The organism is Citrobacter sp. Cpo109 (assembly GCF_030332565.1).
GTDB classification, from domain to species: domain Bacteria; phylum Pseudomonadota; class Gammaproteobacteria; order Enterobacterales; family Enterobacteriaceae; genus Citrobacter; species Citrobacter portucalensis.
In genome coordinates, this window is sequence record NZ_JAOWHQ010000062.1 from 1 (window position 1) to 57671 (window position 57671).

Annotated in this window: 52 protein-coding genes and 2 pseudogenes (1 of these 54 running past the window's edge); 20 read left to right on the forward strand and 34 right to left on the reverse strand. The window is 52.5% G+C overall.

Annotated features, from left to right (window positions below; genetic code table 11):
- From tuf to fkpA, 9 genes are all read right to left on the reverse strand, one after another.
- Window positions 1-1169, reverse strand: a 1169-nt coding sequence (gene tuf, locus OGY71_RS14125; RefSeq protein WP_049014834.1) for an elongation factor Tu, incomplete at its 3' end; no start/stop codon positions are given.
- Window positions 1170-1238: 69 nt separating this feature from the next.
- Window positions 1239-3353 carry an elongation factor G gene (fusA, locus tag OGY71_RS14130; RefSeq protein WP_003023659.1) on the reverse strand — a complete coding sequence of 705 codons (2115 nt, stop codon included), beginning with the start codon at window positions 3351-3353 and terminating at the stop codon, window positions 1239-1241.
- 96 nt (window positions 3354-3449) lie between these two features.
- A complete protein-coding gene (rpsG, locus tag OGY71_RS14135) occupies window positions 3450-3920 on the reverse strand; it encodes a 30S ribosomal protein S7 (RefSeq protein ID WP_003023657.1) in 471 nt (156 codons plus the stop codon).
- A gap of 95 nt (window positions 3921-4015) precedes the next feature.
- A complete protein-coding gene (rpsL, locus tag OGY71_RS14140; protein WP_003023654.1) occupies window positions 4016-4390 on the reverse strand; it encodes a 30S ribosomal protein S12 in 375 nt (124 codons plus the stop codon).
- A gap of 125 nt (window positions 4391-4515) precedes the next feature.
- The gene (tusB, locus tag OGY71_RS14145) at window positions 4516-4803 is read right to left on the reverse strand and encodes a sulfurtransferase complex subunit TusB (RefSeq protein ID WP_003023651.1); all 288 of its coding nucleotides are present in this window, start codon (window positions 4801-4803) and stop codon (window positions 4516-4518) included.
- Between the two features lie 7 nt (window positions 4804-4810).
- A complete protein-coding gene (tusC, locus tag OGY71_RS14150; RefSeq protein WP_003827771.1) occupies window positions 4811-5170 on the reverse strand; it encodes a sulfurtransferase complex subunit TusC in 360 nt (119 codons plus the stop codon).
- Window positions 5170-5556, reverse strand: a complete 387-nt coding sequence (gene tusD / locus OGY71_RS14155) for a sulfurtransferase complex subunit TusD (RefSeq protein WP_003827770.1) — start codon at window positions 5554-5556, stop codon at window positions 5170-5172. The genes tusC and tusD overlap by 1 nt, the downstream gene beginning before the upstream one ends.
- The gene (locus OGY71_RS14160) at window positions 5556-6278 is read right to left on the reverse strand and encodes a helix-turn-helix transcriptional regulator (RefSeq protein ID WP_003023643.1); all 723 of its coding nucleotides are present in this window, start codon (window positions 6276-6278) and stop codon (window positions 5556-5558) included. The genes tusD and OGY71_RS14160 overlap by 1 nt, the downstream gene beginning before the upstream one ends.
- Before the next feature lie 167 nt (window positions 6279-6445).
- Window positions 6446-7264 (reverse strand): FKBP-type peptidyl-prolyl cis-trans isomerase, encoded by an 819-nt coding sequence (gene fkpA, locus OGY71_RS14165; protein ID WP_003827768.1) that lies wholly within the window; start codon window positions 7262-7264, stop codon window positions 6446-6448.
- Between the two features lie 232 nt (window positions 7265-7496).
- On the opposite strand from fkpA, the gene OGY71_RS14170 reads away from it, so the two are divergent.
- Window positions 7497-7715: a protein SlyX gene (locus OGY71_RS14170; RefSeq protein WP_003023639.1), complete on the forward strand. Its 219-nt coding sequence runs from the start codon at window positions 7497-7499 to the stop codon at window positions 7713-7715.
- Window positions 7716-7828: 113 nt separating this feature from the next.
- Here the strand turns inward: OGY71_RS14170 and slyD are convergent, their stop codons facing one another.
- The 4 genes from slyD to kefG all read right to left on the reverse strand — a co-directional run bounded on the left by slyD (window position 7829) and on the right by kefG (window position 11101).
- Complete coding sequence (gene slyD / locus OGY71_RS14175; protein ID WP_003827764.1) at window positions 7829-8440, reverse strand: peptidylprolyl isomerase; 612 nt, start codon at window positions 8438-8440, stop codon at window positions 7829-7831.
- A gap of 94 nt (window positions 8441-8534) precedes the next feature.
- Window positions 8535-8735: a YheV family putative zinc ribbon protein gene (locus OGY71_RS14180; RefSeq protein ID WP_003023632.1), complete on the reverse strand. Its 201-nt coding sequence runs from the start codon at window positions 8733-8735 to the stop codon at window positions 8535-8537.
- A 9-nt stretch (window positions 8736-8744) separates the two neighbouring features.
- The gene (kefB, locus tag OGY71_RS14185; protein ID WP_003827759.1) at window positions 8745-10550 is read right to left on the reverse strand and encodes a glutathione-regulated potassium-efflux system protein KefB; all 1806 of its coding nucleotides are present in this window, start codon (window positions 10548-10550) and stop codon (window positions 8745-8747) included.
- The gene (gene kefG / locus OGY71_RS14190; protein WP_003023629.1) at window positions 10550-11101 is read right to left on the reverse strand and encodes a glutathione-regulated potassium-efflux system ancillary protein KefG; all 552 of its coding nucleotides are present in this window, start codon (window positions 11099-11101) and stop codon (window positions 10550-10552) included. The genes kefB and kefG overlap by 1 nt, the downstream gene beginning before the upstream one ends.
- 132 nt (window positions 11102-11233) lie before the next feature.
- Here kefG and OGY71_RS14195 point away from each other — a divergent pair, with 132 nt between their 5' ends.
- The 4 genes and pseudogenes from OGY71_RS14195 to OGY71_RS14210 all read left to right on the forward strand — a co-directional run bounded on the left by OGY71_RS14195 (window position 11234) and on the right by OGY71_RS14210 (window position 15517).
- The gene (locus tag OGY71_RS14195; protein ID WP_286613431.1) at window positions 11234-13135 is read left to right on the forward strand and encodes an ABC transporter ATP-binding protein; all 1902 of its coding nucleotides are present in this window, start codon (window positions 11234-11236) and stop codon (window positions 13133-13135) included.
- Between the two features lie 175 nt (window positions 13136-13310).
- A pseudogene (locus OGY71_RS14200) lies at window positions 13311-14379 on the forward strand (hydrolase).
- Window positions 14376-14594 (forward strand): YheU family protein, encoded by a 219-nt coding sequence (locus OGY71_RS14205; protein ID WP_003023615.1) that lies wholly within the window; start codon window positions 14376-14378, stop codon window positions 14592-14594. The pseudogene OGY71_RS14200 and the gene OGY71_RS14205 overlap by 4 nt, the downstream one beginning before the upstream one ends.
- Before the next feature lie 53 nt (window positions 14595-14647).
- Window positions 14648-15517, forward strand: a complete 870-nt coding sequence (locus OGY71_RS14210; protein WP_003827751.1) for a phosphoribulokinase — start codon at window positions 14648-14650, stop codon at window positions 15515-15517.
- A 93-nt stretch (window positions 15518-15610) separates the two neighbouring features.
- Here OGY71_RS14210 and OGY71_RS14215 read toward each other — a convergent pair whose 3' ends face one another.
- Window positions 15611-16018, reverse strand: coding sequence for an OsmC family protein (locus tag OGY71_RS14215; RefSeq protein WP_003827750.1), 408 nt, complete (start codon window positions 16016-16018; stop codon window positions 15611-15613).
- 308 nt (window positions 16019-16326) lie between these two features.
- Here OGY71_RS14215 and crp point away from each other — a divergent pair, with 308 nt between their 5' ends.
- Window positions 16327-16959, forward strand: coding sequence for a cAMP-activated global transcriptional regulator CRP (crp, locus tag OGY71_RS14220; RefSeq protein WP_000242758.1), 633 nt, complete (start codon window positions 16327-16329; stop codon window positions 16957-16959).
- 51 nt (window positions 16960-17010) lie between these two features.
- The gene (locus OGY71_RS14225) at window positions 17011-19098 is read left to right on the forward strand and encodes a YccS/YhfK family putative transporter (protein WP_008786302.1); all 2088 of its coding nucleotides are present in this window, start codon (window positions 17011-17013) and stop codon (window positions 19096-19098) included.
- Between the two features lie 70 nt (window positions 19099-19168).
- Here the strand turns inward: OGY71_RS14225 and argD are convergent, their stop codons facing one another.
- The 5 genes from argD to ppiA all read right to left on the reverse strand — a co-directional run bounded on the left by argD (window position 19169) and on the right by ppiA (window position 22505).
- Window positions 19169-20386 carry a bifunctional acetylornithine/succinyldiaminopimelate transaminase gene (gene argD / locus OGY71_RS14230; RefSeq protein WP_003827712.1) on the reverse strand — a complete coding sequence of 406 codons (1218 nt, stop codon included), beginning with the start codon at window positions 20384-20386 and terminating at the stop codon, window positions 19169-19171.
- A gap of 85 nt (window positions 20387-20471) precedes the next feature.
- Window positions 20472-21035 (reverse strand): aminodeoxychorismate synthase component 2, encoded by a 564-nt coding sequence (pabA, locus tag OGY71_RS14235; protein WP_003827711.1) that lies wholly within the window; start codon window positions 21033-21035, stop codon window positions 20472-20474.
- Window positions 21036-21066: 31 nt separating this feature from the next.
- Window positions 21067-21669, reverse strand: a complete 603-nt coding sequence (locus tag OGY71_RS14240; protein ID WP_003827710.1) for a putative adenosine monophosphate-protein transferase Fic — start codon at window positions 21667-21669, stop codon at window positions 21067-21069.
- Complete coding sequence (gene ficA / locus OGY71_RS14245) at window positions 21659-21826, reverse strand: FicA/YhfG family antitoxin (RefSeq protein ID WP_003827708.1); 168 nt, start codon at window positions 21824-21826, stop codon at window positions 21659-21661. Before ficA ends, OGY71_RS14240 begins: the two co-directional genes overlap by 11 nt.
- A gap of 106 nt (window positions 21827-21932) precedes the next feature.
- Window positions 21933-22505 carry a peptidylprolyl isomerase A gene (gene ppiA / locus OGY71_RS14250; RefSeq protein ID WP_003023595.1) on the reverse strand — a complete coding sequence of 191 codons (573 nt, stop codon included), beginning with the start codon at window positions 22503-22505 and terminating at the stop codon, window positions 21933-21935.
- A 264-nt stretch (window positions 22506-22769) separates the two neighbouring features.
- Here ppiA and tsgA point away from each other — a divergent pair, with 264 nt between their 5' ends.
- From tsgA to OGY71_RS14285, 7 genes are all read left to right on the forward strand, one after another.
- Window positions 22770-23951 (forward strand): MFS transporter TsgA, encoded by a 1182-nt coding sequence (tsgA, locus tag OGY71_RS14255; protein WP_218667138.1) that lies wholly within the window; start codon window positions 22770-22772, stop codon window positions 23949-23951.
- A gap of 272 nt (window positions 23952-24223) precedes the next feature.
- Window positions 24224-26767, forward strand: coding sequence for an NADPH-nitrite reductase large subunit (gene nirB / locus OGY71_RS14260; RefSeq protein ID WP_003827704.1), 2544 nt, complete (start codon window positions 24224-24226; stop codon window positions 26765-26767).
- Window positions 26764-27090 (forward strand): nitrite reductase small subunit NirD, encoded by a 327-nt coding sequence (nirD, locus tag OGY71_RS14265; protein WP_003023590.1) that lies wholly within the window; start codon window positions 26764-26766, stop codon window positions 27088-27090. The genes nirB and nirD overlap by 4 nt, the downstream gene beginning before the upstream one ends.
- Before the next feature lie 199 nt (window positions 27091-27289).
- Window positions 27290-28099, forward strand: a complete 810-nt coding sequence (gene nirC / locus OGY71_RS14270; protein WP_008786308.1) for a nitrite transporter NirC — start codon at window positions 27290-27292, stop codon at window positions 28097-28099.
- Between the two features lie 11 nt (window positions 28100-28110).
- Window positions 28111-29484 (forward strand): siroheme synthase CysG, encoded by a 1374-nt coding sequence (gene cysG / locus OGY71_RS14275; RefSeq protein ID WP_286613432.1) that lies wholly within the window; start codon window positions 28111-28113, stop codon window positions 29482-29484.
- Between the two features lie 307 nt (window positions 29485-29791).
- The gene (locus tag OGY71_RS14280; RefSeq protein ID WP_286613433.1) at window positions 29792-35479 is read left to right on the forward strand and encodes a pectate lyase-fold domain-containing protein; all 5688 of its coding nucleotides are present in this window, start codon (window positions 29792-29794) and stop codon (window positions 35477-35479) included.
- 198 nt (window positions 35480-35677) lie between these two features.
- Window positions 35678-35848 carry a YhfL family protein gene (locus OGY71_RS14285; protein WP_003827690.1) on the forward strand — a complete coding sequence of 57 codons (171 nt, stop codon included), beginning with the start codon at window positions 35678-35680 and terminating at the stop codon, window positions 35846-35848.
- Window positions 35849-35915: 67 nt separating this feature from the next.
- Here the strand turns inward: OGY71_RS14285 and OGY71_RS14290 are convergent.
- The 13 genes and pseudogenes from OGY71_RS14290 to OGY71_RS14350 form a co-directional block, all read right to left on the reverse strand.
- A pseudogene (locus tag OGY71_RS14290) lies at window positions 35916-36062 on the reverse strand (aminotransferase); the annotation flags it as partial.
- Between the two features lie 34 nt (window positions 36063-36096).
- Complete coding sequence (gene trpS / locus OGY71_RS14295) at window positions 36097-37101, reverse strand: tryptophan--tRNA ligase (protein WP_003827687.1); 1005 nt, start codon at window positions 37099-37101, stop codon at window positions 36097-36099.
- Complete coding sequence (gene gph / locus OGY71_RS14300; protein WP_003827686.1) at window positions 37094-37852, reverse strand: phosphoglycolate phosphatase; 759 nt, start codon at window positions 37850-37852, stop codon at window positions 37094-37096. The genes trpS and gph overlap by 8 nt, the downstream gene beginning before the upstream one ends.
- Window positions 37845-38522, reverse strand: coding sequence for a ribulose-phosphate 3-epimerase (rpe, locus tag OGY71_RS14305; protein ID WP_003023561.1), 678 nt, complete (start codon window positions 38520-38522; stop codon window positions 37845-37847). Before rpe ends, gph begins: the two co-directional genes overlap by 8 nt.
- A gap of 17 nt (window positions 38523-38539) precedes the next feature.
- Entirely contained in the window at window positions 38540-39376 is an 837-nt protein-coding gene (dam, locus tag OGY71_RS14310) for an adenine-specific DNA-methyltransferase (protein WP_003827684.1), read from the reverse strand.
- Window positions 39377-39493: 117 nt separating this feature from the next.
- Window positions 39494-40795 carry a cell division protein DamX gene (gene damX / locus OGY71_RS14315; RefSeq protein ID WP_003827683.1) on the reverse strand — a complete coding sequence of 434 codons (1302 nt, stop codon included), beginning with the start codon at window positions 40793-40795 and terminating at the stop codon, window positions 39494-39496.
- 96 nt (window positions 40796-40891) lie between these two features.
- Window positions 40892-41980, reverse strand: a complete 1089-nt coding sequence (aroB, locus tag OGY71_RS14320; RefSeq protein ID WP_003827681.1) for a 3-dehydroquinate synthase — start codon at window positions 41978-41980, stop codon at window positions 40892-40894.
- Window positions 41981-42037: 57 nt separating this feature from the next.
- Window positions 42038-42559 (reverse strand): shikimate kinase AroK, encoded by a 522-nt coding sequence (aroK, locus tag OGY71_RS14325; RefSeq protein ID WP_003023552.1) that lies wholly within the window; start codon window positions 42557-42559, stop codon window positions 42038-42040.
- Window positions 42560-42963: 404 nt separating this feature from the next.
- A complete protein-coding gene (gene hofQ, locus OGY71_RS14330; protein WP_003827676.1) occupies window positions 42964-44211 on the reverse strand; it encodes a DNA uptake porin HofQ in 1248 nt (415 codons plus the stop codon).
- On the reverse strand, window positions 44114-44527 hold the full coding sequence (locus OGY71_RS14335; RefSeq protein ID WP_032934159.1) for a HofP DNA utilization family protein: 414 nt from the start codon (window positions 44525-44527) through the stop codon (window positions 44114-44116). The genes hofQ and OGY71_RS14335 overlap by 98 nt, the downstream gene beginning before the upstream one ends.
- Complete coding sequence (locus OGY71_RS14340) at window positions 44517-44972, reverse strand: HofO family protein (RefSeq protein ID WP_032934157.1); 456 nt, start codon at window positions 44970-44972, stop codon at window positions 44517-44519. The genes OGY71_RS14335 and OGY71_RS14340 overlap by 11 nt, the downstream gene beginning before the upstream one ends.
- Window positions 44956-45495: a PilN domain-containing protein gene (locus OGY71_RS14345; protein WP_003827673.1), complete on the reverse strand. Its 540-nt coding sequence runs from the start codon at window positions 45493-45495 to the stop codon at window positions 44956-44958. Before OGY71_RS14345 ends, OGY71_RS14340 begins: the two co-directional genes overlap by 17 nt.
- Window positions 45495-46274: a type IV pilus biogenesis protein PilM gene (locus tag OGY71_RS14350; RefSeq protein WP_003827671.1), complete on the reverse strand. Its 780-nt coding sequence runs from the start codon at window positions 46272-46274 to the stop codon at window positions 45495-45497. The genes OGY71_RS14345 and OGY71_RS14350 overlap by 1 nt, the downstream gene beginning before the upstream one ends.
- Before the next feature lie 120 nt (window positions 46275-46394).
- Between OGY71_RS14350 and mrcA the strand changes: the two genes are divergently transcribed.
- Complete coding sequence (mrcA, locus tag OGY71_RS14355; protein ID WP_003827669.1) at window positions 46395-48947, forward strand: peptidoglycan glycosyltransferase/peptidoglycan DD-transpeptidase MrcA; 2553 nt, start codon at window positions 46395-46397, stop codon at window positions 48945-48947.
- A 105-nt stretch (window positions 48948-49052) separates the two neighbouring features.
- On the opposite strand, the gene nudE is transcribed toward mrcA, so the two are convergent.
- Window positions 49053-49613, reverse strand: coding sequence for an ADP compounds hydrolase NudE (gene nudE, locus OGY71_RS14360; protein WP_003827667.1), 561 nt, complete (start codon window positions 49611-49613; stop codon window positions 49053-49055).
- Window positions 49614-49935: 322 nt separating this feature from the next.
- On the opposite strand from nudE, the gene igaA reads away from it, so the two are divergent.
- The 4 genes from igaA (at window position 49936) to hslO (ending at window position 54117) form a co-directional block, all read left to right on the forward strand.
- A complete protein-coding gene (gene igaA, locus OGY71_RS14365) occupies window positions 49936-52071 on the forward strand; it encodes an intracellular growth attenuator protein IgaA (protein WP_003827665.1) in 2136 nt (711 codons plus the stop codon).
- Window positions 52072-52133: 62 nt separating this feature from the next.
- Complete coding sequence (gene yrfG, locus OGY71_RS14370; RefSeq protein WP_003023533.1) at window positions 52134-52802, forward strand: GMP/IMP nucleotidase; 669 nt, start codon at window positions 52134-52136, stop codon at window positions 52800-52802.
- A 10-nt stretch (window positions 52803-52812) separates the two neighbouring features.
- Window positions 52813-53214 carry a ribosome-associated heat shock protein Hsp15 gene (hslR, locus tag OGY71_RS14375; RefSeq protein ID WP_016157639.1) on the forward strand — a complete coding sequence of 134 codons (402 nt, stop codon included), beginning with the start codon at window positions 52813-52815 and terminating at the stop codon, window positions 53212-53214.
- Window positions 53215-53238: 24 nt separating this feature from the next.
- Window positions 53239-54117 (forward strand): Hsp33 family molecular chaperone HslO, encoded by an 879-nt coding sequence (hslO, locus tag OGY71_RS14380; protein WP_003023531.1) that lies wholly within the window; start codon window positions 53239-53241, stop codon window positions 54115-54117.
- Window positions 54118-54226: 109 nt separating this feature from the next.
- Here hslO and OGY71_RS14385 read toward each other — a convergent pair whose 3' ends face one another.
- Window positions 54227-55945 carry a DUF4153 domain-containing protein gene (locus OGY71_RS14385; RefSeq protein ID WP_003827661.1) on the reverse strand — a complete coding sequence of 573 codons (1719 nt, stop codon included), beginning with the start codon at window positions 55943-55945 and terminating at the stop codon, window positions 54227-54229.
- A gap of 378 nt (window positions 55946-56323) precedes the next feature.
- Here OGY71_RS14385 and pckA point away from each other — a divergent pair, with 378 nt between their 5' ends.
- On the forward strand, window positions 56324-57671 hold the 5' portion of the coding sequence (gene pckA, locus OGY71_RS14390) for a phosphoenolpyruvate carboxykinase (ATP) (RefSeq protein ID WP_003023529.1). 275 nt of this gene lie beyond the right edge of the window; only the first 1348 of its 1623 coding nucleotides appear in the window; its start codon is at window positions 56324-56326; the stop codon falls past the right edge of the window.

Sequence of the window (57671 nt, forward strand, 5' to 3'; positions counted from 1 at the left end):
GCAACAACGCCCGCACCAACAGTACGGCCGCCTTCACGGATTGCGAAACGCAGACCGTCGTCCATCGCGATTGGGTGGATCAGGGTAACAACCATTTTGATGTTGTCGCCCGGCATTACCATCTCTACGCCTTCCGGCAGTTCGATGGTACCAGTCACGTCAGTAGTACGGAAGTAGAACTGCGGACGGTAGCCTTTGAAGAACGGAGTATGACGGCCGCCTTCGTCTTTGGACAGAATGTACACTTCAGATTCGAACTTGGTGTGCGGCTTGATAGAGCCCGGCTTAGCCAGTACCTGACCACGTTCGATTTCTTCACGTTTGATACCACGCAGCAGAACACCAACGTTCTCACCAGCACGGCCTTCGTCCAGCAGTTTGCGGAACATTTCAACGCCAGTACAGGTAGACTTAGCAGTCTCTTTGATACCAACGATTTCAACTTCTTCACCAACTTTGATGATACCGCGCTCTACACGACCGGTAACAACGGTACCACGACCGGAGATGGAGAATACGTCTTCGATAGGCAGCAGGAACGGCTTGTCAATCGCACGCTCTGGTTCTGGGATGTAAGAATCCAGGAAGCCAGCCAGTTCGATGATTTTCGCTTCCCACTCTGCTTCGCCTTCCAGCGCTTTCAGAGCAGAACCACGAACGATCGGAGTGTCGTCGCCCGGGAAATCGTACTGAGACAGAAGTTCACGAACTTCCATTTCTACCAGTTCCAGCAGCTCTTCGTCATCAACCATGTCGCATTTGTTCAGGAACACGATGATGTACGGAACACCTACCTGACGACCCAGCAGGATGTGCTCACGAGTCTGCGGCATCGGGCCGTCAGTCGCAGCAACAACCAGGATCGCGCCGTCCATCTGCGCAGCACCGGTGATCATGTTTTTAACATAGTCGGCGTGGCCCGGGCAGTCTACGTGTGCGTAGTGGCGAGTCGGGGTGTCATATTCAACGTGAGAAGTGTTGATGGTGATACCACGAGCTTTTTCTTCCGGCGCGTTATCGATCTGGTCGAATGCACGAGCAGCACCGCCGTAGGTTTTAGCCAGTACGGTAGTGATTGCAGCGGTCAGGGTAGTTTTACCGTGGTCAACGTGGCCGATGGTGCCGACGTTAACGTGCGGTTTTGTACGTTCAAATTTTTCTTTAGACACGGCTATATTCCTTACTATAGTGCTCTCCCCTATGGAGAGAGCACGGGACTTAGGTTTTAATCCTGTGGATTATTTACCACGGGCTTCAATAACGGCCTGAGCAACGTTGTTCGGCGCATCGTCGTACTTCAGGAACTCCATGGAGTAAGAAGCACGGCCTTTGGTCAGAGAACGCAGCTGGGTTGCATATCCGAACATTTCAGACAGCGGAACTTCAGCATGGATAACAACGCCAGTGACGTTGGATTCCTGACCACGAAGCATACCACGACGGCGGCTCAAGTCACCGATTACGTCACCGGTGTTCTCTTCCGGAGTCTCTACTTCAACCTTCATGATAGGCTCAAGCAGAACTGGTTTCGCTTTCTTAAAGCCATCTTTGAAGGCGATAGAAGCGGCCAGTTTAAACGCCAGCTCAGAGGAGTCAACGTCATGGTAAGAACCGAAGTGCAGACGCACGCCCAGATCAACAACCGGGTAACCAGCCAGCGGGCCAGATTTCAGCTGTTCCTGGATGCCTTTATCAACGGCCGGGATGTATTCGCCAGGAATTACACCACCTTTGATGTCGTTGATGAACTCGTAGCCTTTCGGGTTTGAACCCGGCTCCAGCGGGTACATGTCGATAACAACATGACCGTACTGACCGCGACCACCAGACTGCTTAGCGTGTTTACCTTCGATATCGGTAACTTTCGCGCGAATCGCTTCACGGTAAGCAACCTGAGGTTTACCGACGTTCGCTTCAACGTTGAATTCACGCTTCATACGGTCAACGATGATGTCGAGGTGCAGCTCACCCATACCAGCGATAATGGTCTGGTTAGATTCTTCGTCAGTCCATACGCGGAATGACGGGTCTTCTTTCGCCAGACGGCCCAGAGCCAGACCCATTTTTTCCTGGTCAGCTTTGGTTTTCGGTTCTACCGCGATGGAAATTACCGGCTCAGGGAATTCCATACGTTCCAGAATGATCGGGTGATCCGGGTCACACAGAGTGTCACCAGTGGTCACGTCTTTCAGACCGATTGCAGCAGCGATATCGCCCGCGCGAACTTCTTTGATCTCTTCACGTTTGTTAGCGTGCATCTGTACGATACGGCCGAAACGTTCACGTGCAGTTTTCACGGAGTTCAGGATGGTGTCACCGGAGTTAACCACACCAGAGTACACACGGAAGAAGGTCAGGTTACCCACGAACGGGTCGGTAGCGATTTTGAATGCCAGAGCAGCAAACGGCTCGTCATCGCTAGCATGACGCTCAGCAGGAGTATCTTTACCGTCGTCCAGAATACCGTTGATCGCAGGTACGTCTACTGGGGATGGCAGGTAATCAATTACCGCATCCAGCATCGCCTGAACACCTTTGTTCTTGAACGCAGAACCACAGGTTACCAGGATGATTTCGTTGTTCAGAACGCGCTGACGCAGAGCTTTTTTGATCTCTTCTTCAGTCAGTTCTTCACCACCCAGGTATTTCTCCATCAGCTCTTCTGAAGCTTCTGCAGCGGACTCGATCAGGTTCTGGTGCCATTCTTCAGCCAGTTCCTGCATGTCAGCCGGGATATCTTCATAAGTGAAGGTTACACCTGCATCTTCTTCGTTCCAGTTGATGGCTTTCATTTTCACCAGGTCAACAACACCGGTGAACGCTTCTTCAGCGCCAATTGCCAGCTGCAGCGGAACAGGGTTCGCGCCCAGACGGGTTTTGATCTGACCAACAACTTTCAGGAAGTTCGCACCCATACGGTCCATTTTGTTAACGAACGCAATGCGCGGAACTTTATATTTGTTTGCCTGACGCCATACGGTTTCAGACTGAGGCTGAACACCACCAACTGCGCAGTAAACCATTACTGCACCATCAAGCACACGCATGGAACGTTCTACTTCGATAGTGAAGTCAACGTGCCCCGGGGTGTCGATGATGTTTACGCGATGCGGTTCATACTGCTTAGCCATACCAGACCAGAATGCAGTAGTCGCTGCGGAGGTGATAGTAATACCACGTTCCTGCTCCTGCTCCATCCAGTCCATGGTGGCTGCGCCGTCATGAACTTCACCGATTTTATGGTTTACACCGGTGTAGAACAGAATACGTTCGGTAGTAGTGGTTTTACCGGCGTCGATGTGCGCACTGATACCGATGTTACGGTAGCGCGCGATGGGTGTTGTACGAGCCATTTGATTCCTCGTTTATCTTTTAGGCGTTCAATTTAAGTAGCCCAAAGCGGGCTGCTTACTAGAAGCGCCCGCCTGGTGACTAAAACTCCGAAGGGATTACCAACGGTAGTGTGCGAACGCCTTGTTGGCTTCTGCCATACGGTGAACGTCTTCACGTTTCTTAACTGCAGTACCTTTGTTTTCTGCAGCATCAGAAAGTTCGTTCGCCAGGCGCAGAGCCATGGATTTATCACCGCGTTTACGAGCAGCTTCAACGATCCAACGCATTGCCAGAGCATTACGACGGACCGGACGGACTTCAACTGGTACCTGATAAGTAGAACCACCAACGCGGCGAGACTTAACTTCGACAGTCGGGCGCACGTTTTCGAGAGCTACTTCGAAAGCTTCCAGTTCGTTTTTACCAGAACGCTGAGCCAGGGTCTCCAGCGCGCTGTATACGATAGTTTCGGCAGTAGATTTTTTACCATCTACCATCAGGATATTTACAAATTTAGCCAGCAGTTCTGATCCGAACTTCGGATCCGGCAGAATTTTACGCTGACCAATGACGCGACGACGTGGCATGGAAATACTCCGTTGTTAATTCAGGATTGTCCAAAACTCTAAGAGTTTAGTTTGACATTAATATAAAACGTTTGGCCTTACTTAACGGAGAACCATTAAGCCTTAGGACGTTTCACGCCATACTTGGAGCGTGATTGCTTACGGTCTTTAACGCCGGAGCAGTCAAGCGCACCACGAACGGTGTGGTAACGAACACCCGGGAGGTCTTTTACACGACCGCCACGGATCAGGATCACGGAGTGCTCCTGCAGGTTGTGACCTTCACCACCGATGTAGGAAGTCACTTCAAAACCGTTAGTCAGACGAACACGGCAAACTTTACGCAGTGCGGAGTTCGGTTTTTTAGGAGTGGTAGTATATACACGAGTACATACGCCACGTTTCTGCGGGCATGCTTCCAGCGCAGGCACGTTGCTTTTTGCAACTTTGCGTGCACGTGGTTTGCGTACCAGCTGGTTAACTGTTGCCATTAAATAGCTCCTGGTTTTAGCTTTTGCTTCGTAAACACGTAATAAAACGACCTCATACAATATGAGGACGCAGAATTTTAGGTCGGTGTCGAAAAGGTGTCAAGAAATATACAACGATCCCACAATTACCAGGACATCTGGCTGGGATGTTTCACCGTAAGTCTGACGAAGTCAGTATAGCTAACCCTGACGACACTGTCTGAAATTTGACCACTCAACCCGCGGGCCTTAATGTCTTCTTCCAGTACATAGACCTTAATGGAGGCATTTTGCAGACTTTCAAGGAAGCGGCTGCCTTCGATTGCCGCCGTCACACCATCCTGGAGCAATAAAAGTTCATCGTCTTTATCTATCAGGCGAAGAAGAGAGGAGAAATCGGTAAGCCACGCGGAGCGATGTAGTGTGTGCAGCATGAGAGTCTCAAAACCTTAAAATGACGTCAAAGTTGCCTAACTCACGGCGTAAATCTTCCGGTTCAAGCGCTGTCGCATCGACCACAAAATTAACCCCCTGCTGAAGGCCCCGCTCGCGTAATGAAGCGGCGCACAGCCAACATTGATCGATATCGTACAACCCTAACAGCTTGAAGGTTGCGATATAGTCTCGCGCCAGCACGGCATCCGGTTGTTGTCCCTGGAGGATTTGAAAGACGCCATCGCCGATAAAAAACACGCCGAGGTCTTCCGTTAATGCAGATGTCGCCAGCAATGCATCTAATCCTTCACGGCCTGATGCGCTGCCGTGCGGTACGGTAGAAAAAACAAAAGCAACACGTTTCATCAGAACTGCACCACGCGATCGCAAGTCAGGGATGCCTCAGCCAGCGATCCAAGCCCGCTGAGGTTAAAACCTGGTTGTAAATTAGCCCCTGCCAGCCCCAGCCGCTTTGCCTCAGTTTCATCAACAACGCCGCGACGCAACGCCGCCGCCACGCAGATATTCAGCGTTACACCATGCTGTTGGTTCAGCTGTTGCCAGGCCCGCACCAGATCATATTCATCACTGGCGGGTGAAGTCAGGAAATTGGCGTTATATACACCTTCACGATAGAAAAAGACGCTGCATAACTCATGCCCTTCTTCGAGAAGCGCATGAGCAAATTGCAACGCGCTACTCGCCTGCTGCGTGCCATAAGCAGGCCCTGTCACCATGATGGCAAAACGCATTACTTGTCTTGCCCCTGGAAATCGCCGCTTTTGAACTGACGAATATAGAGGTAGACCGTATGTTTGGAGATGTTCAGCCGATCGGCGACCTGGTTGATGGCATCTTTAATATCGAAGATGCCTTTCTCATATAAATTCAGGACGATCTGGCGGTTCTTCGCGTTGTTGGAAACATTGCGATCGGCATTCACTTCTTCGATCGTGAATTCCAGCGTCTGGGTAACCAGATCTTCCACCGAAGAAGCGAAGTTGACGGCAGAGCCCACTTCCGGGGTTTCCGGTGGGATAAAGGTATTCATTATCTGCGAGAAAGGAACATCAAGGTTCATGTTGATGCACAGCAGACCAATCACGCGATGCTCACGGTTGCGAATGGCAATCGTCACCGACTTCATCAAGACACCGCTTTTCGCACGTGTGAAGTAACACTTCGACACGCTGCTATCCGCACCCGTCATATCATGCAGCATACGCAACGCAAGGTCGGTAATCGGTGAGCCAATTTTACGGCCCGTGTGTTCACCGTTAGCAATGCGGATGGCCGAGCATTTCAAATCCTGCAAAGAGTGCAATACGATTTCACAATGGGAACCAATGAGCATCGCCAACCCGTCCACTACCGCTTCGTAGGATTTGAGGATATCGAAGTCGGTTTGATCGAAAGGACGTTGATCCAGCAAATCTAGCTCACTGGTTTCGTTGGTTAAAAGCGACCTGGACATGAAAAAAAGCACTCCTTTTCAGGAGCCTGTCGTTATGTTGTCAGGGCAGGCTCATCACTATTATAGGGGCATCTAAAGTAATACAGCGCACAAGGCGCTTTCCAGTATTAATTATATCCTGTCGATAATAAAAAACCGCCGCCCTGTGGGCGGCGGTTTTTGTTAGCTTATTTTTTGCTGCTGTCTGCAGCTTTATCTGCCGGTGCAGCATCTGGCTGCGCGTCAGCTTTCGGTGCCGGTTTGATGTCTAACAGTTCAACATCAAAGACCAGCGTAGAGTTGGCCGGAATACCCGGGACGCCGGTTTTGCCGTAAGCCAGATCCGGTGGGATAACCAGCTGGATTTTGCCGCCTTTCTTGATATTTTTCAGGCCTTCAGTCCAACCAGGGATTACACCGTCAAGACGGAAAGACAGCGGCTCACCACGGGTGTAGGAGTTATCAAACTCTTTACCATCGATCAGCGTACCTTTGTAGTTGACTACCACCGTATCGCTGTCTTTCGGTGCAGCGCCAGTACCTTCTTTCTCTACTTTGTAGACCAGGCCAGTAGAAGAGGTTTTAACGCCTTTCTCTTTAGCAAATTTCTCGCGGTAAACTTTACCTTTGGCTTCGTTGTCAGCCGCGTCTTTTTCCATTTTCGCCTGAGCGGAGCTCTTCACGCGCGCTTCAAACGCCTGCAGAGTTTGTTCGATTTCCTGGTCAGACAGTTTGCTCTTGTCTGCAAACGCATCCTGAACACCAGCGATCAGCTGATCTTTATCCAGTTTGATGCCCAGTTTTTCCTGCTCTTTCAGAGAGTTTTCCATATAACGACCCAGGGACGCGCCCAGCGCGTAAGCGGCTTTTTGGTCGTCATTCTTGAATGCTGCTTTGCTGTCAGCAGTAGCGGCTGGTTTCGCAGCATCAGCAGCGAAGGTGATCGGGGCATGCAGAGCAACAGCCATTGTGGTCGCCAGCAGCGTTACTTTAAACAGTGATTTCATCCATATCTCCAGGGCCGGGGCATCTCACCCCAGGGTTAGCTAACATAAAAATGTACTATAAAGCGTTGCAGAACAAATCAACATACAGGCACGCCCTATTATCACCACTTTTCAGACTCTTTTTGTTTAAATTAGTTTCGTTACCGAAGATTGAGTGCTGTGCAAACAGGCAAAGTTAAGTAGAATTCGCCGCAGTCCGCGATCTGCCGGAGAAAAAAGAAAGAGGTGAATCATGCAGGATACAACAATGGAAACTCGCCTGGCTGAACTGGAAAGTCGCCTGGCATTTCAGGAGATCACCATTGAAGAGCTCAACGTGACGGTGACCGCGCATGAACTGGAAATGGCCAAACTGCGCGACCATCTGCGTCTGCTGACAGAAAAGCTCAAAGCAACGCAGCCGTCCCACATTGCGTCGCAGTCTGAAGAGACCCCGCCGCCACATTATTGAGACGTAAAAAAAGCGGGGATATCCCCGCTTTTTTGTGCCGGATGACGACGTAAACGTCTTATCCGGCCTACGGTAGGCCTGATAAGCGTAGCGCCATCAGGCAATCATACCGATCAGTGGCAACCGCAGCCGCCGCCGTTACCTTTACCGCTACCGCCGCAGCAGCCTTCGCCACCGTGCTCGTGACCATGGTCGTGACCGTGGCCGTGACCACCGCAGCAACCGTCATGACCGTGGTCATGATCGTGGTCGTGACCGTGCGCACCGTGAACGTGGCCGTGAGCCAGTTCTTCTTCGGTCGCTTCGCGGATAGCAACAACTTCTACGTTGAATTTCAGATTCTGGCCAGCCAGCATGTGGTTACCGTCAACCACAACGTGGTCGTCTTCCACTTCGGTAATTTCTACCGGTACTGGACCCTGGTCAGTTTCAGCCAGGAAACGCATGCCAACCTGCAGTTCGTCAACGCCCATGAAGACGTCTTTAGGAACGCGCTGCACCAGGTTTTCGTCGTACTGACCGTATGCGTCGTTTGCGCCAACAGCAACATCGAATTTGTCGCCAACTTCATGACCGTCCAGCGCTGTTTCCAGGCCAGAAATCAGGGAACCGTGACCATGCAGGTAGTCCAGCGGTGCACTCACCGGAGACTCATCAACCAACACACCGTCTTCTGTACGTACCTGATAGGCCAGGCTGACCACCAGGTCCTTTGCTACTTTCATGATATCTCCTGAGCATGGAAAGAATAGTGGCGCAGATTGTAGCGGAATTCTGCACCCGTGTACCCTCTAGCTTAAAAAAAGCTGCGCCATATCGCTAGTCCGGATGAAAAATCCCGATCACTTGCTCTTCTTTGCGAACGTGCTCGCGCGCCTCTTTATCCGCTTCCCGCATCTGATGACCGCACTTAACACACTCAACAATATCGATATTATTTTCGCGCCACATCGCCAGCGTATCCTGCGACTGGCAGGACGGACATTTTGCACCTGCGATAAAACGTTTACGAATTGCCATGGTTATCCTCTACTCAAATTCATCCCAGCCATCCAACTGACGTCGCTCTTGCTGCATCTCTCGTTGGAAAATTTCCTCCAGCTCGCGTCGGGCTTCCCTGGCTCGAGAGATTTGTACCGTATCTGTATGCATGGGGATCAGTTCCCGCAGCATGCGCATATCCAGCCGCCGAAAATGCAGCTGAGCGCGCTGAGCCTGGTGCGGATGCATTCCCAGTGTAACCAGCGTTTTACGCCCCAACTCCAGCGCACTGGAGAACGTTTCGCGGGAAAACTGCGTCACACCAGCCTGTAATAACTCATGTGCCTCTACACGTCCGCGCGCTCGCGCAAGAATATGCAAATGCGGAAAATACTGTTGGCACAGTTCCACCAGTTTCATGGTGTCTTCAGGCTCATTACACGTAATAACAATAGATTGCGCCGCCTCTGCCCCTGCGGAGCGCAACAGTTCCACCTGCGTGGCATCACCGTAATAAACCTTATAGCCATATTTACGCATCAGATTCACCGCGCTGATATCCCGCTCCAGAACGGTAATGCGCATTTTATTGGCCATCAACAGGCGACCAATAACCTGACCAAAACGCCCAAACCCCACCACAATCACCTGCGGTTTATCATCTTCCACCCAGGGTTTTTCATCTTCCTCATCCGTGCCGTTAAACTGGCGGGAGAGCCATTTATCAATCAGCTTCATCACCAGCGGTGTGGTCATCATCGACAGCGTGACGGTCACCAGCAGCAACGCCATTTGGTCGCCCTGAAACAGCCGTTGCGAGGATGCCGTTGAAAACAGCACGAAAGCGAATTCACCACCCTGACTTAAAACCCCGGCAAATTGCATCCGTTCAGAGCTTCTCATGCCGTTAAGACGCGCCAGCACATACAGCACCAGCATTTTTACGACCACCAGCACTATCACGCTCGCTGCCACCCACAGAATATGGGTGTAGAGCACGCCGAGGTTGAGCGACATGCCAACGGAGATAAAAAACAGCCCGAGCAACAGGCCTTTAAACGGATCGATTGCCGTTTCCAGCTCATGTCGGTATTCGCTTTCCGCCAGCAGCACGCCCGCGATAAACGTTCCCAGCGCCATTGACAGCCCCAGCGCATCCATAAATAGAGCAGAACCCAGCACCAACAGCAGCGTGGCAGCGGTGAACACTTCCCGCACGCCAGAATCCGCAATAAAGCGGAAAACCGGACGCAGCAAATAGCGACCGCCAATCAGCATGCCGGCAAAGGCCAGCACCTTCATTCCCACTTTGATCCAGTCAAAATGTTCGTCAGCAGAACCCGCCAGCAGCGGAACCAGTGCCAGCGCGGGGATCACCGCCAGATCCTGAAACAGCAGTACCGAAAAACCCAGTTGTCCGGATTCACTGCGGTTCATGCCTTTTTCGCGCATCAACTGTAGCGCCATAGCGGTCGATGACATCGCCAGACCAATGCCGCCAACCACTGCCGCCTGCCAGGAGAACGCAGTGAGCATCAATAATCCGGCCAGCACCACCGCGCTCAGCATCACCTGCGCGGCACCGACGCCAAAAATTGAACGCCGCAGTTGCCACAGTTTGGCGGGATTAAGTTCCAGCCCAATGATGAACATCAGAAAGACTACGCCCAGCTCGGAGAAGTGCAGAATTTCATCCACATCGCTGATGAATCCTAATCCCCACGGGCCGATAGCAATACCCGCCAGCAAGTAACCCAGCACAGGACCGATACCCAGCTTTGAGGCCAGGGGAACTGCAGCCACCGCCGCGAAGAGGAACAACACTCCCGCTGTCAATAAATCAGAACCTTCCATTAGCGGCCTCCCACAGGGATTGGATTCGCCAGCCAGTCACCATACGCTTTCGCATGGCTGTCCAGCTCCTGCTTCGTTTGCCGTCTGGCCCAGTAAACGATAATTGGGCTCATCCAGTGCATGCGGCACATACCGGCCGTTAGCTCGAAAGGACGCAGCACATCGCTCATTGGATAACGGTTTAGCGCGTCATAGCGGTAGGCACTTTCCGGTTCTCCGGTAGTGATAACGCTACGCCAGTACTTTCCCGCCAGTTGATTCCCTCCGGGACCGCTGGCAAATCCGCGGCTCAGTACGCGGTCAAGCCATTCCTTTAACAGCGCCGGACAGCTATAGGTATAGAGTGGGTGCTGAAAAACAATCACATCATGCTCACGCAGCAGCGCCTGTTCATGCGGAATATCGATAAAAAAATCAGGATAGTGCGCGTAAAGGTCGTGCACGGTAACATTGCTGAGCTGCATGGCCGGTTTAAGCAGAACACGGTTCGCGACCGAGTCCTGAGATTCCGGATGGGCATACAGCAGCAAGACTTTCGCTGGCTGGAACATCATCCCCCTCCCGGTTTTGTCTTTTGTCTATTTTCGACGTTTTGGGCTACCATTGCGCCTCGGTGCGGCAAACGGCCCGCACATTACATTATCATAATGATAAATTAACATAGTCTGAACATACGGCGCCTTATGATTGTTTTCTCATCGTTACAAATTCGTCGCGGCGTGCGCGTCTTGCTGGACAATGCCACGGCCACCATTAATCCAGGGCAGAAGGTTGGCCTGGTGGGTAAAAATGGCTGCGGTAAATCTACCCTGCTGGCATTGCTGAAAAATGAACTCAGCGCCGACGCTGGAGGATTTACCTATCCGGGAAACTGGCAGCTCGCGTGGGTGAATCAGGAAACGCCTGCGTTGCCACAGCCCGCGCTGGAGTACGTCATTGACGGCGACCGCGAGTATCGTCAACTGGAAGCGCAGTTGAACGACGCTAACGAACGTAACGATGGACATGCCATTGCCACTGTCCATGGCAAGCTGGATGCCATCGACGCCTGGACTGTGCGCTCACGCGCCGCCAGCCTGCTGCATGGCCTCGGCTTCTCCAACGAACAGCTTGAGCGCCCGGTCAGCGACTTCTCCGGTGGCTGGCGTATGCGTCTCAACCTGGCCCAGGCGCTGATTTGCCGTTCAGACCTACTGCTGCTCGATGAACCCACCAACCACCTCGATCTCGACGCGGTGATCTGGCTGGAAAGATGGCTGAAAAGCTATCAGGGTACGCTGATTTTGATCTCCCACGATCGCGACTTCCTCGATCCGGTGGTAGATAAAATTATCCATATCGAACAGCAAACCATGTTCGAGTACACCGGCAACTACAGCGCGTTTGAAATCCAGCGTGCGACGCGCCTCGCACAGCAACAGGCAATGTACGAAAGCCAGCAGGAGCGCGTGGCGCATCTGCAAAGCTATATCGATCGTTTCCGCGCTAAAGCAACGAAAGCGAAGCAGGCACAGAGCCGTATCAAAATGCTGGAACGCATGGAGCTGATTGCCCCAGCGCACGTGGACAACCCGTTCCACTTCAGCTTCCGTGAGCCGGAAAGCCTGCCAAACCCGCTGCTGAAGATGGAAAAGGTCAGCGCTGGCTACGGCGATCGCGTCATTCTCGATTCGATCAAACTGAATCTGGTGCCGGGTTCCCGCATCGGCCTGCTCGGTCGCAACGGCGCGGGTAAATCGACGCTGATTAAGCTGCTGGCCGGCGAACTGGCCCCTATCAGCGGCGAGATTGGCCTGGCGAAAGGCATCAAGCTGGGCTACTTCGCGCAGCACCAGCTGGAGTTTTTACGCGCCGATGAATCACCCATTCAGCATCTGGCACGCATGGCACCGCAGGAGTTGGAACAGAAACTGCGTGACTACCTGGGTGGATTCGGCTTCCAGGGCGATAAAGTCAGCGAAGAGACACGCCGCTTCTCCGGTGGCGAAAAAGCGCGTCTGGTGCTGGCGTTGATCGTCTGGCAGCGCCCTAACCTACTGCTGCTCGATGAACCGACCAACCACCTGGACTTGGATATGCGTCAGGCGCTGACCGAGGCGCTGATCGACTTTGAAGGTGCGCTGGTTGTCGTCTCGCACGACCGTCACCTGATCCGCTCCACCACCGACGACCTCTATCTGGTACACGACAAGAAAGTCGAGCCGTTTGATGGCGATCTGGAGGATTATCAGCAGTGGCTGAGCGATGTCCAGAAACAGGAAAACCAGGGCGACGAACCGGCGAAAGAGAGCGTTAACAGCGCCCAGGCGCGTAAAGACCAGAAGCGCCGCGAAGCGGAACTGCGCTCCCTGACGCAGCCGCTGCGTAAAGAGATTACCCGTCTGGAAAAAGAGATGGAGAAACTGCACGCACAGCTGGCGCAGGCGGAAGAAAAACTCGGCGACAGCGAACTGTACGACCAAAGTCGCAAAGCCGAACTTACCGCCTGTTTGCAGCAGCAGGCCAGTGCGAAATCCGGGCTGGAAGAGTGTGAAATGGCCTGGCTGGAGGCTCAGGAGCAGCTTGAGCAAATGCTCGCCAAGTAGTCATGGTTGCCGGAGAAGGCGAAGCTGCCATCCGGCGCCAGAGCCGAAAATGCCTGATGAGGACGCTCGCGCGTCTTATCAGGCCTACGTTTCGTTGACGTAGTTGTGACCCAATCTCGCGTAACCTGCTGACTGACTAGCGACAAAATCACATATTGGCTAACCCGCACGCGCTGTGCGCGGTATAGTTATTCTTTCCGATTATTAATTGCTCCGGTGTTATGGTTGAAATCACGTCCACAGAAATGACCCCACCTACCGACGATTCGCGAGAATTCCGCCCGATGCGCGGTATCAGTAACCGCCATCTGCAGACGATGCTGCCACGTTTAATCCGCCGCAAGGTGAAGTTCGACGCCCACTGGCAGCGTCTGGAATTGCCCGACGGTGATTTCGTCGATCTGGCGTGGAGCGAAGATCCGCAACAGGCGAAACACAAACCGCGCCTGGTGGTTTTTCACGGTCTGGAAGGTAGTCTGAACAGCCCCTACGCACATGGCCTGATTGAAGCAGCACAAAAGCGCGGCTGGCTGGGCGTGGTAATGCATTTTCGCGGCTGCAGCGGCGAACCCAATCGTCTGAACCGCATTTATCACTCGGGCGAAACAGAAGATGGCACCTGGTTTTTACACTGGCTGGAGCGTGAGTTCGGTCGCGTACCGACCGCGGCGGTAGGTTATTCACTCGGTGGAAACATGCTGGCTTGCCTGCTGGCAAAAGAAGGCAACGATATTCCGATAGATGCGGCGGTTATCGTTTCTGCACCTTTCGTGCTCGAAGCCTGTAGCTACCATATGGACAAGGGCTTCTCCCGGGTCTACCAGCGCTACCTGCTCAATCTGTTGAAAGCCAATGCCTCACGTAAGCTTGAAGCTTATCCAGGTTCGCTGCCGGTGAGTCTGGCCCAGTTGAAATCTTTACGCCGCATTCGCGATTTTGACGATCTAATCACCGCCAAAATCCACGGTTTCGCCGATGCTATAGACTATTACCGCCAGTGCAGCGCCATGCCGTTGCTCAATCGGATCGCCAAACCAACGCTGATTATCCATGCGAAAGACGATCCGTTTATGGATCATCATGTGATCCCGAAACCGGAAAATCTGCCCTCACAGGTGGAGTACCAGCTTACTGAACATGGCGGCCACGTTGGATTTATAGGTGGCACGGTGCGCCGTCCTGAGATGTGGCTGGAATCAAGAATCCCGGACTGGCTGACAACGTATCTGGAGGCATCATCATGATTATCCCATGGCAAGATATCTCCCCGGACGCGCTGGACAATTTGATTGAAAGCTTTGTCTTGCGCGAAGGCACCGATTATGGTGAACATGAACGCTCGCTCGAACAAAAAGTCGCCGACGTCAAACGCCAACTACAATCAGGTGAAGCCGTGCTGGTGTGGTCTGAACTGCATGAAACGGTCAACATTATGCCGAGGAAGCAGATTCACGAGTAATCCGTAGCCGCCGGCCGACTTTACTATAATTACAACCATTTCATGGAGTTGTTATGTCTGCCAAACATCCGGTGATTGCGGTAACAGGATCCAGCGGCGCGGGGACCACTACCACCAGCCTCGCGTTTCGTAAAATTTTCGCGCAGTTAAATCTGCGCGCCGCCGAGGTGGAAGGTGACAGTTTTCATCGCTATACCCGTCCGGAAATGGATATGGCGATTCGCAAAGCACGCGATGCCGGGCGGCATATCAGCTATTTTGGCCCCGAAGCTAATGACTTCGGCTTGCTGGAACAAACCTTCATCGAATACGGTCAGACGGGCAAAGGCCAGTCGCGAAAATATCTGCACACTTACGATGAGGCCGTACCATGGAACCAGGTTCCGGGTACATTCACGCCCTGGCAGCCGCTGCCTGAACCGACGGATGTACTGTTCTACGAAGGGCTGCACGGCGGTGTCGTCACCCCGCAGCAAAACGTGGCCCGGCATGTCGATCTGCTGGTTGGCGTGGTACCTATCGTAAACCTGGAATGGATCCAGAAGCTGACTCGCGATACCAGCGAGCGTGGCCATTCGCGTGAAGCGGTGATGGACTCGGTGGTGCGCTCAATGGACGATTACATCAATTACATCACCCCGCAGTTTTCCCGGACGCATATTAACTTCCAGCGCGTACCGACCGTCGATACCTCTAATCCCTTTGCCGCTAAGAGTATTCCGTCACTGGATGAAAGCTTTGTCGTGATTCATTTTCGTAACCTGGAAGGGATCGACTTCCCGTGGTTACTGGCCATGCTGCAGGGCTCATTCATTTCCCATATCAATACGTTAGTCGTACCTGGCGGCAAAATGGGTCTGGCGATGGAATTGATTATGCTGCCGCTGGTACAGCGACTGATGGAAGGTAAGAAGATCGAGTGATTTAGTCTTTTGCCTGATGGCGGCTGATGCCTTATCCGGCCTACGCGTTTATATCCTGTAGGCCTGATAAGTGAAACGCCATCAGGCATGGCATCACGCAGCAGCAACCACTTCATAGGAATGGGTAATATTCACTGCCTTTTCCAGCATCAACGCTACGGAGCAGTATTTTTCCGCTGAAAGATCGACGGCGCGGGAGACAGACGCATCTTTCAGATCGTTACCCGTTACGATGAAATGCAGGTTGATGTGGGTAAACAGGCGCGGCGCTTCATCACGACGCTCTGAAGTCAGTTTCACTTCGCAGTTGGTCACATCCTGACGACCCTTTTGCAGGATCGATACCACATCAATCGCGCTACAACCGCCAGCAGCCATTAATACCATTTCCATCGGGCTCGGCGCTTTATCACCGGAGTTACCGTCCATCAAAATTTGGTGACCAGAGGCGGACTCACCGAGGAAGGTTAACCCCTCAACCCACTTTACACGCGCTTGCATATTTCGTAACTCCAATGTTTCAATTTTCCTGACAGATTACGCGCACATAACAATTCTCGCAACGGAAGGCGACCTGCGTCATGCTGAAGCGAGACACCAGGAGACACACGGCGAAAGCTATGCTAAAACAGACGGGATGCTACAGTAATACATTGACGTACTGCATGTATGCAGAGGACATCACATTACAGGCTGCAGTATATTTTTGACAGCCCCTTTCCCAGGTAGCGGGAAGCATATTTTTGCAAACCCAGAGGCAGCGTCGTTTTCTGGCTCTGGAGACAGCTTATAACAGAGGATAACCGCGCATGGTGCTTGGCAAACCGCAAACAGACCCGACTCTCGAATGGTTCTTGTCTCATTGCCATATTCATAAGTACCCATCGAAGAGCACGCTGATTCACCAGGGTGAAAAAGCGGAAACGTTGTATTACATCGTTAAAGGCTCCGTGGCAGTGCTGATCAAAGATGAAGAAGGGAAAGAAATGATCCTTTCTTATCTGAATCAGGGCGATTTTATTGGTGAATTAGGCCTCTTCGAAGAAGGTCAGGAACGTAGCGCCTGGGTACGTGCCAAAACCGCATGTGAAGTCGCTGAAATTTCCTACAAAAAATTTCGCCAATTAATCCAGGTCAACCCGGATATTCTGATGCGCCTGTCTTCTCAGATGGCTCGTCGTCTGCAGGTCACGTCTGAAAAAGTGGGCAACCTTGCCTTCCTCGACGTAACCGGTCGTATCGCGCAGACTCTGCTGAATCTGGCGAAACAGCCTGATGCGATGACCCACCCGGACGGCATGCAGATTAAAATCACCCGTCAGGAAATCGGCCAGATCGTTGGCTGCTCCCGTGAGACCGTCGGTCGTATTCTGAAGATGCTGGAAGATCAGAACCTGATCTCCGCACACGGTAAGACCATCGTCGTCTACGGCACGCGTTAACCCCATCGAAGTGGCGCGTTACCCAGTAATGCGCCACTTTTGTTTACTCCGATGTGGCGAAGACTGATATACCACCCAGAGATCAACTACGCACTACGACAAACGCTGGTGCTATGTTTACCTGTGGCTGTTGGTCTGATCATCGGTCAGCTTCATTTGGGGCTTCTCTTTTCCCTCGTCCCTGCCTGCTGCAACATTGCCGGTCTTGATACTCCGCACAAGCGATTTTTCAAACGCTTAGTCATTGGTGCATCGCTGTTTGCCGGGTGCAGTTTGATCATGCAGTTACTGCTTGCGCAAACTATACCGTTACCATTGATCCTCACCGGCCTGACGCTGATTCTTGGCGTAACCGCCGAGCTAAGCCCTTTGCATGCGCGATTACTGCCAGCCTCGCTTATCGCGGCGATTTTCACGCTCAGCCTGGCCGGGAATATGCCCGTCTGGGAGCCACTGCTGATCTACGCGCTGGGCACGTTATGGTACGGCCTGTTCAACTGGTTCTGGTTCTGGATGTGGCGCGAGCAACCGCTCCGCGAATCGCTCAGCTTGCTGTACCGTGAATTAGCCGATTACTGTGAAGCCAAGTACAGCATGCTGACCCAGCATGCCGACCCAGAAAAAGCGCTGCCTCCCCTGCTGGTTCGCCAACAAAAGGCAGTGGATCTGATTACCCAGTGCTATCAGCAAATGCATATGCTATCGGCACATCACAACAACGAATACAAACGACTGCTGCGAGCCTTTCAGGAGGCGCTGGATTTACAGGAGCATATTTCCGTTAGCCTCCACCAACCAGAAGAAGTGCAAAAACTGGTTGAGCGTAGCCACGCGGAGCAGGTAATTCGCTGGAACGCGCGAACCGTCGCCGAACGCCTTCGGGTACTGGCCGATGATATTTTGTATCACCGCTTACCGACCCGTTTCTCGATGGAAAAGCAGATTGGCACGCTGGAGAAAATCGCCAGGCAGCATCCGGACAATCCGGTGGGGCAATTTTGCTACTGGCACTTCAGCCGTATTGCCCGCGTGCTACGGACCCAGCGTCCGCTGTATGCCCGTGACTTAATGGCTGACAAGCAGCGTCGGTTGCCGCTGATCCCTGCCCTGAAAAACTACCTGTCGTTGAAATCCCCAGCGCTGCGCAATGCCGGACGCATCAGCGTTATGTTGAGTATCGCCAGCCTGATGGGCAGCGCCTTACACCTGCCAAAGCCTTACTGGATTTTGATGACAGTCCTGTTTGTTACGCAAAATGGCTACGGGGCGACCCGGGTGCGCATCTTACACCGTTCCGTAGGTACGCTCGTTGGACTGGTTATTGCCGGCGTCACGTTGCACTTTCATATTCCCGAAGGTTTCACGCTGGCGGCCATGCTGCTGATCACCCTGGTAAGCTATCTGATCATCCGTAAAAACTACGGCTGGGCTACCGTCGGTTTTACGGTAACTGCGGTATACACCCTGCAACTGCTGACGCTGAACGGGGAAGAGTTTATCGTGCCGCGGTTTGTCGATACGGTCATTGGCTGCTTAATCGCCTTTGGCGGCACGCTCTGGCTGTGGCCACAGTGGCAGAGCGGTCTGCTGCGTAAGAACGCCCACGATGCGTTAGAAGCCGACCAGGAGGCCATTCGTCTGATCCTCAGCAACGATCCACAGGCCACGCCGCTGGCGTATCAGCGCATGCGCGTCAACCAGACGCAAAACACGCTGTTCAACTCGCTGAACCAGGCAATGCAGGAGCCGGGATTTAACTCGCACTACCTTGCAGACATGAAACTGTGGGTCACGCACAGCCAGTTCATCGTCGAACACATCAACGCGATGACCACGCTGGCAAGGGAACATACGATGCTGACGCCGGATTTGGCGCAGCGGTATCTGGAGTCCTGTGAAATTGCGCTCCAGCGCTGTCAGCAACGGCTGGAATATGATGGGCCGGGAAGCTCGGGAGATGTGAATATTCTCGAAGCGCCAGAAATGCTGTCCCATGGTCCGTTAAGCACTCTTGAGCAGCATCTGCAGCGGGTTCTTGGGCATCTGAACACCATGCATACCATTTCGTCGGTAGCATGGCGTCAGCGACCGCACCACGGGATCTGGCTGAGCCGCCGACTGCGGGACATGAAGGGTTAAGCTCGACTGCCGGATGCGCTACGCTTATCCGGCCTACGAATCACAGCTTACCCTGTACGCCATCCGGCAATCAGCCCACCACTTTCGCTACCGCCTGCGCGAAGCGCTGCATCCCTTCATCGATATCCGCCTGCTCCACCACCAGCGACGGCGCGAAACGCATTACGTCTGGCCCGGCGTTCAGTACCATCACGCCTTCGTGCGCGGCGGCATAAAGGAAATCGCGCGCCCGGCCTTTAAACTGCGGCTTCAACTCAGCGCCAATCAGCAGCCCCATCCCGCGAATATCGCTGAAAATGTCGAACTGTTGATCAATCTTGTGCAAATGCTGGACAAACGTCTGACGTTTGGCCTGAATGCCTCCCAGCACTTCCGGCGTGTTGATGATATCAAACGCTGCCCCCGCTACCGCGCAGGCCAGAGGGTTACCGCCGTAAGTGGAGCCGTGCGAACCCACGTGGAACGCGGAGGCAATCTCTTGAGTGGTCAACACCGCGCTCACCGGGAAGCCGCCACCGAGCGCCTTCGCGCTGGTGAGGATATCCGGCGTCACGCCGTAGTGCATATAGGCAAACAAATCGCCGGTACGCCCCATCCCGCTCTGCACTTCATCAAATACCAACAGCGCCTGGTGCTGGTCACAAAGTTCACGCAAACCTTGCAGGAATTCCGGCGTTGCCGCAGTGACGCCGCCCTCTCCCTGAATAGGCTCAACCACCACCGCGCAGGTGTGATCGTCCATCACCGCTTTGACCGCATGCAGATCGTTAAACGGGACATGGATGATATCCGCCGGTTTTGGCCCAAAGCCGTCGGAGTATTTCGGCTGCCCGCCAACGGATACGGTAAACAGCGAACGGCCGTGAAACGCATTATGGAAGGCAATGATTTTGGTTTTGAACGGGCTATGACGCACGCAGGCATAGTGGCGCGCCAGCTTAAAGGCGGTTTCGTTGGCTTCAGTACCGGAGTTCATGAACAGCACGCGCTCGGCAAAGGTCGCATCAATAATTTTACGGCCTAAGCGCAACGCCGGTTCGTTGGTAAAAACGTTGCTGGTATGCCACAGGGTTTCGCCCTGAGTTTTTAACGCCTCAACCAATGCCGGATGGCAATGCCCTAACGCGGTCACTGCAATGCCGCCCGCGAAATCAACATACTCTTTGCCCTGTTGATCCCACACTCGACTCCCTTTTCCTTTTACCGGGATAAACTCAGCCGGTGCATAAATCGGCAGAATCACTTCATCGAATGTCGCACGCGTAATTGCAGTTTGTTCAGTTGCCATGTCATTACCACCCTGTTAAGCAGAAACGCCAGTGAAATTATAATCACAAAATATGAATAAAAAATCACTGAATAGCAACTACAAATCAGCGATTGAGGAAATTAGCCAGTAGCTGATGCCCCTGTTCGCTGAGAATACTCTCCGGGTGAAACTGTACCCCTTCCATATCCCACTCGCGGTGACGAATGCCCATTATCTCCTGCGTTTCACTCCATGCTGTCACCTCAAAGCACTCGGGAAGCGTCTCAGGGGCAACCACCAGAGAGTGGTAGCGCGTCACCGTTAATGGGTTAGCGAGTCCCTGAAAAACACCCTGCCCGGTATGGGTAATCGGCGAGGTTTTACCGTGCATCACTTTAGCCGCCCGAACTACGTTCGCGCCAAAGGCCTGCGCCATCGCCTGGTGACCAAGACAAACACCCAACAAGGGAAGCTTACCGGCGAAATGACGAATAACGTCCAGTGAGATACCGGCGTCATCCGGCGTGCATGGCCCAGGGGAAATCACGATTTTTTGCGGGTTCAGCGCGTCGATTTGCGCCAGCGTCAGATCGTCGTTGCGCCGGACAAGGACATCAGCGCCCAGTTCGCAGAAGTATTGGTACAGGTTCCAGGTAAAAGAATCATAGTTATCAATAAGCAGGATCATGGCGGCTCCGGTACATAAGAACCGCGCTATTCTACTCAGTTTCCGGGGCTTCGCTTACCACTTTACGAAATATCGCCCGCAATGCAGACAGGTCACCCATCGCCCCGCTCTGATTAGCCTGATTCCACTCTTCAACCGGAATGCCATCCCAGCTCAGCATATACCCGGCATGAATCGCTAACTGTTCGAAGAAAATACGCTGCGCCAGGCCACTGCCAATGCGAAACGGATGCAGCACATTGATTTCGCAATAATAGTGCGCAAGACGATCGACAAACTTATCTTCCGGCAATCCCACCAGCCAGGACTCATCTTCCAGGTCCTGCATCAGCGCATTGCCCTCTTTCTCGATATAGGCGAAATGGCAAAAGCGAGTATCGCCCTGGTAAATATCGACTTCGCGCAGGAGTCCCGCCCAGTCAAAAATATCCCGATACAGCTGGCGATGAATGGCGCACAGGTGCGGTAAGCCCCGTTTAAGCGGCCCCAATTCGATAGTCGCCGCACGCAGCGCTGTCAGTTCATAAGCCGCCTGCGCTAAACGCTGCGCCTGATGAATCCCCAGACGGTTACGCATGACATTCAGGCCCGGATATAAATACGGGTCGCGACCATCACCGAATTTATCGCTCATAGTGCCTCCTCAGCTCTTCAAGACGCGCCAGAGCGTCTTCAGCACTCAGAGTAACCCGCGGAATATCTACGCCTTCCAGCCGTCGGCTGGCCTGGAAATTGGCGTTTCGCCGTTGTTCCCAAAGCCTGGACTTTTGTTTATCGGTGAGTTTTTTCACGTGACCTCCCTGAATGAGCCGACACTTGCCACAAGTATAAGCAGCAATTTCGGGTTACGCAGAGAGAGGGGTGAACGCGGGCAAGAACTACCCGCGCAAGATACGATTACGGCAGGACTTTAGCAGAAAGGATAACAATCGGTTTTGACGGGACATTCTGGTATGGACCGACATCATGGGTCTGTACCTGAGAGATCTTATCCGCGACATCCATACCTTTCACAACTTTACCAAAAACAGCGTAGCCAAAGTCGCGCTGGCCGTGATCGAGAAAAGCGTTATCTGCAATGTTGATAAAGAACTGGCTGGTCGCGCTGTCTTTATCCGCTGTACGCGCCATAGCAATCGTGCCGCGAGTGTTACGCAGTCCGTTATCGGCTTCATTCTTGATTGGCGGATTAGGTTTCTTCTGCTGCATCTGCTCGGTAAAACCGCCGCCCTGCACCATGAAGCCTGGGATCACACGGTGGAACGTGGTGTTGTTATAGAAACCACTGTTGACATAATCGACAAAGTTTTGCACTGAAACCGGGGCTTTCTGACTGTTCAGCTCCAGCTCAATGTTACCGGCAGAGGTTGTCAGCAGAACATGCGGGTCACCTTTTGCTGCCAGTGCTGCGGGAGAGAGAGCAGAAAGAGCGAGAACAGCTGCAACAGCCGCCAGAGTCGATTTGAGCATGAGAATTCCTTAACAAGAGCAGAAATGAAGCAAGTGAATTGATTCTAAAGAGCCTTCAAGGACAAGGCCATCCCTTTACTTAATTTTACGTACCTGAAACAAATGTAACCTCATGGCTGCAAGTATCAATGTGATCAAGATCACATAGAAAAATGTAACGCACCAAGTTATTACCAATAAATATTTAAATGCGTCACTAAAACGCCTAAAATCTGCCCGCTCACGGCGCAGTCAATGCGCCTTACACTTCTATACAGGCCAGTCATGACTAACAGCAATCGCATCAAGCTCACATGGATTAGCTTTCTCTCCTACGCCCTGACAGGTGCGTTGGTAATTGTCACCGGGATGGTGATGGGAAACATCGCAGATTACTTCCATTTGCCCGTTTCCAGCATGAGTAACACCTTCACCTTCCTGAATGCCGGCATTCTGATCTCTATCTTTCTGAATGCATGGTTAATGGAAATCGTGCCACTGAAAACCCAGTTGCGCTTCGGCTTTATCCTGATGGTACTGGCCGTTGCCGGACTGATGTTCAGCCATAGCCTGGCCTTGTTCTCCGCCGCCATGTTTGTATTGGGTCTGGTGAGCGGTATTACCATGTCGATTGGTACGTTCCTGGTAACTCAAATGTATGAAGGTCGCCAGCGCGGTTCCCGCCTGCTGTTTACTGACTCTTTCTTCAGCATGGCCGGCATGATTTTCCCGATGGTTGCCGCGTTCCTGTTAGCGCGCAGCATCGAATGGTATTGGGTCTATGCCTGCATCGGCCTCGTATACGTCGCCATTTTCCTGCTGACCTTCGGTTGTGAATTCCCGGCACTGGGTAAACACGCTCAGCAGTCAGACGCGCCGGTAGTAAAAGAAAAATGGGGGATTGGCGTGCTGTTTCTGGCGATCGCTGCACTGTGCTACATCCTCGGTCAGTTGGGTTTTATCTCCTGGGTCCCGGAGTACGCCAAAAGTCTGGGCATGAGCCTGAACGATGCGGGTAAACTGGTCAGCGACTTCTGGATGTCTTACATGATTGGCATGTGGGCATTTAGCTTTATTCTGCGTTTCTTCGATTTGCAGCGCATCCTGACCGTACTGGCGGGTCTGGCTACCGTCCTGATGTATCTGTTTATCACCGGTACGCCAGAGCATATGCCGTGGTTTATTATGACGCTGGGCTTCTTCTCCAGCGCGATTTATACCACCATCATTACCCTTGGCTCCCAGCAGACGAAGGTCGCCTCACCCAAACTGGTTAACTTCGTTCTGACCTGCGGCACCATCGGCACTATGCTCACTTTCGTCGTCACCGGCCCTATCGTGGCACACAGCGGCCCGCAGGCGGCATTGCAAACGGCTAACGGCTTGTATGCGGTTGTATTCGTGATGTGCTTTATTCTTGGATTCGTCACGCGTCATCGCCAGCATAACGCCCCAGTAGCGCATTAATCTCACTGCCGGATGGTATCCACATCATCCGGCATATTTTCCCCTCCTCTCTTCTTTCACTGGTCATGTAGGCCAATTCTTACAAAAACCCCTTAATTTGTACGCTATTTATACAAACACGAAAACCCAAATAATTCCGTCACTTATAAAAATGCTGACAAATCAGTTATATACCTCTTAAGGAGTATATAAGGGCGAATTTGATTTGCATCAATAAGCGCGGTTGCTGAATCGTTAAGGTAGGCAGTAATAGAAAAGAAATCGAGGCAAAAATGAGCAAAGTCAGACTCGCTATTATCGGTAATGGTATGGTCGGCCATCGCTTTATTGAGGATCTTCTTGATAAATCCGACGCTGCCAATTTTGATATTACCGTCTTCTGTGAAGAACCCCGCAAAGCGTACGACCGCGTACACCTGTCTTCCTACTTCTCCCACCACACCGCTGAAGAGCTTTCTCTGGTGCGTGAAGGATTCTACGAGAAGCACGGCGTTAAGGTGTTAGTGGGCGAGCGCGCAATTACCATTAACCGCCAGGAGAAGGTGATCCACTCCAGCGCAGGTCGTACGGTTTACTACGATAAGCTGATCATGGCGACGGGCTCTTACCCGTGGATCCCACCGATTAAAGGTTCGGAAACCCAGGACTGCTTCGTTTACCGCACCATCGAAGACCTCAACGCCATTGAGTCTTGCGCACGCCGCAGCAAACGCGGTGCCGTGGTCGGCGGTGGTCTGCTGGGCCTGGAAGCCGCCGGTGCGCTGAAAAGCCTCGGCGTTGAAACCCACGTGATTGAATTCGCCCCAATGCTGATGGCTGAACAGCTGGATCATATGGGTGGCGAGCAGTTACGTCGCAAAATTGAAAGCATGGGCGTGCGTGTGCACACCAGCAAAAACACCAAAGAGATCGTTCAGGAAGGCACCGAAGCGCGCAAAACCATGCGTTTTGCCGACGGCAGCGAACTGGAAGTTGATTTCATCGTCTTCTCTACCGGTATTCGTCCACGCGACAAACTGGCCACCCAGTGCGGCCTGGACGTCGCCCCTCGCGGCGGTATCGTCATTAACGACACCTGCCAGACCTCTGACCCGGACATCTATGCTATCGGCGAATGCGCCAGCTGGAACAACCGCGTGTATGGTCTGGTCGCTCCGGGCTACAAAATGGCGCAGGTTGCCGTTGACCATATTCTCGAGACCGAAAATGCCTTTGAAGGCGCGGACCTGAGCGCCAAGCTGAAGCTGCTCGGCGTTGACGTCGGCGGTATTGGCGACGCGCATGCGCGCACGCCGGGCGCACGTAGCTATGTCTATCTCGACGAAAGCAAAGAAGTCTACAAACGCCTCATCGTTAGCGAAGATAACAAAACCCTGCTCGGCGCGGTTCTGGTGGGCGATACCAGCGATTACGGCAATCTGCTGCAACTGGTGCTGAACGCTATCGAGCTGCCGGAAAACCCGGATTCACTGATTCTGCCAGCACACGCGGGCAGCGGTAAGCCGTCTATCGGTGTCGATAAACTGCCGGATAGCGCGCAGATTTGCTCCTGCTTCGATGTCACCAAAGGCATGCTGATTGCCGCTATCAACAAAGGCTGTCATACCGTTGCGGCGCTGAAAGCGGAAACCAAAGCGGGTACCGGTTGCGGTGGGTGTATCCCACTGGTAACGCAGGTCCTGAACGCCGAACTGGCGAAACAGGGTATCGAAGTTAACAACAATCTGTGCGAACACTTCCCGTACTCACGTCAGGAACTGTTCCATCTCATCCGCGTAGAAGGCATCAAAACCTTCGAAGAGCTGCTGGCAAAACACGGGAAAGGCTACGGCTGCGAAGTGTGTAAACCGACCGTCGGTTCCCTGCTGGCTTCCTGCTGGAATGAGTACATCCTCAAACCACAGCACACACCGTTGCAGGACACCAACGACAACTTCCTGGCGAACATCCAGAAAGACGGTACTTACTCCGTGATCCCGCGCTCTGCGGGTGGCGAAATTACCCCTGAAGGCCTGGTGGCTGTGGGCCGTATCGCGCGTGAGTTTAACCTGTACACCAAAATTACCGGTTCTCAGCGTATCGGTCTGTTCGGCGCGCAGAAAGATGACCTGCCGGAAATCTGGCGTCAGCTGATTGAAGCCGGTTTTGAAACCGGTCACGCGTATGCCAAAGCGCTGCGTATGGCGAAAACCTGCGTAGGCAGCACCTGGTGCCGTTACGGCGTCGGCGATAGCGTTGGCTTCGGCGTGGAGCTGGAAAATCGCTACAAAGGCATCCGTACCCCGCACAAAATGAAATTCGGCGTCTCCGGCTGTACCCGTGAATGTGCGGAAGCTCAGGGCAAAGACGTGGGTATCATCGCCACTGAGAAAGGCTGGAACCTGTACGTTTGCGGTAACGGCGGGATGAAACCTCGTCATGCGGACCTGCTGGCCGCGGATATCGATCGCGAAACGCTGCTCAAATACCTTGACCGTTTCATGATGTTCTACATCCGTACCGCTGACAAACTGACCCGTACCGCACCGTGGTTAGACAATCTGGAAGGCGGTATCGAGTATCTGAAGTCCGTCATCATCGACGACAAGCTGGGCCTGAACCAGCACCTGGAAGAAGAGATGGCTCGTCTGCGTGAAGCAGTGGTGTGTGAGTGGACAGAAACCGTTAACACCCCATCCGCGCAGGTTCGCTTCAAACACTTTATCAACAGCGAAAAACGCGATCCGAATGTTCAGGTTGTGCCTGAACGTGAACAACATCGTCCGGCCACGCCTTATGAGCGTATCCCGGTGACTCTGGTGGAGGAAAACGCATGAGCCAGTGGAAAAACATCTGCAAAATCGATGACATTCTGCCTGCAACAGGCGTCTGCGCCCTGTTAGGTAACGAGCAGGTTGCGATTTTCCGCCCGTATCACAGCGACCAGGTGTTTGCGATCAGCAACATCGACCCGTTCTTTGAGTCCAGCGTGCTTTCTCGTGGGCTGATTGCTGAACATCAGGGCGAATTGTGGGTTGCCAGCCCGCTGAAAAAGCAGCGTTTTCGCTTAAGCGACGGTTTGTGCATGGAAGACGAACAGTTCTCCGTGAAACATTACGAAGCGCGAGTGAAAGACGGCACGGTGCAACTGCGCGGTTAATAAATTTTTGGGAGGCGCAACGCCTCCCCTTTTTTGTATTTTTTTTCATTTTCATTGTTATCACAAAATCATTTGTACTGCATCGCGGCGGCAACTGAGCAAATCCCCAGGAGCATAGTTCACTATGTGACTGGGGTGAGCGAGGGCAGCCAACAAAGAGGCAGGGCAAAGGATGAAGTGAGAAAAGGATAATCAACACATGTTCACAGACACTATTAATAAGTGTGCGGCTAATGCTGCGCGCATCGCACGCCTGTCGGCTAATAACCCGCTCGGATTCTGGATTAGTTCGGCAATGGCGGGAGCCTATGTTGGTCTCGGCATCATTCTTATTTTCACCCTCGGTAATCTGCTCGACCCGTCCGTTCGTCCTCTGGTGATGGGTGCAACCTTTGGTATTGCCTTAACACTGGTCATTATTGCCGGTTCTGAACTGTTCACCGGACATACCATGTTCCTGACGCTCGGCGTCAAAGCGGGCACCATAAGTCACGGCCAGATGTGGGCAATCCTGCCAAAAACCTGGCTGGGTAACCTGGTCGGTTCCGTGTTTGTCGCTCTGCTTTACAGCTGGGGCGGCGGTAGCCTGCTGCCGGTCGATACCAGCATCGTCCATTCTGTTGCTCTGGCGAAAACCACCGCGCCTGCGATGGTGCTGTTCTTTAAAGGGGCACTGTGTAACTGGTTGGTTTGTCTGGCAATCTGGATGGCAATCCGTACCGAAGGCGCGGCAAAATTCCTCGCTATCTGGTGGTGTCTGCTGGCGTTTATTGCTTCCGGCTACGAGCACTCCGTTGCCAACATGACGCTGTTTGCCCTCTCCTGGTTCGGCCATCACAGCGAAGCCTATACCCTGTCAGGAATTGGTCATAACCTGCTGTGGGTGACACTCGGTAATACTTTGTCCGGTGTCGTATTCATGGGATTAGGTTATTGGTATGCTACGCCAAAATCGGAGCGTCCGGCTCCGGCAAAAATCAATCAGCCAGAGGCTGCTGCCAATAATTAAGGGGTAATGTCGTGGATCATTTGCCTATATTTTGTCAACTACGTGACCGCGACTGCTTGATCGTCGGCGGTGGTGATGTCGCAGAACGCAAAGCGCGGTTACTGCTGGAAGCTGGCGCCCGTTTAACGGTTAATGCGCTGGCGTTTATTCCGCAGTTCAAAGTATGGGCAGATGAAAATATGCTGACGCTGGTGGAGGGACCGTTCGATGAGTCCCTGCTCGACACCTGCTGGTTGGCTATTGCCGCCACCGATGACGATGCCGTCAACCAAAGCGTCAGCACCGCAGCAGAATCACGTCGTATCTTCTGCAACGTGGTCGATGCGCCAAAAGCAGCCAGTTTTATCATGCCCTCCATTATCGACCGCTCGCCGCTGATGGTGGCGGTCTCCTCCGGCGGAACATCGCCGGTGCTTGCCCGTCTGCTGCGTGAAAGGCTTGAAACTGTACTGCCTCAGCATCTGGGCCAGGTCGCGCAGTATGCCGGCAAGTTGCGCTCCCGTGTGAAGAAACAGTTTGCCAGCATGGGTGAACGTCGCCGCTTCTGGGAAAAATTGTTCGTGAATGACCGCCTGGCGCAGTCGTTGGCGAACAATGACCTGAAAGCCGTCGAGGAAACCACCGAGCAAATGCTCAGCGAACCGCTGGATCACCGTGGCGAAGTGGTGCTGGTTGGCGCCGGTCCTGGCGATGCTGGCCTGCTGACGCTGAAAGGGCTACAGCAGATCCAGCAAGCGGATGTCGTGGTCTATGACCGTCTGGTTTCCGACGATATCATGAACCTTGTACGCCGCGACGCAGACCGGGTATTCGTCGGTAAACGTGCGGGCTATCACTGCGTACCACAGGAAGAGATCAACCAGATTCTGCTGCGTGAAGCACAACAGGGCAAGCGCGTGGTACGACTGAAAGGTGGCGACCCGTTCATCTTTGGCCGCGGTGGCGAAGAGCTGGAAACGCTGTGCCATGCTGGTATTCCATTCTCTGTAGTGCCAGGTATTACCGCAGCCTCCGGTTGTTCTGCCTATTCCGGCATTCCACTGACCCATCGTGATTACGCCCAGAGCGTACGTCTGGTTACCGGACACCTGAAAACCGGCGGTGAGTTGGACTGGGAAAACCTGGCAGCAGAGAAACAAACGCTGGTGTTCTACATGGGGCTAAACCAGGCGGCCACGATCCAGGAAAAATTGATCGAATTTGGCATGCAGCCCGATATGCCCGTCGCCCTGGTAGAAAACGGTACCTCCGTGAAACAGCGTGTCGTCAATGGAGAGCTAACTCAGCTAGGAGAGTTGGCACAACAGGTTGAAAGCCCAGCGCTAATTATTGTTGGTCGTGTGGTAGGGTTACGGGATAAATTAAACTGGTTCTCTAATTATTAATTTAAATCATGCCCTGACATTCAGGGCATTTATTTATCTTTTTTTCATTCATTATTTATTCTCAAATCCAGATGAAGAAAAAATGAATTCATTCATCACATAAATACATTTCCGCATGAATTCATAAAAACCGCACAAAACATCCCACTCACATCCCTAACAAGAATAAATAAAATTCACGAATTTAATAAATCATAGTTACCATGATTATTTGTGAAATAGCGTTACCCGAAGACAAACAATATAATATTTACCTCTTGATAAAAATCTATACCTTGCGTCAGATATATAATTAAGGATAAAAATTATGCAAAGGGAAAAACTCATTGCAGTAGGTATTGCAATTGCACTCCAAACTTACTACGTTCCGGCGATAGCCGCCGACAACGACGATGATAGCGATTGCCCCACTAATATATCTGTATTATCTAAAAAAGAACGCGACAAACTTTCAACACGCTGCCTTGCAGACTACGAAGAACAAGACAACCACTGGGGATGGGTGGCTGGCGGTGTCGCAGCACTCGCCGCAGGTGTAGCAATTGGTATCGATAACAATGGTAGTGGGCATTCTCAACATAATAATCCCCCTGTCATTCCGCCTGACGATGGCGGTGACGTTATCCCCACCCCACCCGGTGGCGATGGCGATGTAACTCCGCCTGACGATGGCGGCGACGTTACCCCCACGCCTCCCGATGACGGCGGCGATGTGACTCCGCCTGACGATGGTGGCGACGTTACCCCCACCCCACCCGATGACGGTGGCGATGTGACTCCGCCTGACGATGGTGGCGACGTTACCCCCACCCCACCCGATGACGGCGGCGATGTGACTCCGCCTGATACGACGGTACTCACTTTCAGCAATGGCGTAACGCTGGATAAAGGTAAAGAAACCCTCTCCTTTAACGACCTTAAACTTGATAGCGGCAAACATCTCGGCGGCGCTACTTTCAGTTATGCCAAACAGGGAGATCAATGGCAGTTGACTACCGCAGATGGAATAATATTGCAGGTCTCTGGATGGAATGTCACCGATGACAATGAAGCTATCATTGAAGGGACGCAGGAAAACGGGCTTTACTGGAAGTACGATAGCCGCGGCTATTTGATTATTGCCGATGCGCAAACAACAGTCATCTCCGGCGATGACGAATCGCATACTGCCGAACGTGGGATAGATATTAGTGGCGAAGGCAAAACCGGCGTTGTTATATCCGGCGACCGAACGAACAATACGCTAAACGGGGATTCCACCGTCAGCGACGGCGCAACCGGCATGGTCATTACCGGCGAAGACACCACCAACACCATTTCAGGCCACTCCACCATCAACGGCGCAACCGGCGCATTAATTTCCGGCGATGGTTCAACGACCCATATCTCCGGCAATATTGATGTCAGCAACGGCAGTACTGGTGTGGTTATTGATGGCGACAACACCACGCTTGATAGTACCGGGACGGCAACCATCAGCGGCGCCGGATCTACCGGGCTGACCATCATGGGCGATAAAGCACGCTTCACTAACGCTGGTGAGTTAAACGTTAGCGAGGGCGGTACAGGGGCAAAAATCAGCGGCGATGATGTCGTCGTGGATAACACTGGTCACTCAAAAGTTGATGGTGAAAACTCAACTGGACTAAATATTGAGGGTAATGGCGCGCTGATCATCAGCGAAGGGGATCAGACTATTACCCGAGGAGGAACGGGTACTCATATTGATGGCAACAATGCTCGTATCGCCAATACAGGTAATATTACCGTTGACGGCATAGGTTCTATCGGTACTGCAATCAATGGCGATAACGCTAGCATAACGCAAGCGGGAGACCTGCTTGTAACCAATGGAGCAATAGGCATTATCGTCAACGGTACGGGTAATAAAGTCAGTAACATTGGCAATACAACAGTACGCGATCAAGATTCTATTGGTTTTACCATTACTGGAGAGCAAGCCACCTTTAGTAATAAAGGGGACATTGATGTCAGCCTGAATGGAACCGGCGCAGAAATTAGTGGAAATAATTCAACCATTAATCTTGATGGCAAGATTAACGTTATTTCAAATGAAGGCAGTGATGGTATTTTCCATGGTGCAACAGGCGTGGTGGTAAGTGGCGATAATGTGACAACAGATATTACCGGTGACGTCAACATACTCAGCACGCATACATCAGAGAGTATACTGGCAAGTGATGAAACGCTCACTGGGGTAACCATCAATGGTGATGACAATAACATCTCGTTAGATGGCGCATTGAATATATCAATGATCGAGCAATATACTAACAACAATCAATACATGGATACAACCGGACTAAGCATCCATGGCGATAATAATACCATCGATATCAGTGGTGGTCTGAATGTTAATTATCAAAACGTATTGCATGATAGAAATTCTTTTGTTGTAGGTATTGATATTGATGGCAACAGTGATGTCTCATTAAGCGGAAATTCACAGGTCAACATTACCGATATTCAGGGCGGAAATGTCGAACTAGCACACGTACAAAATGGTGGTTCATTGACGCTCACTGAAGATTCTAATCTGACAATAAGCGTTAATATTATTAATGCCCCTGTGCGTACCGGCGTATCATTATTACGTGCTGAAGGTAACGGTTCTTCTATTGAAAATAAAGGGTCTATAAATAGCAAAAATGCCGTAACACTAATAGGCGTCGTAGGTGGCGCAACCGCCAAAAACAGCGGTGATATTTCGGTTAGCACCTCAGGAGATGATTATTCGCGTGGTATTGCAATATCAGCGAGTGGAGAAGGCTCAATAGCGGAAAACAGTGCTGGCGGCAATATTACGCTCACCGCAGGTGCAACACCCTATTTTAGTACCAGCGCATATGAGTACCCACAGGCATGGTATAAAAATACACAATATGGCTTACTGGCTTCCGAACAAGGCAGTGTTATCAATGATGCTGGTGCAACTATTTCTGTCGCAGGCGCGGGAGTTTACGCGATGGGCGCCAGTCAGGGCACGGCACAAAACGCTGGGAATATCTACGTTAATGGGTACCAACAGCAGTTGGATGATAATGGGGATGTGATTGGTGAAAACTACTGGCACACAGATAGCCATGAAATCACCAGTGCTGGAATGGTTGCAGGTTCTGACAATATTGGCAGCGGCAATGCGACAGCGATCAACACCGGAACCATTACCGTTAATAACGCCGGATATGGGATGACGGCGATGAGTGGCGGCACGGCTATTAACCAGGGCACCATCAACCTCACAGCAGACGACGGTGTTACTGGCGAAACGAATCAACTGGTCGGCATGGCGGCGTTTTTCGGCGGTACGGTAGTCAATGACAGCACCGGGGTGATTAATATTGACGCAGACTATGGGCAACCTTTCTATGCTGACGCCAGCAGTACCGTCGTGAACTACGGTACAGTCTGCATTGGCGATGACTGCCAGAATAGCGAGTCATATAACCCAACGGATGACTATATCTCTCTGGTCTATGATGATGAGGCCATCGCCAACGTCGGTGAAGCGGTAGATCTCTACAAAAATGCGCTCATCATGGGTGATGTCACCAATAGTGGAACGGTGAATAATAACGCACTTTACCTTAAAGAGAGGGACAGTGCGCTCACAAATACTGCATCCGGCATAATCAACAGCGCCATTCAAATAACCGACGGTACGCTGAACAATGAAGGTACGGTTAATGCCGTCACTGTTAACAGCGGTATATTCAATAATGACGGTACGGTAAACAAAGCGATTACAATGAATGGCGGCACCCTGAATAATCTGCCCGACGGTATAGTACAGCGTAGTGCTAAGCTGAATAATAACGCGGTAGTGAATAATAGCGGTACCTGGTATCTCGGTTACGTAGGGGAAGGTGCATATCAAAGCACATTGGATATTAACGGTAACTCCGTGTTCAACAATAGCGGTGAGCTAATTATTGATAACGCGGAAAATGATGTTAATTTCCGTGACAACAGTCGGCTCTATAACACCGGGCATATCAAAATCAGTGACGCTAAGGGAAGCGCCGGGCTGAACGTTCAGAGCGGCACTGCGGCCTTTATAAACGCCGGAGTCGTCGATGCCACGGCTAAATCCGTGATGGCAAGCGCAGCGAATGCCGGCAGCAGTGATGCCTTTTTCTGGAATCAACAGGCTGGGGTGATTAACTACGATGTGGATAACGGCAAAGCCATCAGCTTTACCCACAGTAACTACGTTGCCGAAAACGATGGCACCATGAATATCAGCGGCAACAACGCTTACGGTATGTACGGCAGCCACAACGCGCAACTGGTGAACAACGGCACCATCAACCTCGGGACAAAAGGCACTACCGACACCGGCATGACGGCAATGGCGCTGGACGCTAACGCCACGGCTGACGCTGTCATTGAGAACAACGGCACCATTAATATCTATGCCAGTAATTCTTACGCCTTCAGCGTTGCGGGGGCGGGTCATGTGGTCAATAACGGCACGGTGGTGATTGCCGATGACGTGACGGGTTCCGGACTGATCAAACAGGGCGACAACGTTAACGTGGAAGGGACTAACGGTAATAATGGCAATTCGACCGAAGTGCATTATGCCGACTACATCCTGCCGGACGTGCCGGATCCCACCGTCTCCAGCGGCAGCTCCTCCTCCTCTTCCGCCACCAACAACCTGAACGGCTACGTGGTCGGCACCAGCGCTGACGGCAGCGCGGGCCAACTGAAAGTCAGCAACGCCAGCATGGACGGCGTGGGCATCAACACCGGTTTCACCGCAGGCACCGCCGATACCACCGTCACCTTCGATAACGTCGTGGAAGGCAACAACCTGACCGATGCTGCCGCCATCACCTCCACTTCGGTGGTGTGGAACGCCCAGGGCAGCCAAGACGCCGACGGCAACGTGGACGTCACCATGACCAAAAACGCCTACGCGGATGTCGCAACCGACAGCAGCGTATCCGATGTGGCAAGCGCCCTGGATGCGGGCTACACCAACAACGAGCTGTATACCAGTCTTAACGTTGGCAGCACCGCTGAACTGAACAGCGCTCTGAAGCAGGTGAGCGGCAGCCAAGCGCATACCGTATTCCGTGAAGCCCGGGTGCTCAGCAACCGCTTCAGTATGCTGGCTGACGCCGCGCCACAGATTAAAGATGGTCTGGCGTTCAACGTGGTGGCAAAAGGAGATCCACGCGCCGAGCTGGGTAACGACACCCAGTACGACATGCTGGCATTGCGCCAGAAACTGGATTTGAGTGAGAACCAGAATCTGACGCTGGAATACGGTATCGCCCGTCTGGATGGTGACGGTTCGAAGACCGCGGGCGACAACGGCCTGACCGGTGGCTACAGCCAGTTCTTTGGTCTGAAGCACAGCATGGCGTTTAATGAAGGTCTGGCGTGGAAGAACAGCCTGCGTTATGACGTGCACAACCTCGACAGCAGCCGTTCTGTCTCTTATGGCGACACCAACAAGGTGGCGGATTCCAACGCACGTCAGCAGTATCTTGAGTTCCGCAGCGAAGGGGCGAAAACCTTCACCATGCTCAACGATACGTTGAAAGTCACGCCGTACGCCGGGGTGAAATTCCGCCATACGCTGGAAGGCAGCTATAAAGAGCGTAGTGCGGGTGATTTCAACCTGTCGATGAACGCTGGCAGCGAAACCGCTGTGGATTCCATTGTCGGAATGAAGTTCGACTATACCGCTGAAAATGGCTGGAGCGCCAGCGCCACACTGGAAGGTGGTCCGAACCTGAGCTACAGCAAAAGCCAGCGTACCGCGTCACTGCAAGGTGCCGCAGGCCAGTCCTTTAGTGTAGACGACGACCAAAAAGGCGGAGGCATCAACGGTCTGGCGACGGTCGGTGTGAAATACAGCGCCAAAGACGCCAGCCTGAATCTGGACGCTTACCAGTGGAAAGAGGACAACATCAATGATAAAGGCTTTATGTTGAATTTCAGAAAAACATTTCGCTAATTAATTAAATCCAGCAGTCTGGTATTACTTATTAATACCAGACTATCTTTATATAAATCAAATTCACCAATCTTATGTTTTATATAAAAAAAGATATGTCCTTTTCTGGACTACTTAAAGTTTATGTTAGTTGATATCTTAACCGCCGAAAAATGGATTTCATCCATTTAAAAATAGATATCTTACAAGGATTTTAACATGCTGAAATTTGCAAAAATCACCTTAGTTGCTGGTGTTCTGGCTACGCTGACCGCGTGCACTGGTCATATCGAAAACACAAAAAATAACTGCAGCTACGATTATTTCCTGCATCCAGCAATTTCAATTTCAAAAATTATTGGTGGCTGTGGCCCGGCTGCGAATCAGTAATAGAAGCGATTGCGCAGATACAAAAAAGCCGGGAACTTCCCGGTTTTTGCATTTATAGATTAGGTGCTCATTCACATGTTATCGCACTCACGCTCTCGCGCAAAATACGCAGCACCGTTTCTTCTCCACTTCGGTTTGGATTGATTTGAATCGCATAATCGCCCAACGACGGACTCGCTTCGCGAAACGTCCCCGAAAGGCGAAAAAAAACCGGGCGTAACCCGGTTTCTTCAGTATTGCAGGGAGCATTACGGCTTGGCGACAAAACCAATCGCTTCGTAAACGGCTTTCAGCGTAACAGATGCGCGGGCGCTGGCTTTTTCCGCACCTTCTTTCATCACTTTCTGCAGGAAAGCTTCATCGTTACGGAAACGGTGATAGCGCTCCTGAAGCTCGGTCAGCATACCGGAAACGGCCTCTGCGACTTCACCTTTCAGATGACCATACATTTTGCCTTCGAAGTGCTGTTCCAGCTCCGGAATGCTCTTACCGGTGACCGCAGAGAGGATATCCAGCAGGTTGGAAACACCCGCTTTGTTCTGCACGTCGTAGCGTACAACAGGCGGTTCTTCAGAGTCGGTCATCGCACGTTTGATTTTCTTAACCACAGATTTCGGATCTTCCAGCAGGCCGATCACGTTGTTGCGGTTGTCATCCGACTTGGACATTTTCTTCGTCGGCTCCAGCAGCGACATCACGCGCGCGCCGGATTTAGGAATGAACGGCTCAGGCACTTTGAAGATGTCGCCATACAGAGCGTTGAAGCGCTGGGCGATATCGCGGCTCAGTTCCAGATGCTGTTTCTGATCTTCGCCAACCGGTACCTGGTTGGTCTGATACAACAGGATGTCTGCCGCCATCAGTACCGGATAATCAAACAGACCGGCGTTGATGTTCTCCGCATAGCGCGCGGATTTGTCTTTGAACTGGGTCATACGGCTCAGTTCGCCGAAGTAGGTGTAGCAGTTCAGCGCCCAACCTAACTGTGCATGCTCCGGTACGTGAGACTGCACGAAAATGGTGCTTTTTTCAGGATCGATACCGCATGCCAGATACAGCGCCAGCGTATCGAGCGTTGCTTTACGCAGCTGCTGAGCATCCTGACGAACGGTGATGGCATGTTGGTCAACGATGCAGTAGATGCAATGATAATCATCCTGCATGCTCACCCACTGACGCAGCGCACCCATATAGTTGCCAATGGTCAATTCACCTGAGGGCTGTGCGCCACTAAAAACGATGGGCTTAGTCATTTTTTGATTCCTGATTTTCGCTATGCGGAAGCCCGAGAGCGGGCAGTAGTTCATTAATACGGTCGTAAATAACATCGGGCTGGCTCAGCGCGATTGACTCGCCGTAGTTGTAGCCATAGGTCAGGCCAACGGACGGACAGCCAGCAGCTTTTGCCGCCTGAATATCATTGCGTGAATCCCCTACGAAGAGCATTTGCTCAGGCTTGATGCCAAGCTTACTTGCCACCAGCAGCAGCGGATCCGGATGCGGTTTTTTATTCTGCACGTCGTCACCACCGATGACCACGCTAAAGTACTTGGCAATATCTAATGCTTCGAGCAATGGCGCGACAAACGGGGTCGGTTTGTTGGTCACCAGACCCAGCGGCAATCCTTTCGCATGCAGCGCGCCCAGCGTGTCGGCAACATCAGGGAACAGGAATGTCCCCTCTTCTGCGACATCGCCGTAGTATCTGTCGAACAGCTTACGCAAAATACGTACCTGCTCCTCGGCGGGAATATCATCATCAACGGGCGGTTTACCCATCGTTTTACGTAATGTTGCGCGCTCCTGACGGGACCACGTTAGCGCGCGTTCCATCAGTACATCTGCACCATTACCAATCCAGGTGATAACGCGTTCTTCTCCGGCAACCGGCAGTTCCAGCGCATATAGCGCCATGTCCACCGCTGCGGCTAATCCCGGCGCGCTGTCGACCAGCGTGCCGTCGAGGTCAAATGCAGCGCCCCGAATATCCTGAAACTTATCCATGACTTACCTTCGCCAGTTCATTGCGCATTTCATCAATGACTTTTTTGTAGTCTGGTTGGTCGAAAATGGCGGAGCCTGCGACAAACATATCTGCGCCTGCCGCGGCAATTTCACCAATGTTATTCACTTTGACGCCACCGTCCACTTCGAGGCGGATATCGTAGCCAGATTCATCAATACGACGACGCACTTCGCGCAGCTTATCCAGCGTTTGTGGGATGAAGGACTGTCCGCCAAAGCCTGGGTTAACGGACATCAGCAGGATCACATCGAGCTTATCCATGACGTAGTCCAGATAGCTCAGCGGTGTTGCCGGGTTGAACACCAGACCCGCTTTACAGCCATGCTCTTTGATCAGCTGTAAAGTGCGATCGACATGCTCGGAGGCTTCCGGATGAAAAGTAATGATGCTGGCGCCAGCGGCGGCGAAGTCCGGGACAATACGATCGACCGGTTTCACCATCAGGTGAACATCAATCGGGGCGGTGATGCCATATTTACGCAGCGATTTCAGTACCATCGGTCCGATGGTCAGGTTCGGTACATAGTGATTGTCCATGACGTCGAAGTGCACGACATCGGCACCGGCAGTCAGCGCTCTCGCGGTGTCCTCACCCAGGCGGGCAAAATCAGCCGACAGAATTGAGGGGGCGATCAAATACTGTTTCATCCGCTTCTCCTTGAGATTTATTTCTTCGCAGGCGTTACGACTCCTGGTTTATACAGTGCCAGCAGTTCGTTCACCTTTTTACGCGTGCCGCCATTGCTGCTTATGCTGCGCCGCACTTTGACCTGAAAATGTTTCGCCGCTCGGTACCATTCACGGGTATCGGGCGTATCGTGGTTCGAAATTAACACCGGGATCTGCTTACTGACCAGCTTTTCTGCCATCTCGGCCAAATGCGCCTGCTCTTTCGGGCTAAAGCTGTTGGTGTGATACGCAGTGAAATTTGCCGTCGCCGAAAGCGGTGCATAAGGCGGGTCACAATAGACCACAGAGTTGCTATCCGCACGGTTCATGCACTCTTCATAGGAGAGGCAATGGAACTCCGCATTCTGCGCTTTCTCAGCAAAATGGTACAACTCGGCTTCTGGGAAGTAAGGTTTTTTATAACGCCCAAACGGGACGTTAAACTCGCCGCGCAGGTTATAACGGCACAATCCGTTGTAACCAAAGCGGTTCAGATACAAGAACAGTACTGCTCTGCGGAACGGATCCTCGCTGGCATTAAATTCTTCTCTGAACCGATAGTACACCTCAGCCTGGTTGGTTTCAGGCATAAACAGCTCACGCGAAGCCTGCACATACTCATCGGTACGCGTCTTCACGATGTTATAGAGACTGATAAGGTCGCTGTTGATATCGGCAAGAATATAACGAGAAAAGTCGGTGTTGAGAAACACCGACCCGGCACCCACGAAAGGTTCAATCAGGCACTCACCCTGAGGTAAATGCCGTTTGATATCATCAAGCAGGGGGTATTTCCCCCCTGCCCATTTCAAAAAAGCGCGATTTTTTTTCATGCTGACTAACTAATTACACCTTCTCCGGCTGTGGAGAAAGCTCCGACAGCATCCTGCGCTTTAGTCTTTGTCCCGCAATTGGGCGAAACATCAAACCATTGCAGAACATATCCTATCTTACTTCAAATCGGCCTGAACCTGATGCAGCGGTTTTGCCCACGGGTTTTTCGCCTGAATATCAGCGGGTAACGTAGACACTGCACGTTTCGCATCTTCTTTAGACGCATACACACCTGTCACCAGAACATACCACGGTTGACCGTTACGCGTCGTCTGGTACACCACGTAGTTCTTCAGGTTTTCTTTCTTCGCCCAACCGTTCAGGTTGTCGTAGTTAGAAGAACTGCTGAGCTGCAGCGTGTAATGGCTGGACGGCGCAGATTTTAACGCTCCAACATTACCTGCACTTTTCGCTCCGCCAGCAACAGGCGTTGTTGCTGTCGCCGTTGGCGCAGGCGTTGCAGTCTGTGCTGGCGCAGTTGTGGTTGCTTTCGGCTCAGCGGTCGCTTTCGGCGTAGCGGTTACCACAGGTGCTTTAGTTGTGGTGGTCGGCGCGGTAGCAGTTACGGTTGGTTTTGCCTGGGCAGCAGGTTTCGGCTCTGTCGGCGTCGCTTTCACCGTAGTTTGCGGTTTGCTCTTCGGCTCAATTACGGCCTGTTTACGTTCCTGGCGCGTAGCAGCAGGACGCTCAGTCGTTTCCGTTTTCGCAGTCTGGCGCGCAGCATTACCATTACGCATCGGCGCAACGGTCGCAGGTTCGGTCGGCAGCGTAGAGTTAACCACAACGTTGTTAACCTGTTCCTGACCCTGTGGTTGCGTCAGAGCGTTGTTCAAATCGCCCTGCACTTCAACACGCTGCTGCCCTTCAGTTGCCGCAGGTGCCTGACCTTGAGTCGGGGTAGAGGAAATCGGTGGCAGGGAAACATCCTGCTGGGTATTGCCAGCGGTCTGCTCAGCGCCCGTTGCAGGTGTCGTTGCGCTCGCCTGATCCGTTGCATTGCTGCCAGAAAGATCGATGCTCTTCTCACCAGATGCTGCCTGCTCATTGGAAGAAGATGAGGGGGCTTTCAGCGCAGAACCAATGCCGATAATCAGCAGCAGCAGTACCAGAACACCCACACCCATCATCATGTATTGGCGGGAGGCAGGTTTGCTGGCGGCTTTCTTACGCTTGCGCGGACGACGTTCTACACGCTCTTCATCCACGGCATCGTCATCAGATTCATACTCTTCTTCAATGTCCTGCTCTTCTTCACGCTCTTTGCGTGCACGTGCAGGACGGCGATCGTCAGCATCCAGATCAACATCATCAAAATTGATTTGCGGCTCATTATCGCGTTCAGACGATTGACGAGAACGACCAGTACGACGATCGCTGGGATCGGGTTTCAGCTCGTCTTCTGGTTTGAATTCATCCATTTAACACCCCACTCAAAGGTTAATGCTTACGACTTTGCACATAACCTGAAGCTAAAAGACCTACGTTTCGCAACGTAAGCCTGACCTTTCTTGTTGTTACGCCTGCTGGCAATCAGCAATAGCGTTAAGAACCACCTCGTGCGACACTCCGCCGCGCACTTCACTCTTCCCTATCGCTCGCGGAAGCACCAAACGAATCTCTCCCGCTAACACTTTTTTATCTCGCAGCATGTGCGGCAGATAAGCCTCGGTGGACATTTCACGCGGCCCATTCACCGGTAAGCCTGCTCGCTGTAACAGCGTAATGATGCGCTGCGTATCAGCGGAGGTGAACTGACCCAAACGTTCTGACGTACGGGCAGCCATTACCATACCTGCTGCGACTGCTTCACCATGTAACCAATTGCCATAACCCATTTCAGCTTCGATCGCATGGCCAAACGTGTGTCCCAGATTCAGTAAAGCACGTAAGCCCATTTCACGCTCGTCTGCTGCGACAACTTCTGCTTTCAGCTCACAACAACGACGGATACAGTACGCCATTGCCGGACCATCCAGACGCAGTAACGCATCCAGATTGTCTTCCAGCCAGCTGAAAAATTCACCGTCAAGAATGATGCCGTATTTGATCACTTCCGCCAGCCCCGATGCCAGCTCACGCGCAGGAAGCGTTTTCAGGCAATCGAGATCCACCACCACGGAGGCCGGTTGGTAAAACGCGCCAATCATGTTTTTACCGAGGGGATGGTTTACGGCGGTTTTGCCGCCAACGGAGGAGTCGACCTGCGACAACAGGGTTGTCGGGACTTGAATAAAACGAACACCACGTTGATAGCTGGCTGCCGCAAAACCGGTCAGATCGCCAATCACGCCGCCGCCAAGGGCAACTAACGTGGTATCACGACCGTGCGGTTTTTGCAGTAACGCGGTGAAAACCGTATCCAGAACCGTCAGGCTTTTATACTGCTCGCCATCGGGAAGGATAACGCTATCAACGTTAACACCCGCCTGTTCAAGTACGCCGCGAACCTTATCGAGATAAAGGGGAGCCAGGGTTTCGTTGGTCACCAACATAACCTGATCGCCCGATTTCAGCGGTAAGAATGAAGCTGGCTCATTGAACAAACCAGCCGCGATGGTGATAGGGTAACTACGTTCCCCGAGAGTGACTGTGATCCTCTCCATTACGCGACATCCACCTTAGTTACTTGTACCCGCAGACGAGTGTGTATTCAGCCAGAATTAGTTGCTTTCCAACATATGAATAATCTGGTTTGCTACGACTTTTGCGCTCTGATCGTCGGTGCGAATGGTCACGTCAGCAATCTCTTCGTACAAAGGATTGCGTTCGTCAGCCAACGCTTCCAGAACTTCACGAGGCGGTGATTCTACCTGCAGCAGCGGGCGTTTCTTGTCACGTTGAGTACGTGCAAGTTGTTTTTCAATTGTCGTTTCAAGATAGACCACGACGCCACGCGCGGAAAGACGGTTACGTGTTTCACGTGATTTTACAGAGCCACCGCCAGTTGCCAGCACAATACCCTGTTTTTCCGTCAACTCGTTGATGACTTTTTCTTCGCGATCACGGAAGCCGTCTTCACCTTCTACATCGAAGACCCAGCCCACATCAGCTCCGGTTCGTTTCTCAATCTCTTGATCAGAATCGTAAAATTCCATATTGAGTTGTTGAGCTAACTGGCGCCCAATAGTGCTTTTTCCGGCACCCATAGGCCCAACCAGAAAGATATTGCGTTTCTCTGCCATTTTTTCGGTACTACTAAGACTATTCGTTAATGGTAAACCCGCTTCGCAGACACCCAGCGCAGCAGGACATGAACTGAAACCTCATAAGATATTGCGAGAGTCAGACTGAAAATTATCTCAATACTCAAGCGGGTTTGGCAACTGAATAAATCACCAAACCTAACGCATTTCTGGTCGTGGCAGGCATGCTACCCTGCAAACATCAGACCTGGCGACGTATCGCGCAGTCAAATGACACCCAATAAGCCTATGGCACACCACCGGAAAGGCAAAGCGTATTCACTGCCGCATAAGTAAAGAAAAGTACCGACGCTCAAATCGGTACTCCTTGTATGCTAAATACACCCTCACGTCAAATCCCTGAAACGTGTTCAGTGCAAAAACAATGGCTTTTCATGCATAAGTTATTCCGTTGAAACCAGTCTGGGCGTAATAAAGACCACTAATTCGCGCCGTTCATCTTCTTTACCATCATGGCGAAAAAGAGAGCCAAGCCAGGGAATGTCGCCTAATAGCGGCACGCTGTCGGCTGCGGATTTATTCTTATGTGAAAAAATCCCGCCAAGCGCAATTGTCTCGCCGTTTTTTACCTCGACCTGCGTTTCAATCTCCTGCTTGTCGATAGCCAGCACTTCGCCATCTGCCTGCTGTAGAACCTGTCCGGGAACATTCTGGCTGATATGCAGTTTCAGCCTGATTCTCCCTTTCTGCAATACCGTTGGTGTTACCTCCATCCCCAGTACCGCTTCCTTGAACTCGACGGATGTCGCACCGCTTTCACCGCTGGAGACCTGATAAGGGATCTCACTGCCCTGCTTAATACTGGCAGGTTGCAGGTGAGATGCCAGTAATCGTGGACTGGCGATGATATCCAACTGCTGTTTTTGCTCCAGCGCAGACAACTCCAGTTCCAGTAAACGACCGTTAATGCGGCCAATGTTAAATCCCACGCGGGATGTGGCGGTGGCTACAGAGAGATCGCTGGCAAGCGTTGTAACATTCCCAACCGCCCCCGATTGTTGTGCGTCAGCCAGCGACCACTTCACCCCCAGCTCGCGCAAACTTTTTTCATTTATGGTGACGATATGCGCCGCCAGTTCGACCTGGGCAACCGGCAAATCCATTTGCGATACCCACTTTTCCAGGGTGTTAAGCGCAACGCTATTATCACGCAGCAGTAAGCGGTTGGTCCGTTTATCCACCGTCATGCTTCCCTTGGCACTGAGCAGCTTTTCTCCTGCTTTTGCCAGCTCGGCAGCATCGGCATAGTGCAAAATAATGCTGCGCTGCTCCAGCGGCATACTGGCCTGAATCCGCGCCTGTTCATTGTCCTGGCGGGCCGCATTTTCACTCTGCCATTGAACAGAATGCACATGCAGGATATTGCCCTCCTGGCGTAATACCAGCCCGGCACTTTTTACCACCGTCTGCAATGCCTGCTTCCAGGGGACATCCGTCAAATGCAACGACAGCACACCGCTGACATCTGGCGAAACCACCAGGTTTTTCTGTTCCTGTTCAGCCAGCGCCTGCAATACCTGCGTAACCGGCACATCATCGAGCACCAGCGTCACGTTTTGCGGTTTCGTCGCCAGCGCGCTCGTTATCCCGACCGCCAGCGCTATTACTATCCACGCTATCCATCGCTTCATTTACCGCTCCTTGTCGTTGCCACTGCCATCGCGGCGGTTCGCAGTTTTTTTCTGTATCGAGGGTTATGTTCTGGGCCGTTATCTGCGTAATCGTCCAACCGTTTTTCAGGACGTCATTTGGCTTAACCCGCCGCCATTTTTTCTGGCTATCCTGAACGATGCCGATGGGTCGCGTGCCCTGGCTCACCATGCCCTGAAAGCGCCATGTCGACATCTCAGCAATTTGGCAGCGGTCCTCCGGCGGCAGGAAGGGATTACGCATACCGGTGAGCATCAGTACGCTCATACATGCCAACAGCCAGCGTTCAACCGTCATTCAGACGCTCCAGCTGTAGCGTTAGCAGCAACTCCGTGTCTTCTGCGCTAAGCGAAAATCGGCTGACGTTCATCCCCTGATCCGCCAACTGGACAAACGTCTGCGGGATAGCATCCCAGGCCGATATCAGCGCCATCTCTCCGCCTTGCGCGGAGGGTTGCCAGTGGATAAGACGAGTAAGTGAAGTCTGAAACAGCAGCGGGGAGAACAGGGTCAGTTTCTCTTCCGGCTCTGCTGGTGATGCCGCCAGCAGATAGACATCTCGCCATTGCATCTGAATAGCTGCCCGTTGTTGGACCAGCGTCTCGCGTTGCATCGTCCGCTCCCGCGCGACGGGATAAAGACATAACGTCACCAGTATGAGTAGCCCTAACATCCAGCCGCACCAGCAGATGAGTCGAAAGCGCGGCGACTGCGCTAACCAGACATCACAGATCGTTATCATGCGTACCGCTCCGTGTCAGTCGATAGTGGAATTGCCAGCGTCCCTGCGCATCCTGCTGCGTTTCACCGGGGCTGCTCAACTGAAACAATGGCTGCTGGCGTAATTGCGCCTCCAGCGCCTGCAGCGCGGCAAAGTTCAGCGTGTTTCCCGTCAGTTCCAGCGTGTCCTGCTGCCAGGCCATTTTTGTTAACCACGCCTGCTCAGGCAGGAATTCCGCCAGCTCTTGCAATACCGACTGCCAGCTTCGGGTCTGCTCACGCTGTTTGTTCCGTGCCTGCACCTGTTGCCATCGTTGCTGGCGCTGCTGCATACGCGGCTTTAGCGCCATTAAGGCCTCGGCACGCGTCTTTTCGGCATCTGCCAGCAACAATTCAGCCCGATTTTCTACACTCAACACGCTGTAATAGCGCAACAACACGCCGCTACTAAGCAGTAGCGAAGCGCTAAATAAGATCCCCCAGAAGCGCAGGCAAGCGTAACGCCGAGTCTGACGCCAGGGCAGAAGATTAATGGTCGCTATCATCAGTACGCACCTCCCATAGCGAGTCCCAGCGCAATGGCGAAGTGATGGCTTTGCGTTGGAATGGGCGGCTGGCGTACAGACACGGCGCTCAAAGGGTCGAAGCCGCCAGGGGAGCATTGCGCAATGGCTGTCGTGGGCAGAGATAATGTCGTGGCAAGCTCATCGATACTGCCAATATCGCCCGTTGATTTACGTCCCCATGCCGAACGGGTCGCCCATAACCACTGGGCGTCATCACGCCATACCAGACACTGCTGATGCTCTGGCAAGAAGGGAATAAATCGCTGTAACGCGCTGGCATCCGGTGTAATCGCCGTAACCTGCACCTTCAGGGTTTGGATAAGCGTCAGAAGCGCTGAAATCTCTTTGCTTTGCGCAGCAGTGACGTTAAACGCCGGGCTCAACGTGTCTTCGCTATAATCAAAATGCAGCGCATCCGGCGCCATATCGAGTTCACGCGCCATCGAACCGGACAACCATGCGGTTTGCTCTGGCTCGCGTAACGTCATTGTCGGACGAGGAAACTTTTTTTGTAACGTCCTGTTGGCGGGAAAAGAGAGATGAATATGGTGTCGGCGAGGGAGCTCCCGGCTCCACGGCAGTAGCGCGGCGACCAGCTGTTCAGGCTCGCGAATGTGGCCATCGACGATAACCTGAGGCGTCAGCGGTATACGCCACCAGCGTTGCAGATACCAACCTGATGCTTCGCGAACGATAGCGACAGCCAGCGCTTCATGTTGCTGAATATGCAGACCAATTTTCCAGATATTGAAAGCCATTGCTGATGATCTCCTTATCACCCGTCGCTTTAACGGGTATATCAATGCGTCTGGCTTGCCTTTATACTACCGCGCGTTTGTTTATAAACTGCCCAAATGCCACTAAATGGGAAATCTCCAGTGAAGTTCGTAAAGTATTTATTAATCCTTGCAGTATGTTGCATCCTGCTGGGAGCAGGCTCGATTTATGGCCTTTATCGCTATATCGAGCCGCAATTACCTGACGTCGCGACGCTCAAAGATGTGCGTTTACAGATCCCGATGCAGGTTTACAGCGCTGACGGCGAGCTAATCGCGCAATATGGCGAGAAACGTCGAATCCCGGTCACACTGGATCAGATGCCGCCGGTAATGGTTAAAGCCTTTATCGCCACAGAAGACAGCCGCTTTTATGAGCACCATGGGGTAGACCCGGTGGGGATCTTCCGTGCGGCCAGCGTCGCATTGTTCTCTGGTCACGCTTCGCAAGGGGCGAGTACCATTACCCAACAGTTGGCGAGAAACTTCTTCCTGAGCCCGGAACGTACGCTGATGCGTAAGATCAAAGAAGTGTTCCTGGCGATCCGCATTGAACAACTGCTGAGTAAAGATGAGATCCTCGAACTGTATCTGAACAAGATCTATCTGGGGTATCGCGCCTATGGCGTGGGTGCTGCCGCGCAGGTCTATTTCGGTAAGACAGTGGATCAACTCAGCTTAAGTGAAATTGCGGTGATTGCCGGTCTGCCAAAAGCGCCGTCAACCTTCAACCCGCTCTATTCGATGGACCGTGCAACCGCGCGACGTAACGTTGTACTGTCGCGTATGTTGAGCGAAAACTACATCACGCAGGCCCAGTACGATCAGGCGCGCGGCGAGGCCATTGACGCTAACTACCACGCGCCGGAAATCGCTTTCTCTGCACCGTATTTGTCTGAAATGGTGCGCCAGGAGATGTATAACCGTTATGGCGAGAAAGCCTATGAAGACGGGTATCGCATCACCACCACCATTACGCGCAAAGTACAGCAGGCAGCTCAGCAGGCAGTACGTAACAACGTGATGGATTACGACATGCGCCACGGATACCGCGGCCCGTCGAACGTGCTGTGGAAAGTGGGCGAAAGCAGTTGGGACAGCAAGAAAATTACCGATACGCTGAAAGCGCTGCCGACTTATGGCCCCCTGCTACCGGCGGTTGTTACCAGCGCCAATCCACAGGAAGCCATTGCCGCGCTGGCGGATGGTACATCAGTGTCATTACGGATGGATGGTATGCGCTGGGCGCGTCCTTACCGTTCGGATACTCAACAAGGCCCAACGCCGCGTAAAGTGACTGACGTAGTACAGACTGGCCAGCAAATCTGGGTACGCCAGGTGGGAGATGCCTGGTGGCTGGCGCAAGTGCCGGACGTCAACTCAGCCCTGGTCTCCATCAATCCGCAAAACGGCGCGGTGCTGGCGCTGGTTGGTGGTTTTGACTTCAACCAGAGCAAGTTTAACCGTGCAACCCAGGCGTTACGCCAGGTGGGCTCCAACATCAAGCCATTCCTGTATACCGCCGCGATGGATAAAGGTCTGACGCTGGCGAGCATGCTCAACGACGTGCCGATCTCCCGCTGGGATGCCGGTGCTGGTTCCGACTGGCAGCCGAAGAACTCCCCGCCGCAGTACGCCGGTCCTATCCGCTTACGTCAGGGGCTGGGTCAGTCGAAAAACGTAGTCATGGTACGCGCCATGCGCGCCATGGGCGTGGATTACGCGGCAGAGTATCTGCAACGTTTCGGCTTCCCGGCACAGAACATTGTGCATACCGAGTCGCTGGCGCTGGGTTCTGCTTCGTTCACACCGTTGCAGGTGGCACGCGGTTACGCAGTGATGTCTAATGGCGGCTTCCTGGTCGATCCGTATTTCATCAGTAAGATTGAAAGCGATATGGGCGGCGTTATCTTCGAAGCGAAGCCGAAAATTGCCTGCCCGGAATGCGATATTCCGGTGATATATGGCGATACCCAGAAATCTAATGTGTTGGAAAACAGTAACGTAGAAGATGTCGCCGTCTCGCAGGAACAGCAGAATGCCGCCGTGCCTATGCCGCAACTTGAGCAGGCGAACCAGGCTCTGGTCGCGCAAAGCGGAACACAAGAGTACGCTCCGCACGTGATCAACACGCCGCTAGCTTTCCTGATTAAAAGCGCGCTGAACACCAATATCTTTGGTGAACCAGGCTGGATGGGAACCGGTTGGCGCGCAGGTCGCGATTTACAGCGTCATGATATCGGCGGGAAAACCGGGACTACCAACAGCTCTAAAGATGCGTGGTTCTCCGGTTACGGACCAGGGGTAGTAACGTCGGTATGGATCGGCTTTGATGACCATCGCCGCAACCTTGGTCATACAACGGCTTCCGGCGCGATCAAAGACCAAATCTCCGGCTACGAAGGCGGTGCGAAGAGTGCGCAGCCTGCATGGGATGCTTACATGAAATCCGTGCTGGAAGGTGTGCCTGAACAGCCGCTGACGCCACCGCCGGGTATCGTGACGGTCAATATCGATCGCAGCACAGGACAACTGGCGAGCGGTGGCAATAGCCGCGCAGAGTACTTCATTGAAGGCACACAGCCGACGCAACAAGCGGTGCATGAGGTGGGAACAACCATTATTGATAATGGTGAGACACACGAACTGTTCTGATCGATTGCCGGATGGCGCTTCGCTTATCCGGCCTACAATTTCGGTACAATTATTTGATCTTCCGGAATTTTGTAGGCTGGATAAGGTATCAGTTGGCAATCGTAATTAAAGCCGCCCCTGCCCTTTCAGCCATTCGCGTACGAGGAACAGCGCACTGACATTACGTGCTTCATGAAAATCAGGATCTTCCAGCAGGTCCATCAAATGCGCCAGCGGCCAGCGCACCTGCGGTAATGGCTCAGGTTCATCCCCCTCCAGCGATTCAGGATATAAGTCCTCTGCCACCACGATGTTCATCTTGCTGGAGAAATAAGATGGCGCCATGCTGAGTTTCTTTAAAAACGTCAGATCTTTTGCGCCAAACCCCACCTCTTCTTTCAGCTCCCGATTCGCCGCCTCAAACACGCTTTCGCCAGGATCGATTAATCCCTTGGAAAAACCCAGTTCGTAGGACTCGGTCCCGACCGCATATTCGCGAATAAGGATCAGATGGTCATCAACAATCGGCACAATCATTACCGCTTCACGCGTGGATGGACGCATACGTTCATAAACGCGGCGTACGCCATTGCTGAACTCAAGGTCCACGCTTTCGACCTTAAACAGCCGGGATTGGGCGACGGTTTCCACTTTCAAAATCGTGGGTTTCTGTAATGATTTGCTCATTGTGAGGATCTTTGCTGTGAAATCTGGGGTTATTGTGCGATATACCGCACGGTTTCGGCAATGTGAATTGCCGTTTATTTACATTTATGTAACGTACTAAAAGTTAATCCCTATTTCAAATTAAAAGTCAATAGGTTGAAATAACTCCAGGAATTTGCTGATATTCCATTTTTGGTGATTTTGCTATGATTCGCATTTACTGGGCTGTATTTAAAGATGCTCAAGTTCGACTCCACACTTGCCGATAGCCAACCACAGAATCACGAATATTGAACAGGGTGCGACTGACCACGCCTGACAGACTAAGTAAGATGGGGAAAGCATGAGCACCATTCTGATTTTTTTAGCTGCTTTGCTGGCCTGCTCATTGCTTGCAGGATGGCTACTCAAATCAAAATCCAGGCAGAAAAATTTACCCTTGAGCAGCGTCTTCTCAGACGCCTCGAAACGTAAACTCACACCTGAAGAACGCAGCGCAGTCGAAAACTATCTCGAAAGCCTTAGTCAAATTCAGCAAGTACCCGGTCCCACGGGAGCCAGTGCTGCGCCGGTCTCATTAACGTTGAATGCCCAAAGTAATAGCGTCATCGTGCTTACTCGTTCGATTACACGTTACGGCATTACCACCGACGATCCTAACAAATGGCGCTACTATCTTGATTCCGTTGAGGTACACCTTCCCCCTTTCTGGGAACAATATATCAACGACGAAAACAGCGTTGAGATAATCCACACCAATACGATACCGCTGGTTATCTCGTTGAACGGCCATACGCTGCAGGAATATATGCAGGAAGCGCGAGGTTATGCGTTACAGCACACAGCGTCCACCCAGGCGTCAATTCGTGGTGAAGAAAGTGAGCAGATTGAACTGCTGAATATTCGCCAGGAAACCCATGAAGAATATGCGCTCAGCCGTCCTTCGGGATTGCGCGAAGCATTGCTGATAACCGCCTCATTCCTGCTGTTCTTTTTCTGTTTGGTTATCCCGAATACGTTTGTTCCGTGGGCAGTCGGTGGCGCGGTGCTGCTGTTAGCTGCGGGTCTGTGGGGATTGTTCGCCCCGCCGTCTAAAAGCGCCCTGCGGGAAATTCATTGTCTGCGCGGTACGCCGCGTCGCTGGGGATTGTTTGGCGAAAACGACCAGGAACAAATTAATAATATCTCGCTGGGTATTATTGATCTGATCTACCCAGCTCACTGGCAACCTTACATCGCCCAAGACCTTGGCCAGCAAACGGATATCGATATTTATCTCGATCGCCACGTTGCCCGCCAGGGGCGTTTTTTATCTCTGCACGATGAAGTGAAAAACTTCCCGTTACAGCACTGGCTGCGCAACGCCGTCATCGCAGGCGGCTCGTTGCTGGTACTGCTGATGCTGCTGTTTTGGATCCCGCTGGATATGCCAATAAAGGTCACGCTCTCCTGGATGAAGGGCGCGCAAACTATCGAAGCCACCAGCGTTAAACAGCTCGAAAACGCGGGCGTTCGCGTGGGTGACACGCTGCACCTGAGTGGTACGGGTATGTGTAACATTCATACCCAAGGGAGCTGGAATGCGCAGCCTGCCACGCCGTTTATGCCTTTCGATTGCTCGCAAATTATCTGGAATGATGCGCGCGCATTACCGCTGCCTGAGTCTGACCTGGTGAATAAGGCCACCGCGCTCACGCAGGCCGTGAGCCGTCAGCTGCATCCCAAACCTGACGATGACTCTCGCGTCAGCGCATCGCTACGCTCGGCAATCCAAAAGTCCGGCATGGTGTTACTGGACGATTTTGGTGAGATAGTCCTTAAAACGGCCGATCTGTGTGCAGCCAAAGATGAATGTGTACGCTTAAAAAATGCGCTGGTTAACCTCGGTAACAGTAAAGACTGGGCCGCGCTGGTGAAGCGAGCGAACGCAGGCAAACTGGATGGCGTGAACGTGCTGCTACGTCCGGTAAGCGCAGAGTCGTTGGATAATCTGGTGAATACCTCTACGGCGCCGTTTATTTCACGCGAGACTGCGCGAGCAGCCCAGGCGCTGAATAGCCCTGCCCCTGGCGGTTTCCTGATTATCAGCGACGAAGGCAGCGATCTGGTCGATCAGCCGTGGCCGACGACCTCGCTATATGACTATCCTCCCCAGGAACAGTGGAACGCCTTCCAGCGCCTGGCGCAGATGCTAATGCAGACACCATTTCGCGCGGAGGGGATCGTCACCAATATTTCGACTGACGCCAATGGCACCCAGCACATTGGCCTGCATCGTATTCCGGATCGTTCAGGATTATGGCGCTACCTTGGCACGACGCTGCTGATGTTCTCCATGCTCGGATGCGCTATCTACAACAGCATACAGGCATTCAGACGCTACCAGCGTCACCGCACCCGCATCGCGGAAATTCAGAGCTACTACGAAAGTTGTCTCAATCCAACACTGATTGACAACCCGGAAAGCCTGATTCGATAACACGCTCGCGCGACAGGATATGCTACCCTGTCGCGCATCATGTTTTCTTCTGGGGAGTTTCCATGCATATCAATATTGCCTGGCAGGATGTCGACACCGTGTTGTTAGATATGGACGGCACGCTGCTCGACCTGGCATTCGATAACTATTTCTGGCAAAAATTGGTGCCGGAAACCTATGGCGCGAAGCAAGGTATCTCTCCTCAGGAAGCTCAGGACTATATTCGTCAGCAGTATCATGCCGTGCAGCATACGCTAAACTGGTATTGCCTAGATTACTGGAGCGAGTGCCTGGATCTGGATATTTGCGCCATGACCACGGAACAGGGACCGCGCGCCGTTTTGCGCGAAGATACCGTACCGTTTCTTGATGCCTTAAAAGCCAGCGGCAAGCGCCGCATTTTGCTCACCAACGCGCATCCGCATAATCTGGCGGTGAAGCTTGAGCATACCGGTCTGGCCTCACACCTTGATTTATTACTTTCCACCCACACATTTGGTTATCCCAAAGAGGATCAGCGGTTATGGCACGCTGTGGCTGAAGAAACGGGAATGAGTGCAGAGAAGACGCTGTTTATTGACGACAGCGAACCCATTCTCGACGCCGCTGCTCTGTACGGTATTCGTTACTGCCTCGGCGTGACCAATCCCGACTCCGGCATCGCCGAAAAACAGTACGCACGCCATCCGTCACTGAATGACTACCGCCGACTGATCCCCTCACTGATGTGAAGGAGACGCCATGAAAGAAAAGCCCTCTGCTGAAGTCAGGCTGGATAAATGGCTGTGGGCTGCACGCTTTTACAAAACGCGTGCGCTAGCCCGCGAAATGGTTGAAGGCGGTAAGGTGCACTACAACGGCCAGCGCAGTAAGCCAAGCAAGATTGTCGAGCTGAACGCCACCCTCACCCTGCGCCAGGGAAATGACGAGCGAACGGTCATTATCAAGGCCATTACCGAGCAGCGTCGCCCGGCAACGGAAGCCGTTACGCTGTATGAAGAAACCGCGGAAAGCGTGGAAAAACGCGAAAAAGTGGCGCTGGCGCGTAAACTTAACGCGTTAACCATGCCGCACCCGGACAGGCGACCGGACAAAAAAGAGCGCCGCGACCTGTTACGATTTAAACACGGCGACAGCGAGTGACTGTCACCTGCAAGAGAGATGATTATGCCGCAACATGACCAATTACATCGTTATCTGTTTGAAAACTTTGCCGTGCGCGGCGAACTGGTGACCGTTTCGGAAACCCTGCAACAGATCCTCGAAAATCATACTTACCCGCAACCGGTCAAAAACGTACTGGCTGAGCTACTGGTTGCCACCAGCCTGCTCACCGCCACGCTGAAATTTGCCGGTGATATCACTGTGCAGTTGCAGGGTGATGGTCCGCTGAGCCTGGCCGTCATCAACGGCAACAACAATCAGCAGATGCGCGGCGTGGCCCGCATGCAGGGTGATATTCCTGAAGATGCCGATCTGAAAACGCTGGTGGGCAACGGTTACCTGGTGATCACCATTACCCCGGAAGAAGGCGAGCGTTATCAAGGCGTGGTCGGTCTGGAAGGTGACACGCTGGCAGCGTGTCTGGAAGATTACTTCATGCGTTCTGAACAGCTGCCGACACGCCTGTTCATCCGCACTGGCGACGTTGATGGCAAACCCGCTGCTGGCGGAATGCTGCTGCAGGTAATGCCGGCGCAAAACGCGCAGGCAGATGATTTCGATCACCTGACAGCCCTGACTGAAACCATCAAAGCCGAAGAGCTGCTGACGCTGCCGGCCAACGAAGTGCTGTGGCGCCTGTACCACGAAGAAGAAGTTACTCTCTACGATCCGCAGGACGTTGAGTTCAAATGCACCTGTTCACGCGAACGCTGCGCAGGCGCACTGAAAACGTTGCCGGACGAAGAAGTGGACAGCATTCTGGCGGAAGAAGGCGAGATCGATATGCACTGCGATTACTGCGGTAGTCACTATCTGTTTAACGCCATGGATATTGCTGAGATCCGCAGCAATGCCTCCCCTGCCGATCCCCAGGTGCATTAATCACTGTCTTGCCTGATGGCACGGCGCTTATCAGGCCTACGGAAAAACTGTCGTAGGCCTGATAAGACGTTCACGCTGCCATCCGGCAAAAACGATGTCGGCAACACACTCACTCGGTGTAATAAGTCATCGGCAGTCTTTTGCCATCAATAGTGATATCCCGCCAGATTCTGGGGGTTGAGCCCAGTTGCTGATTCGCTACCGCCTGCAGCAATTTATCCTTAGTGAATCCTTCAGGTAGCGTGGCGACCGCTAACAAATCCCATTTGTTTTTCTGCATGCCGAAGACCAGACTCTCCCCATCGCCAAAGGCATATAACACCTGCTCAGGATGACCATCCGCATTTAGGTCCTGACTCACCAGTACGCACGCATTCTGCTCAGCACAAGAGGTGATGCGATACCCCTGTGTTTTGACAAACGCCCAGAACGCATCGTCTGGCTTCTGGCTCCCCGGAGCCATCACAACCTTCGATACTAACTGTGTTGCGGTTAGCTCTTTAACCGGATCCCGGCGCCCTTGCAGCAGAGAATTCAAGTCGCGTCTGCGTTTACTGTCTTGATTAAACGCCACATCTTTTTGTAATGCTTCCAACGCTGCGCGCCCCGGTTTTCCGCTGTGATCCAACATATACAGGCTGACTTGATCCGGTTTAATTTTCCCGCTGTGATACAACCCCATATGGCTGTTAACGCTGATGCGCCAGGCATCAATAACCGGCGATGACAGCAGAACCAACAGCCCCAACGCCAGCAACGAAACGCCAAGAATGACCGGCCCCTGAAGCTCAAGCGGATTGCGCCCGCGGCGCAAAATGCTGGCCAGATAGCCAAACGACCATACCAGCAGCACCACGACCACCAGCACGCCATAAACGCGCTCAGGCGTCCAACCGTACTGCTGTATTCGCACCCACAGTGACCAACCGGCAATCAGCATATAGATGGGCGCGACAATCAGAGAGCATTTGATCAGGTAGCGTAACGCGCCAGGATAGGGTAACGCCTCTTTTTGCGGTTCACGCACGATAGCTATCAACAGCAACAGGAGCAGCGTCAGCGTTGACATCAACCCAGCCGCAGACACGCGTTGCGAAATAGCCTCCAGCCCGGTGAAGGGTAAGGTCAGTATGAACATCAGCGCCAACAGCGCGACCAGAGGTAACAGACCGGTGGCGATAAACGTCAGTAATTTTTGTACCGCCGTGACCAGACGCGACTGTGTACGGGCCAGTACCACTGCCAGTGCGGTAATCAGACCAAAGGCCACATAGCCAAACCAGTCGGTATCAAAGAAGAGCGTGCTGAAGAAGGGAATACCGACCAGTTTAAACATCTCGCTCCATAGCAGGAGCACCAGCCAGAACAAACCGTTGGCGACAAAGACAATCAGCAACGTCAACGCATTAAGCCACAATTGCCGATAAAAATGCGGGTAACGCGCCTGCTCACGAGAGACATGAAGCGAGTACTGAATCCAGGGCAAAGCTAGCATCGCCATCAGCAGTAAGCGCCAACCGTAGAACATAAAAACTTCATGTTGCCGCCACTTATCACTGTCCTCGACTTGCCACTTTAGCCAGACGCTCATCGCCAGCACCACAACAAAGATCAGCGCCATCCAGTACCACAGCGCGCGTTGTCTGAAAGAAACGACAGTAAGCAAAAGCGCCGAGGTGATCGCAATCGTCGCAGGCATGCCATAGAACAGCCAGCCGTCATTATGGGGCGCCAGATATGTCATCAGCAGATAGCATAATGTCCCCTGCAACAGGCCGATGAATATCATGCCCCAACGCGTCGTACGTGAAATTTCAGCACTATCCATGTCAGTATCCAGAATGAAGGGAAAAGCTAATTATCGCATCAACTTCACAATTTTGAGCATTGATAGCGCGATTTCAGACCACGACGACGGGAAGTGAATCGATATTGTTTATGTATAACCCACATTCATTTCTTATGTGAATGCGATTACACTCACAAGATTCCCGCCAAAAACACTCTCCATTAACGTTTTAAGAACATTTTCCACAACAAAAAAGGGTTTCCTGCCATAATATCTGCCTCTTTGTGACAGGAGTCGCAGCGCATTCGGTCGCCCGTGATTTTCCCGGATGCGTAAATCTATGAGCCTTGTCGCGGTTAACAATCCCTAAAAAACCTTACTATTCCAGGTAATACATATTGGCTAAGGAGCAGTGAAATGCGTGTGAACAACAGTTTAACCCCGCAAGATCTCAAGGCTTATGGTATCAATGACGTTCAGGATATCGTTTACAATCCAGACTACGACACGCTTTTCCAGGAAGAACTTGATCCAAACCTGGAAGGTTATGAACGTGGCGTGTTAACGAATCTGGGCGCCGTTGCCGTTGATACCGGTATCTTTACCGGACGTTCGCCAAAGGATAAGTACATTGTCCGTGACGACACCACGCGCGACACGCTGTGGTGGTCCGACAAAGGTAAAGGTAAGAACGACAACAAACCGCTTTCCCCGGAAACCTGGCAGCATCTGAAAGGATTAGTCACCCAGCAACTTTCCGGCAAGCGCCTGTTTATCATTGATGCTTTCTGCGGCGCTAATGCCGATACCCGTCTTTCCGTGCGCTTCATTACCGAAGTTGCCTGGCAGGCGCATTTTGTCAAAAACATGTTCATCCGCCCAAGCGACGAAGAGCTGGTTGATTTCAAACCTGATTTCATCGTGATGAACGGCGCTAAATGCACCAACCCGCAGTGGAAAGAGCAGGGTCTGAACTCCGAAAACTTCGTGGCTTTCAACCTGACTGAGCGTATCCAGTTGATTGGTGGCACCTGGTACGGCGGCGAAATGAAGAAAGGTATGTTCTCCGTAATGAACTACCTGCTGCCGCTGAAAGGCATTGCCTCCATGCACTGCTCAGCAAACGTTGGGGAAAAAGGCGATGTGGCAGTCTTCTTTGGCCTGTCCGGCACCGGTAAAACCACGCTGTCCACCGACCCGAAACGTCGCCTGATTGGCGATGACGAACACGGCTGGGATGACGACGGCGTGTTTAACTTCGAAGGCGGTTGCTACGCGAAGACCATCAAACTGTCTAAAGATGCCGAGCCGGAAATCTACAACGCGATCCGTCGTGACGCGCTGCTGGAAAACGTCACCGTGCGCGAAGATGGTTCCATCGATTTCGATGATGGTTCAAAAACTGAGAACACCCGCGTTTCCTACCCGATTTATCACATCGATAATATCGTTAAGCCGGTGTCAAAAGCGGGCCATGCTACCAAAGTGATCTTCCTGACCGCCGACGCATTTGGCGTGCTGCCGCCGGTTTCTCGCCTGACGGCAGACCAAACGCAGTACCACTTCCTGTCTGGCTTCACCGCCAAACTGGCCGGTACCGAACGCGGCGTCACCGAACCGACCCCGACCTTCTCTGCCTGTTTCGGCGCAGCATTCCTGTCTCTGCACCCAACGCAGTACGCAGAAGTACTGGTGAAACGTATGCAGGCGGCAGGTGCGCAGGCGTATCTGGTTAACACCGGCTGGAACGGTACCGGCAAGCGTA

What these genes read in the sequence shown, in the direction of transcription:
- fusA (WP_003023659.1), bottom strand. Translation starts at nt 3,353, where the DNA reads ATGGCTCGTACAACACCCATCGCGCGCTACCGTAACATCGGTATCAGT.
- rpsG (WP_003023657.1), bottom strand. Translation starts at nt 3,920, where the DNA reads ATGCCACGTCGTCGCGTCATTGGTCAGCGTAAAATTCTGCCGGATCCG.
- rpsL (WP_003023654.1), bottom strand. Translation starts at nt 4,390, where the DNA reads ATGGCAACAGTTAACCAGCTGGTACGCAAACCACGTGCACGCAAAGTT.
- tusB (WP_003023651.1), bottom strand. Translation starts at nt 4,803, where the DNA reads ATGCTGCACACACTACATCGCTCCGCGTGGCTTACCGATTTCTCCTCT.
- tusC (WP_003827771.1), bottom strand. Translation starts at nt 5,170, where the DNA reads ATGAAACGTGTTGCTTTTGTTTTTTCTACCGTACCGCACGGCAGCGCA.
- tusD (WP_003827770.1), bottom strand. Translation starts at nt 5,556, where the DNA reads ATGCGTTTTGCCATCATGGTGACAGGGCCTGCTTATGGCACGCAGCAG.
- OGY71_RS14160 (WP_003023643.1), bottom strand. Translation starts at nt 6,278, where the DNA reads ATGTCCAGGTCGCTTTTAACCAACGAAACCAGTGAGCTAGATTTGCTG.
- fkpA (WP_003827768.1), bottom strand. Translation starts at nt 7,264, where the DNA reads ATGAAATCACTGTTTAAAGTAACGCTGCTGGCGACCACAATGGCTGTT.
- OGY71_RS14170 (WP_003023639.1), top strand. Translation starts at nt 7,497, where the DNA reads ATGCAGGATACAACAATGGAAACTCGCCTGGCTGAACTGGAAAGTCGC.
- slyD (WP_003827764.1), bottom strand. Translation starts at nt 8,440, where the DNA reads ATGAAAGTAGCAAAGGACCTGGTGGTCAGCCTGGCCTATCAGGTACGT.
- OGY71_RS14180 (WP_003023632.1), bottom strand. Translation starts at nt 8,735, where the DNA reads ATGGCAATTCGTAAACGTTTTATCGCAGGTGCAAAATGTCCGTCCTGC.
- kefB (WP_003827759.1), bottom strand. Translation starts at nt 10,550, where the DNA reads ATGGAAGGTTCTGATTTATTGACAGCGGGAGTGTTGTTCCTCTTCGCG.
- kefG (WP_003023629.1), bottom strand. Translation starts at nt 11,101, where the DNA reads ATGTTCCAGCCAGCGAAAGTCTTGCTGCTGTATGCCCATCCGGAATCT.
- OGY71_RS14195 (WP_286613431.1), top strand. Translation starts at nt 11,234, where the DNA reads ATGATTGTTTTCTCATCGTTACAAATTCGTCGCGGCGTGCGCGTCTTG.
- OGY71_RS14205 (WP_003023615.1), top strand. Translation starts at nt 14,376, where the DNA reads ATGATTATCCCATGGCAAGATATCTCCCCGGACGCGCTGGACAATTTG.
- OGY71_RS14210 (WP_003827751.1), top strand. Translation starts at nt 14,648, where the DNA reads ATGTCTGCCAAACATCCGGTGATTGCGGTAACAGGATCCAGCGGCGCG.
- OGY71_RS14215 (WP_003827750.1), bottom strand. Translation starts at nt 16,018, where the DNA reads ATGCAAGCGCGTGTAAAGTGGGTTGAGGGGTTAACCTTCCTCGGTGAG.
- crp (WP_000242758.1), top strand. Translation starts at nt 16,327, where the DNA reads ATGGTGCTTGGCAAACCGCAAACAGACCCGACTCTCGAATGGTTCTTG.
- OGY71_RS14225 (WP_008786302.1), top strand. Translation starts at nt 17,011, where the DNA reads ATGTGGCGAAGACTGATATACCACCCAGAGATCAACTACGCACTACGA.
- argD (WP_003827712.1), bottom strand. Translation starts at nt 20,386, where the DNA reads ATGGCAACTGAACAAACTGCAATTACGCGTGCGACATTCGATGAAGTG.
- pabA (WP_003827711.1), bottom strand. Translation starts at nt 21,035, where the DNA reads ATGATCCTGCTTATTGATAACTATGATTCTTTTACCTGGAACCTGTAC.
- OGY71_RS14240 (WP_003827710.1), bottom strand. Translation starts at nt 21,669, where the DNA reads ATGAGCGATAAATTCGGTGATGGTCGCGACCCGTATTTATATCCGGGC.
- ppiA (WP_003023595.1), bottom strand. Translation starts at nt 22,505, where the DNA reads ATGCTCAAATCGACTCTGGCGGCTGTTGCAGCTGTTCTCGCTCTTTCT.
- tsgA (WP_218667138.1), top strand. Translation starts at nt 22,770, where the DNA reads ATGACTAACAGCAATCGCATCAAGCTCACATGGATTAGCTTTCTCTCC.
- nirB (WP_003827704.1), top strand. Translation starts at nt 24,224, where the DNA reads ATGAGCAAAGTCAGACTCGCTATTATCGGTAATGGTATGGTCGGCCAT.
- nirD (WP_003023590.1), top strand. Translation starts at nt 26,764, where the DNA reads ATGAGCCAGTGGAAAAACATCTGCAAAATCGATGACATTCTGCCTGCA.
- nirC (WP_008786308.1), top strand. Translation starts at nt 27,290, where the DNA reads ATGTTCACAGACACTATTAATAAGTGTGCGGCTAATGCTGCGCGCATC.
- OGY71_RS14280 (WP_286613433.1), top strand. Translation starts at nt 29,792, where the DNA reads ATGCAAAGGGAAAAACTCATTGCAGTAGGTATTGCAATTGCACTCCAA.
- OGY71_RS14285 (WP_003827690.1), top strand. Translation starts at nt 35,678, where the DNA reads ATGCTGAAATTTGCAAAAATCACCTTAGTTGCTGGTGTTCTGGCTACG.
- trpS (WP_003827687.1), bottom strand. Translation starts at nt 37,101, where the DNA reads ATGACTAAGCCCATCGTTTTTAGTGGCGCACAGCCCTCAGGTGAATTG.
- gph (WP_003827686.1), bottom strand. Translation starts at nt 37,852, where the DNA reads ATGGATAAGTTTCAGGATATTCGGGGCGCTGCATTTGACCTCGACGGC.
- rpe (WP_003023561.1), bottom strand. Translation starts at nt 38,522, where the DNA reads ATGAAACAGTATTTGATCGCCCCCTCAATTCTGTCGGCTGATTTTGCC.
- dam (WP_003827684.1), bottom strand. Translation starts at nt 39,376, where the DNA reads ATGAAAAAAAATCGCGCTTTTTTGAAATGGGCAGGGGGGAAATACCCC.
- damX (WP_003827683.1), bottom strand. Translation starts at nt 40,795, where the DNA reads ATGGATGAATTCAAACCAGAAGACGAGCTGAAACCCGATCCCAGCGAT.
- aroB (WP_003827681.1), bottom strand. Translation starts at nt 41,980, where the DNA reads ATGGAGAGGATCACAGTCACTCTCGGGGAACGTAGTTACCCTATCACC.
- aroK (WP_003023552.1), bottom strand. Translation starts at nt 42,559, where the DNA reads ATGGCAGAGAAACGCAATATCTTTCTGGTTGGGCCTATGGGTGCCGGA.
- hofQ (WP_003827676.1), bottom strand. Translation starts at nt 44,211, where the DNA reads ATGAAGCGATGGATAGCGTGGATAGTAATAGCGCTGGCGGTCGGGATA.
- OGY71_RS14335 (WP_032934159.1), bottom strand. Translation starts at nt 44,527, where the DNA reads ATGACGGTTGAACGCTGGCTGTTGGCATGTATGAGCGTACTGATGCTC.
- OGY71_RS14340 (WP_032934157.1), bottom strand. Translation starts at nt 44,972, where the DNA reads ATGATAACGATCTGTGATGTCTGGTTAGCGCAGTCGCCGCGCTTTCGA.
- OGY71_RS14345 (WP_003827673.1), bottom strand. Translation starts at nt 45,495, where the DNA reads ATGATAGCGACCATTAATCTTCTGCCCTGGCGTCAGACTCGGCGTTAC.
- OGY71_RS14350 (WP_003827671.1), bottom strand. Translation starts at nt 46,274, where the DNA reads ATGGCTTTCAATATCTGGAAAATTGGTCTGCATATTCAGCAACATGAA.
- nudE (WP_003827667.1), bottom strand. Translation starts at nt 49,613, where the DNA reads ATGAGCAAATCATTACAGAAACCCACGATTTTGAAAGTGGAAACCGTC.
- igaA (WP_003827665.1), top strand. Translation starts at nt 49,936, where the DNA reads ATGAGCACCATTCTGATTTTTTTAGCTGCTTTGCTGGCCTGCTCATTG.
- yrfG (WP_003023533.1), top strand. Translation starts at nt 52,134, where the DNA reads ATGCATATCAATATTGCCTGGCAGGATGTCGACACCGTGTTGTTAGAT.
- hslR (WP_016157639.1), top strand. Translation starts at nt 52,813, where the DNA reads ATGAAAGAAAAGCCCTCTGCTGAAGTCAGGCTGGATAAATGGCTGTGG.
- hslO (WP_003023531.1), top strand. Translation starts at nt 53,239, where the DNA reads ATGCCGCAACATGACCAATTACATCGTTATCTGTTTGAAAACTTTGCC.
- OGY71_RS14385 (WP_003827661.1), bottom strand. Translation starts at nt 55,945, where the DNA reads ATGGATAGTGCTGAAATTTCACGTACGACGCGTTGGGGCATGATATTC.